The 57671-nt window shown below is 43.6% G+C and carries 57 protein-coding genes and 2 riboswitches (2 of these 59 cut by a window edge); of the genes, 4 read left to right on the top strand and 53 right to left on the bottom strand.

The genetic code is table 11. From position 1 onward, the window contains the following. The 22 genes from hslU to smc all read right to left on the bottom strand — a co-directional run. On the bottom strand, nucleotides 1–239 hold the 5' portion of the coding sequence (gene hslU / locus ACTWPX_RS03795) for an HslU--HslV peptidase ATPase subunit (protein ID WP_128522770.1). 1159 nt of this gene lie to the left of the window's left edge; only the first 239 of its 1398 coding nucleotides appear in the window; it begins with the start codon at nucleotides 237–239; its stop codon lies off the left edge, out of view. A gap of 14 nt (nucleotides 240–253) precedes the next feature. Then, a complete protein-coding gene (gene hslV, locus ACTWPX_RS03790) occupies nucleotides 254–799 on the bottom strand; it encodes an ATP-dependent protease subunit HslV (protein ID WP_443118574.1) in 546 nt (181 codons plus the stop codon). Between the two features lie 5 nt (nucleotides 800–804). After that, nucleotides 805–1713 carry a tyrosine recombinase XerC gene (gene xerC, locus ACTWPX_RS03785; RefSeq protein ID WP_443118573.1) on the bottom strand — a complete coding sequence of 303 codons (909 nt, stop codon included), beginning with the start codon at nucleotides 1711–1713 and terminating at the stop codon, nucleotides 805–807. 281 nt (nucleotides 1714–1994) lie between these two features. After that, nucleotides 1995–4070 carry a type I DNA topoisomerase gene (gene topA, locus ACTWPX_RS03780; protein ID WP_128522773.1) on the bottom strand — a complete coding sequence of 692 codons (2076 nt, stop codon included), beginning with the start codon at nucleotides 4068–4070 and terminating at the stop codon, nucleotides 1995–1997. A gap of 159 nt (nucleotides 4071–4229) precedes the next feature. Further along, nucleotides 4230–5111, bottom strand: a complete 882-nt coding sequence (gene dprA, locus ACTWPX_RS03775) for a DNA-processing protein DprA (RefSeq protein WP_443118572.1) — start codon at nucleotides 5109–5111, stop codon at nucleotides 4230–4232. 69 nt (nucleotides 5112–5180) lie between these two features. After that, the gene (sucD, locus tag ACTWPX_RS03770) at nucleotides 5181–6083 is read right to left on the bottom strand and encodes a succinate--CoA ligase subunit alpha (protein ID WP_128522774.1); all 903 of its coding nucleotides are present in this window, start codon (nucleotides 6081–6083) and stop codon (nucleotides 5181–5183) included. 17 nt (nucleotides 6084–6100) lie between these two features. Further along, nucleotides 6101–7261 carry an ADP-forming succinate--CoA ligase subunit beta gene (sucC, locus tag ACTWPX_RS03765; RefSeq protein WP_443118571.1) on the bottom strand — a complete coding sequence of 387 codons (1161 nt, stop codon included), beginning with the start codon at nucleotides 7259–7261 and terminating at the stop codon, nucleotides 6101–6103. A 189-nt stretch (nucleotides 7262–7450) separates the two neighbouring features. Then, nucleotides 7451–7720, bottom strand: coding sequence for an EscU/YscU/HrcU family type III secretion system export apparatus switch protein (locus ACTWPX_RS03760; protein WP_281975574.1), 270 nt, complete (start codon nucleotides 7718–7720; stop codon nucleotides 7451–7453). Further along, nucleotides 7717–9606 (bottom strand): hypothetical protein, encoded by a 1890-nt coding sequence (locus ACTWPX_RS03755; protein ID WP_443118570.1) that lies wholly within the window; start codon nucleotides 9604–9606, stop codon nucleotides 7717–7719. Before ACTWPX_RS03755 ends, ACTWPX_RS03760 begins: the two co-directional genes overlap by 4 nt. Nucleotides 9607–9626: 20 nt before the next feature. Beyond that, nucleotides 9627–10391, bottom strand: coding sequence for a ribonuclease HII (locus ACTWPX_RS03750; protein WP_443118569.1), 765 nt, complete (start codon nucleotides 10389–10391; stop codon nucleotides 9627–9629). Between the two features lie 487 nt (nucleotides 10392–10878). After that, entirely contained in the window at nucleotides 10879–11721 is an 843-nt protein-coding gene (gene ylqF, locus ACTWPX_RS03745) for a ribosome biogenesis GTPase YlqF (protein ID WP_443118568.1), read from the bottom strand. 10 nt (nucleotides 11722–11731) lie between these two features. Next, nucleotides 11732–12280 (bottom strand): signal peptidase I, encoded by a 549-nt coding sequence (lepB, locus tag ACTWPX_RS03740; RefSeq protein WP_443118567.1) that lies wholly within the window; start codon nucleotides 12278–12280, stop codon nucleotides 11732–11734. A 350-nt stretch (nucleotides 12281–12630) separates the two neighbouring features. Then, nucleotides 12631–12975 (bottom strand): 50S ribosomal protein L19, encoded by a 345-nt coding sequence (gene rplS / locus ACTWPX_RS03735; protein ID WP_128522781.1) that lies wholly within the window; start codon nucleotides 12973–12975, stop codon nucleotides 12631–12633. A gap of 127 nt (nucleotides 12976–13102) precedes the next feature. Next, on the bottom strand, nucleotides 13103–13834 hold the full coding sequence (trmD, locus tag ACTWPX_RS03730) for a tRNA (guanosine(37)-N1)-methyltransferase TrmD (protein WP_443118566.1): 732 nt from the start codon (nucleotides 13832–13834) through the stop codon (nucleotides 13103–13105). Beyond that, nucleotides 13834–14349, bottom strand: a complete 516-nt coding sequence (rimM, locus tag ACTWPX_RS03725) for a ribosome maturation factor RimM (RefSeq protein WP_128522783.1) — start codon at nucleotides 14347–14349, stop codon at nucleotides 13834–13836. The genes trmD and rimM overlap by 1 nt, the downstream gene beginning before the upstream one ends. Nucleotides 14350–14357: 8 nt before the next feature. Then, the gene (locus ACTWPX_RS03720; RefSeq protein WP_443118565.1) at nucleotides 14358–14744 is read right to left on the bottom strand and encodes a YlqD family protein; all 387 of its coding nucleotides are present in this window, start codon (nucleotides 14742–14744) and stop codon (nucleotides 14358–14360) included. Nucleotides 14745–14806: 62 nt separating this feature from the next. After that, nucleotides 14807–15034, bottom strand: a complete 228-nt coding sequence (locus ACTWPX_RS03715) for a KH domain-containing protein (RefSeq protein ID WP_128522785.1) — start codon at nucleotides 15032–15034, stop codon at nucleotides 14807–14809. Between the two features lie 15 nt (nucleotides 15035–15049). Beyond that, on the bottom strand, nucleotides 15050–15322 hold the full coding sequence (gene rpsP / locus ACTWPX_RS03710) for a 30S ribosomal protein S16 (protein WP_128522786.1): 273 nt from the start codon (nucleotides 15320–15322) through the stop codon (nucleotides 15050–15052). A gap of 84 nt (nucleotides 15323–15406) precedes the next feature. After that, nucleotides 15407–16747, bottom strand: a complete 1341-nt coding sequence (gene ffh / locus ACTWPX_RS03705) for a signal recognition particle protein (protein WP_128522787.1) — start codon at nucleotides 16745–16747, stop codon at nucleotides 15407–15409. 13 nt (nucleotides 16748–16760) lie between these two features. Continuing rightward, nucleotides 16761–17090, bottom strand: a complete 330-nt coding sequence (locus tag ACTWPX_RS03700; protein ID WP_443118564.1) for a putative DNA-binding protein — start codon at nucleotides 17088–17090, stop codon at nucleotides 16761–16763. A gap of 75 nt (nucleotides 17091–17165) precedes the next feature. Next, nucleotides 17166–18416: a signal recognition particle-docking protein FtsY gene (gene ftsY / locus ACTWPX_RS03695; protein ID WP_443118563.1), complete on the bottom strand. Its 1251-nt coding sequence runs from the start codon at nucleotides 18414–18416 to the stop codon at nucleotides 17166–17168. Between the two features lie 13 nt (nucleotides 18417–18429). Next, on the bottom strand, nucleotides 18430–21990 hold the full coding sequence (gene smc / locus ACTWPX_RS03690) for a chromosome segregation protein SMC (protein ID WP_443118562.1): 3561 nt from the start codon (nucleotides 21988–21990) through the stop codon (nucleotides 18430–18432). A gap of 177 nt (nucleotides 21991–22167) precedes the next feature. On the opposite strand from smc, the gene ACTWPX_RS03685 reads away from it, so the two are divergent. Then, nucleotides 22168–22389, top strand: coding sequence for a DUF1128 domain-containing protein (locus ACTWPX_RS03685; RefSeq protein WP_128522791.1), 222 nt, complete (start codon nucleotides 22168–22170; stop codon nucleotides 22387–22389). Nucleotides 22390–22616: 227 nt separating this feature from the next. On the opposite strand, the gene rnc is transcribed toward ACTWPX_RS03685, so the two are convergent. The 9 genes from rnc to sdaAB all read right to left on the bottom strand — a co-directional run bounded on the left by rnc (nucleotide 22617) and on the right by sdaAB (nucleotide 30833). Continuing rightward, nucleotides 22617–23309 carry a ribonuclease III gene (rnc, locus tag ACTWPX_RS03680; RefSeq protein ID WP_128522792.1) on the bottom strand — a complete coding sequence of 231 codons (693 nt, stop codon included), beginning with the start codon at nucleotides 23307–23309 and terminating at the stop codon, nucleotides 22617–22619. Nucleotides 23310–23386: 77 nt separating this feature from the next. Next, nucleotides 23387–23620, bottom strand: a complete 234-nt coding sequence (acpP, locus tag ACTWPX_RS03675; protein ID WP_128522793.1) for an acyl carrier protein — start codon at nucleotides 23618–23620, stop codon at nucleotides 23387–23389. 60 nt (nucleotides 23621–23680) lie between these two features. Continuing rightward, nucleotides 23681–24421 (bottom strand): 3-oxoacyl-[acyl-carrier-protein] reductase, encoded by a 741-nt coding sequence (fabG, locus tag ACTWPX_RS03670; RefSeq protein ID WP_443118561.1) that lies wholly within the window; start codon nucleotides 24419–24421, stop codon nucleotides 23681–23683. Next, nucleotides 24421–25362, bottom strand: a complete 942-nt coding sequence (gene fabD, locus ACTWPX_RS03665) for an ACP S-malonyltransferase (RefSeq protein WP_443118560.1) — start codon at nucleotides 25360–25362, stop codon at nucleotides 24421–24423. Before fabD ends, fabG begins: the two co-directional genes overlap by 1 nt. Then, on the bottom strand, nucleotides 25359–26363 hold the full coding sequence (gene plsX / locus ACTWPX_RS03660; protein WP_443118559.1) for a phosphate acyltransferase PlsX: 1005 nt from the start codon (nucleotides 26361–26363) through the stop codon (nucleotides 25359–25361). The genes fabD and plsX overlap by 4 nt, the downstream gene beginning before the upstream one ends. Nucleotides 26364–26381: 18 nt before the next feature. Continuing rightward, nucleotides 26382–26942, bottom strand: coding sequence for a transcription factor FapR (fapR, locus tag ACTWPX_RS03655; protein WP_443118558.1), 561 nt, complete (start codon nucleotides 26940–26942; stop codon nucleotides 26382–26384). A gap of 279 nt (nucleotides 26943–27221) precedes the next feature. Continuing rightward, complete coding sequence (recG, locus tag ACTWPX_RS03650; RefSeq protein WP_443118557.1) at nucleotides 27222–29267, bottom strand: ATP-dependent DNA helicase RecG; 2046 nt, start codon at nucleotides 29265–29267, stop codon at nucleotides 27222–27224. Then, the gene (gene sdaAA, locus ACTWPX_RS03645; RefSeq protein WP_128522799.1) at nucleotides 29264–30148 is read right to left on the bottom strand and encodes an L-serine ammonia-lyase, iron-sulfur-dependent, subunit alpha; all 885 of its coding nucleotides are present in this window, start codon (nucleotides 30146–30148) and stop codon (nucleotides 29264–29266) included. The genes recG and sdaAA overlap by 4 nt, the downstream gene beginning before the upstream one ends. A gap of 22 nt (nucleotides 30149–30170) precedes the next feature. Continuing rightward, a complete protein-coding gene (sdaAB, locus tag ACTWPX_RS03640; protein WP_128522800.1) occupies nucleotides 30171–30833 on the bottom strand; it encodes an L-serine ammonia-lyase, iron-sulfur-dependent subunit beta in 663 nt (220 codons plus the stop codon). Between the two features lie 594 nt (nucleotides 30834–31427). Between sdaAB and ACTWPX_RS03635 the strand changes: the two genes are divergently transcribed. After that, nucleotides 31428–32756: an NCS2 family permease gene (locus ACTWPX_RS03635; RefSeq protein WP_443118556.1), complete on the top strand. Its 1329-nt coding sequence runs from the start codon at nucleotides 31428–31430 to the stop codon at nucleotides 32754–32756. A 170-nt stretch (nucleotides 32757–32926) separates the two neighbouring features. Here the strand turns inward: ACTWPX_RS03635 and ACTWPX_RS03630 are convergent, their stop codons facing one another. The 11 genes from ACTWPX_RS03630 to ACTWPX_RS03580 all read right to left on the bottom strand — a co-directional run bounded on the left by ACTWPX_RS03630 (nucleotide 32927) and on the right by ACTWPX_RS03580 (nucleotide 43817). Beyond that, complete coding sequence (locus ACTWPX_RS03630) at nucleotides 32927–33316, bottom strand: hypothetical protein (protein ID WP_443118555.1); 390 nt, start codon at nucleotides 33314–33316, stop codon at nucleotides 32927–32929. A 95-nt stretch (nucleotides 33317–33411) separates the two neighbouring features. Beyond that, nucleotides 33412–33858, bottom strand: a complete 447-nt coding sequence (locus ACTWPX_RS03625; protein WP_443118554.1) for an Hsp20/alpha crystallin family protein — start codon at nucleotides 33856–33858, stop codon at nucleotides 33412–33414. Between the two features lie 111 nt (nucleotides 33859–33969). Then, nucleotides 33970–35679, bottom strand: coding sequence for an assimilatory sulfite reductase (NADPH) hemoprotein subunit (cysI, locus tag ACTWPX_RS03620; RefSeq protein WP_443118553.1), 1710 nt, complete (start codon nucleotides 35677–35679; stop codon nucleotides 33970–33972). Nucleotides 35680–35734: 55 nt separating this feature from the next. Beyond that, nucleotides 35735–37543, bottom strand: a complete 1809-nt coding sequence (locus tag ACTWPX_RS03615; protein ID WP_443118552.1) for an assimilatory sulfite reductase (NADPH) flavoprotein subunit — start codon at nucleotides 37541–37543, stop codon at nucleotides 35735–35737. 780 nt (nucleotides 37544–38323) lie between these two features. Beyond that, the gene (locus tag ACTWPX_RS03610; protein WP_443118551.1) at nucleotides 38324–39127 is read right to left on the bottom strand and encodes a uroporphyrinogen-III synthase; all 804 of its coding nucleotides are present in this window, start codon (nucleotides 39125–39127) and stop codon (nucleotides 38324–38326) included. Then, nucleotides 39108–39743, bottom strand: coding sequence for an NAD(P)-binding protein (locus ACTWPX_RS03605; protein WP_443118550.1), 636 nt, complete (start codon nucleotides 39741–39743; stop codon nucleotides 39108–39110). The genes ACTWPX_RS03610 and ACTWPX_RS03605 overlap by 20 nt, the downstream gene beginning before the upstream one ends. Next, the gene (locus ACTWPX_RS03600) at nucleotides 39743–40507 is read right to left on the bottom strand and encodes a sirohydrochlorin chelatase (protein WP_443118549.1); all 765 of its coding nucleotides are present in this window, start codon (nucleotides 40505–40507) and stop codon (nucleotides 39743–39745) included. Before ACTWPX_RS03600 ends, ACTWPX_RS03605 begins: the two co-directional genes overlap by 1 nt. Nucleotides 40508–40521: 14 nt before the next feature. Then, the gene (gene cobA / locus ACTWPX_RS03595; RefSeq protein WP_128522808.1) at nucleotides 40522–41298 is read right to left on the bottom strand and encodes a uroporphyrinogen-III C-methyltransferase; all 777 of its coding nucleotides are present in this window, start codon (nucleotides 41296–41298) and stop codon (nucleotides 40522–40524) included. A 4-nt stretch (nucleotides 41299–41302) separates the two neighbouring features. After that, nucleotides 41303–41908 carry an adenylyl-sulfate kinase gene (gene cysC / locus ACTWPX_RS03590; protein WP_443118548.1) on the bottom strand — a complete coding sequence of 202 codons (606 nt, stop codon included), beginning with the start codon at nucleotides 41906–41908 and terminating at the stop codon, nucleotides 41303–41305. 5 nt (nucleotides 41909–41913) lie between these two features. After that, on the bottom strand, nucleotides 41914–43065 hold the full coding sequence (gene sat / locus ACTWPX_RS03585; protein WP_443118547.1) for a sulfate adenylyltransferase: 1152 nt from the start codon (nucleotides 43063–43065) through the stop codon (nucleotides 41914–41916). A 23-nt stretch (nucleotides 43066–43088) separates the two neighbouring features. Continuing rightward, a complete protein-coding gene (locus ACTWPX_RS03580; RefSeq protein WP_443118546.1) occupies nucleotides 43089–43817 on the bottom strand; it encodes a phosphoadenylyl-sulfate reductase in 729 nt (242 codons plus the stop codon). An 87-nt stretch (nucleotides 43818–43904) separates the two neighbouring features. Further along, nucleotides 43905–44023, bottom strand: a riboswitch (SAM riboswitch). Nucleotides 44024–44202: 179 nt separating this feature from the next. Continuing rightward, nucleotides 44203–44302: riboswitch (SAM riboswitch) on the top strand. A 113-nt stretch (nucleotides 44303–44415) separates the two neighbouring features. Here ACTWPX_RS03580 and ACTWPX_RS03575 point away from each other — a divergent pair. Beyond that, a complete protein-coding gene (locus ACTWPX_RS03575; protein ID WP_443118545.1) occupies nucleotides 44416–45306 on the top strand; it encodes a sulfite exporter TauE/SafE family protein in 891 nt (296 codons plus the stop codon). A 92-nt stretch (nucleotides 45307–45398) separates the two neighbouring features. Here ACTWPX_RS03575 and ACTWPX_RS03570 read toward each other — a convergent pair whose 3' ends face one another. Both ACTWPX_RS03570 and ACTWPX_RS03565 read right to left on the bottom strand, forming a co-directional pair. Continuing rightward, entirely contained in the window at nucleotides 45399–47066 is a 1668-nt protein-coding gene (locus ACTWPX_RS03570) for a DAK2 domain-containing protein (RefSeq protein WP_443118544.1), read from the bottom strand. Between the two features lie 31 nt (nucleotides 47067–47097). Beyond that, nucleotides 47098–47460 (bottom strand): Asp23/Gls24 family envelope stress response protein, encoded by a 363-nt coding sequence (locus ACTWPX_RS03565; RefSeq protein ID WP_128522813.1) that lies wholly within the window; start codon nucleotides 47458–47460, stop codon nucleotides 47098–47100. 242 nt (nucleotides 47461–47702) lie between these two features. Here ACTWPX_RS03565 and rpmB point away from each other — a divergent pair, with 242 nt between their 5' ends. Further along, nucleotides 47703–47891 (top strand): 50S ribosomal protein L28, encoded by a 189-nt coding sequence (gene rpmB / locus ACTWPX_RS03560; protein ID WP_035505437.1) that lies wholly within the window; start codon nucleotides 47703–47705, stop codon nucleotides 47889–47891. Between the two features lie 186 nt (nucleotides 47892–48077). Here rpmB and spoVM read toward each other — a convergent pair whose 3' ends face one another. The 9 genes from spoVM to priA form a co-directional block, all read right to left on the bottom strand. Further along, nucleotides 48078–48158 carry a stage V sporulation protein SpoVM gene (spoVM, locus tag ACTWPX_RS03555; protein WP_035531293.1) on the bottom strand — a complete coding sequence of 27 codons (81 nt, stop codon included), beginning with the start codon at nucleotides 48156–48158 and terminating at the stop codon, nucleotides 48078–48080. 42 nt (nucleotides 48159–48200) lie between these two features. Beyond that, nucleotides 48201–48860: a thiamine diphosphokinase gene (locus ACTWPX_RS03550; RefSeq protein ID WP_443118543.1), complete on the bottom strand. Its 660-nt coding sequence runs from the start codon at nucleotides 48858–48860 to the stop codon at nucleotides 48201–48203. A 117-nt stretch (nucleotides 48861–48977) separates the two neighbouring features. Next, the gene (rpe, locus tag ACTWPX_RS03545; protein ID WP_443118542.1) at nucleotides 48978–49628 is read right to left on the bottom strand and encodes a ribulose-phosphate 3-epimerase; all 651 of its coding nucleotides are present in this window, start codon (nucleotides 49626–49628) and stop codon (nucleotides 48978–48980) included. 2 nt (nucleotides 49629–49630) lie between these two features. Further along, complete coding sequence (gene rsgA, locus ACTWPX_RS03540) at nucleotides 49631–50512, bottom strand: ribosome small subunit-dependent GTPase A (protein ID WP_443118541.1); 882 nt, start codon at nucleotides 50510–50512, stop codon at nucleotides 49631–49633. A 12-nt stretch (nucleotides 50513–50524) separates the two neighbouring features. After that, nucleotides 50525–52528: a Stk1 family PASTA domain-containing Ser/Thr kinase gene (pknB, locus tag ACTWPX_RS03535; RefSeq protein ID WP_443118540.1), complete on the bottom strand. Its 2004-nt coding sequence runs from the start codon at nucleotides 52526–52528 to the stop codon at nucleotides 50525–50527. Beyond that, nucleotides 52528–53289, bottom strand: a complete 762-nt coding sequence (locus ACTWPX_RS03530) for a Stp1/IreP family PP2C-type Ser/Thr phosphatase (RefSeq protein WP_443118539.1) — start codon at nucleotides 53287–53289, stop codon at nucleotides 52528–52530. The genes pknB and ACTWPX_RS03530 overlap by 1 nt, the downstream gene beginning before the upstream one ends. Before the next feature lie 81 nt (nucleotides 53290–53370). Next, entirely contained in the window at nucleotides 53371–54717 is a 1347-nt protein-coding gene (rsmB, locus tag ACTWPX_RS03525; RefSeq protein ID WP_443118538.1) for a 16S rRNA (cytosine(967)-C(5))-methyltransferase RsmB, read from the bottom strand. Beyond that, on the bottom strand, nucleotides 54710–55657 hold the full coding sequence (gene fmt, locus ACTWPX_RS03520; protein WP_443118537.1) for a methionyl-tRNA formyltransferase: 948 nt from the start codon (nucleotides 55655–55657) through the stop codon (nucleotides 54710–54712). The genes rsmB and fmt overlap by 8 nt, the downstream gene beginning before the upstream one ends. 17 nt (nucleotides 55658–55674) lie before the next feature. After that, nucleotides 55675–57671, bottom strand: partial view of a primosomal protein N' gene (priA, locus tag ACTWPX_RS03515; RefSeq protein ID WP_443118536.1) — the 3' portion only. 415 nt of this gene lie beyond the right edge of the window; only the last 1997 of its 2412 coding nucleotides appear in the window; its start codon lies off the right edge, out of view — the gene reads right to left on this strand; its stop codon occupies nucleotides 55675–55677.

The following is a 57671-nucleotide window of genomic DNA, read 5'->3' as shown; positions in this document are numbered from 1 at the left end:
ACGAAAGGAGCACCGACCAATTTGGCTAATCTCCGGGCGATTTCTGTCTTTCCAACCCCGGTCGGTCCCATCATCAGAATGTTTTTTGGAACGATTTCATCTTTCAGGTCATCTGTCAGCTGCATCCTTCGGTAACGGTTCCGCAAAGCGATCGCAACAGACCGTTTAGCGTTATTCTGCCCTATAATGTATTGATCGAGCTTTTCAACGATTTGTTTAGGCGTCAAATTCAATGACATTCATTTATGCCCCCTTATTCGAGAACTTCCAATATGATTTGATCGTTTGTGAACACACATATTTCGCCAGCAATCTCTAAGGCAGCTTGTGCAATCTGAGATGCTGACTGCTCTGGGGAATAGCGTTTGAGAGCTCTTCCCGCACTCAATGCGAAATTTCCACCTGAACCGATAGCAAGAATACCATCGTCCGGTTCTATTACTTCCCCAGTACCGGATACAAGAAACATGTTTTCTTTATCCATCACGATCAGCATAGCTTCCAGCTTTCGCAAAACTCGATCACTGCGCCACTCTTTGGCAAGTTCAACAGACGCCCTGGCCAAGTTGCCGTCATAGCTTTCAAGCTTTCCTTCGAACTTTTCAAACAGTGTGAAAGCATCTGCTACTGAACCAGCAAACCCTGCCAGGACCTGATCGTTGTAAATTCTGCGCACTTTTCTTGCTTTATGCTTCATAACGACTTGATTTCCCAATGTCACTTGACCGTCCCCACTCATAGCACACTTTCCCTGGTGATGGACAGCGAAAATCGTCGTAGCATGAAATTGTTGATTCATTACCTTCACCTCTTATTCGCTCTGGGATGGCTGTTCATATATACATTCCTCAACCGGTCTTTAGTTACATGAGTGTAAATTTGTGTTGAAGAAAGGTGTTCATGGCCGAGCAATTCCTGCACGGAACGCAGGTCCGCTCCTTCATTCAATAAATGTGTCGCAAAGGAATGTCTCAGTTTATGTGGATGGATATTGACGGTCAACGACGCATCCTTGACCATTTTTTTCAAAACCAGCCTCACGCCATCTTGGGTCAATGGCCCTCCTTTTGCATTGAGGAATAAACGTTTAGTGTCCTCCTGTTTTTTTGAAGCAAGCTCATTTCTTCCCTCTTCAATATAGGATTTCAGTGCTTTTCCAGCAAACTGCCCGAAAGGTACATACCTTTCTTTCCTTCCCTTTCCTTGAACAAGGGCAGTGTCGAGCGAAAAATCAAGATCTCCCACTTCCATCTTGACACACTCACTGACTCGAATTCCTGTGCCATACATCAACTCGATAAGCGCTTGATTGCGTTGGCCTAAAGGAGTAGTCAAATCACTGATTGTAAAAAGCTGGTCCAGCTCTTCCTCATAAAAAAACTCAGGAATAGGTACATCCTCACGCGGCAGTGATACATTCAAAAATGGGTTATATTTAACCCTTTCTTCCCGTTCTAAGAAACGAAAGAAACTTCTAAGGCTTGATATCTTCCGCGAAACGGACCTTCTGGAAAAGCGGGCTTCATGTTGTCTGGACAAAAACACACGGATGTCAGGGTAATCGCAGTCAAGTAATGTGATGCTTTCAGAATTCATAAACTCGATAAATTCATCAATGTCTCTCCCGTAATGCTGTATTGTCAATGGAGATGCATTTTTTTCAATTTGGAGATACTCCATGAACTCTTTTTTGTACATATGGGCAGATTTCATATTTCACCTCACGAAGGCGTTTAAATTTTATCACAATTAGGAACAGCACCACAATGGCTTTAATAAAAATGTAACAAAATTCTGAATTGTTTCCAACTAAATTCATGTAAGTAAGCAATTTTATTTTCTATCTTCCCAATTCAACTTCCAATGTCTGTCAAGTATATAGCCTTACCAAACCGTAATTATAGCTCCCTATATAAGGAGTGTCAATCAAAAAGAAAAGAAAGAAGAGTCTATAACCATAAGGATAGTCATAGACTCTTCAAAATATAACATGATCAGGATTGTGGTTCTTCTTTGTAATCACAACTCGTACACTGGATTTGGGTGCCTTTTTTGGATTTCTTTTCGACAAGTAAAGACTCACATTTAGGGCAAGGGCGACTGATCGGCTTATCCCATGAGATGAAGTCACATTCGGGATAATTTTCACACCCGAAGAATTTGCGGTTCTTTTTACTTTTACGCTCGACAACTTCTCCGTCTTTACATTTCGGACAAGTAACACCGACTTTTTTCAATATCGGCTTCGTATTGCGGCATTCTGGGAAATTGGAGCACGCAAGGAACTTTCCGTACCGGCCCATTTTATAAACCATTTCGTGTCCGCATTTCTCACAGTCGATTCCTGCAGGTTCATCTTTGATCTCGATTTCTTCCATCTCTTTTTCAGCTTTCTCCAAACGAGGGTGGAAGCCTTGATAGAATTGGTCGATAATGTTTGCCCACTCTTCTGTTCCTTCTTCAATTGCATCAAGGTCATCTTCCATACCTTTTGTAAAGGTGACATCGATGATCTCAGGAAAGTATTCTCTCAGTTGCTCTAAAACAATCTCCCCAAGTTCTGTCGGCACAAAACGTTTGTTGTCCAAAGCAACGTAGCCTCTCCGTTGAATCGTGTCCAACGTTGGAGCATAAGTAGATGGTCGTCCGATTCCTAGCTCTTCCAGTGTCTTAACAAGGCGGGCTTCCGTATAACGCGGAGGTGGTTGGGTGAAGTGTTGATTCGGCTTGATTTCTTCAGCCTTCACTGTCATCCCTTCTTGTAAATGAGGAAGAAGTTTATCTTTTTCTTTCTTGTTGTCATCGTTTCCTTCCACATAAACCTTCATGAATCCTTTAAATTTAACCTCTGAACCAGTTGCCCTGAATTCAACACCTTCATTGTATAGATGGACAGTCATCGTATCCAGCACAGCAGGGGCCATCTGACTTGATATGAAACGGTCCCAAATCAATTTATATAAGCGGTATTGGTCTCTCGATAAAATCTTTTTCATCGCTTTAGGGTCATGGTCAGCGCCTGTCGGACGAATCGCTTCGTGAGCATCTTGTGCACCTTCTTGCTTTTTGGCCGCTTTATTATTGCCCAGGTATTCCTTACCGAAGTTGCTTACAACATATTGTTTCGCATCTTCTTTAGCTGTATTGGAAAGTCTGGTTGAATCTGTACGCATATACGTAATCAAACCAGTCGTGCCTTGCTTTCCACCTAAATCAATTCCTTCATACAACTGTTGCGCGATCATCATCGTTTTCTTCGCACGGAAATTCAGCTTTCTGGCTGCTTCTTGTTGCAAAGAAGAGGTTGTGAATGGAAGGGAAGGATTCCGTTTGCGCTCTCTTTTATTTACTTTTTCAACTGAGAAGTCCTTGCCTTTCATACGCTCCTGAACCTTTTTTACATCGTCTTCTGTTTTCAAGTCTTGCTTCTTTCCGTCGACTCCATAAAAAGATCCTTCAAATTTTTCCTTTTCTTTCAAGAAATCCGCTTCGATAGTCCAGTATTCTTCGGGTTCGAATTTTTTGATTTCATTTTCACGGTCAATGATAATTTTGACAGCTACCGATTGAACCCGGCCTGCACTTAAGCCTTTTTTAACTTTTTTCCAAAGGATCGGGCTTATGTTATAACCGACAAGTCTGTCTAATATCCGCCGCGCTTGTTGGGCATCCACAAGGTGGGAGTCAATAGTGCGTGGATGTTTGAACGAATCCTTGATCGCTTCTTTCGTGATCTCGTTAAAAACAACGCGGCATTCTGATTTGTCATCAATGTCAAGACTATGAGCCAAGTGCCAGGCAATGGCTTCCCCTTCACGATCAGGGTCGGCTGCGAGATATACTTTCTTCGCTTTTTTCGCAGCAGTTTTCAAGTCTTTCAGTACGGGTCCTTTCCCGCGTATGGTAATGTATTTAGGTTCAAATTCATTTTCAACGTCTACACCCATCTGACTTTTAGGTAAATCACGGATGTGACCTAGTGAAGCTTTCACTTTGTATTTTTTTCCTAGGTATCGTTCAATAGTTTTAGCCTTTGCAGGTGACTCAACGATTACAAGATAATCTGCCATATAGGTTCCTCCCATAGAGGTGTTGTCTCTTTTAATATTTTCATAAAATAAATCTTCCCTATTATTAAATACAATGAAACCGTTTGTCAAACATACTTTTATAAAAAAAGTTTAAAAATGGTCCAATACTCCTCATGACTGTAACACCTTTCCAGCGAATTATTCAAATTTTTCTAACCAATCTTCAAGAATGTCACGGTACGTATGAACGAGCTTTGCACCTTCATTGATCATCTTATGACACCCTTCACTTGTAGGGCTGCCTGCAGGTCCTGGAAGTGCATACACATCCCTGCCCTGCTCCAGTGCTTGATCTACGGTTATTAAAGTACCACTCTTCACCCTTGCCTCAATAACAAAAGTGGCAGGCGTCAAACCAGATATGATCCGGTTGCGCTCCGGAAAGTGATACTTTTTCGGAGGACGGTCTGGCGGGTATTCACTGATCACTAAGTGTTCTCGCACAAGACGATCGTACAAAGGAAGGTCATTTGTCGGATAGATGTGCTGAAAACCCGACCCAAGAACAGCAATAGTTCTTCCCTGATGTTCGGATGCAAGTGTATGGGCATACTGATCAATACCTTTGGCCATACCACTTACGATCGTGCATCGACTTTGGATAATGGGGAGCAGTACAGCTTTCATAGCTGTAAAGGCGTAGGGGGAGGGCTTTCTTGTCCCTATAACACTGAGGGAAAGTGGTGCATTTAAAAGGGTATGATCTCCTTTAAAATACAGAACCAGAGGAGGGTCGGGAATGGCCCTCAATAAACTAGGATACCCAAGATCGAACCAGGTTAATAAGGAGATATTTTGCTGATATTTGTCGAGTTTCTTCATTATATTAGGGTCGTTTATGTGCTGAATGATGGAAGTGGATCGGGCAACGGGGATTTGTAGAATGTGGGCCAATTCTTTAGATGAACAGGAAAAGGGGAGGAGCAATTGATCATCGAGACGAAGAAGTCTTTTTAAGAGTGGTCTGGATACGTGGGGAGAATCATGCAAACAAATCAAACGTTCTCTTCTGGTTACCACTTCGCACCTCATTTCATAAGTCAGAGACCGTACCTGGATCGATACGGCCTCTGCTGCATGTTATTAACTTTAATGTGTTTTACATTTTTCAAAAAGGTTTTGGTCTTTTAATACCTGGATGAGGGTTTCGCCCATAACAGAAGGGGTTTCAGCCACTTCGATGCCACATTCATTCATGACACGAATCTTCTCATCAGCTGTACCTTTACCACCAGAAATGATAGCCCCGGCGTGCCCCATACGCTTCCCTGGAGGAGCTGTACGACCACCGATAAAGCCGACAACAGGTTTACTCATATTTGCTTTCACCCATTCAGCGGCTTCTTCTTCAGCTGTACCACCGATTTCACCGATCATGATGACCGCTTCAGTATCAGCATCCTCATTAAAAGCTTTAAGAACATCAATGAAGTCCGTGCCATTGACAGGGTCTCCGCCGATTCCTACTGCTGTAGATTGACCGAGTCCAGACTCAGAAAGCTGGTGGACCGCTTCATATGTCAATGTACCAGAACGAGACACAACACCTACGTGACCTTTTTTATGAATGTATCCTGGCATGATACCGATCTTACATTCATCCGGTGTAATGACACCAGGGCAGTTAGGACCGACAAGGCGAGTTTTCTTACCTTCCATGTAACGTTTCACTTTGATCATATCAAGCACTGGAATGTGTTCTGTAATACAAATAGCAAGATCCATGTCTGCATCTGTAGCTTCCATAATCGCATCTGCTGCGAATGGAGCAGGAACGTAAATGACCGAAGCATTCGCTCCAGTTTTTTCGACTGCTTCAGAGACAGTGTTATAGACAGGGATACCTTCTACTTCTGTCCCGCCTTTGCCTGGTGTGACTCCACCGACGATTTGTGTACCGTATTCAACCATTTGTTTTGTATGGAATAATGCAGTCGAGCCGGTGATACCTTGAACAATGACTTTTGTATTCTTATCAATATATACACTCATCTGATTTCCCCGCCTTTCTACTTGACTAGTTCAACGATTTTTTGTGCGCCTTCTGCCATAGAGTCAGCAGACGTGATATTCAATCCGGATTCTTCAAGGATTTTCTTCCCTGCATCCACATTCGTTCCTTCTAGACGTACGACAAGTGGTAATGTTAGACCGATTTGTTTCGTGGCCTCTACGACACCTTCTGCGATTACATCACACTTCATGATGCCACCGAAGATATTGACGAAAATCCCTTTGACATTGTCATCAGAAAGGATGATTTTAAATGCTTCTGTGACTTTTTCCGTAGTTGCTCCGCCACCTACATCAAGGAAGTTGGCAGGATCACCGCTATAGTGCTTGATTGTATCCATTGTCGCCATTGCTAAGCCAGCTCCGTTGACCATACATCCGATGTTTCCATCAAGAGCGATATAACTCAGGTCATATTTGGAAGCTTCAACTTCTTTCGGATCTTCTTCCTCAAGATCACGCAGTTCAGCAATGTCTTTTTGACGGAATAATGCATTATCGTCAAAGTTCAATTTCGAATCAAGTGCTAATACATCTCCGTCCCCTGTTGTTACAAGTGGGTTGATTTCCGCAACAGAGCAATCTTTTTTCAAGAAAACATCATAAAGGCCCAACATGAATTTAACTGCTTTGCCTAATGCTTCTTTAGGAATATTGATGTTGAAAGCAAGACGACGGGCTTGGAATGGTGTCAAGCCTGTAACTGGATCGATTACTTCTTTGAAGATCTTCTCCGGTGTTTCAGCGGCTACTTCTTCAATCTCTGTACCGCCTTCTTCTGATGCCATCATAGTCACCTTGCTAGTAGCACGGTCCAGGACAAGGCCTACATAGTACTCGCTTTGGATGTCGCATCCCTCTTCGATGAGTAAGCGCTTCACTTCTTTACCTTCTGGTCCTGTCTGATGGGTTACAAGTGTTTTACCTAGTATCTCATCAGCGTATGTACGCACCTCATCAAGATTCTTGGCGATCTTGACTCCACCGGCTTTTCCACGTCCACCTGCATGGATTTGTGCTTTGACTACAGTCACGTCACTACCTAATTTCTTAGCTGCTTCAACAGCTTCATCTACGGTATATGCTACGTGGCCGTTTGGCACTGAAACGCCAAAATCACGCATGATTTGTTTTCCTTGATACTCGTGAATGTTCATGTTTCATCCTCCCATCAATTTTCACTGCATGTTCATTGTATAAAAAAACGCTATCAATTGTCCACACTAAGCTAGATATCTGTCGAAAAATAAAATAGATTAACATGTAAATCATTATGTAAACCGTATATTGATAAGTTTTCATTTACCCTTAAGAATGTTGCTGTAAAAGGATTTTCTTAAGGAAAATCAGCTTTTTTGTCCCTTGTCCGCCTTATAAATGAAGGCGAACACCTCTGCTACTACATGATATAATTCTTCAGGAATTTGCTCGTTGATGTTCAACTCTGATAAAAGTTCTACTAAAGTTGCATCCTCTTGGACGGGAATTTGGTTTTCTTCCGCTTTTGCTAATATGTTTTCAGCTACGTAACCTTTCCCTTTAGCTGTCACTTGGGGAGCAGATTCTTGTTCGGATTGATAACTAAGAGCAATGGCTTCTTTTCTCTCATGCTTCATACCCTAATATCCACCCCTTCTTCCCGTTCTTCGTCTTTGTTAGTCTTACTGGAGGTTTGTCTCTCATGCGTTTGACGGGTGACTAGTGAAGAAAGTTCATAACCAACATCACTCAAACCCTCCCTCACCGAATCTTTATACTGGTGTGCCAGCCATTCCATTTTAGGACTATTGTTAAAAACAGTGATCGCTATCCGGCGATCCATAATATTCAAGTCAATGACAGTTTCTTTCAAATTAGCCAGATCCAAGTAAAATATGATATGACAAAAGTCAGGATCGATGGTCCCTTCTTGTGTATTCCTTCCCTCTAAATTCATGTGGATATCATGAAGAGAACCAAGTATGTCCCCTGGGATTTGAAGCGCCATTTGAAGCGTGTGCTGCTGGTCGACATGAGAAGTCAGTTGGATGCCGTTCAATAAGTGAAGCATTTGTTTGGCTGTTTCCGGACGAGGCGTTGTTCCATCGTTCAACCCTTGAAGCAATAGTGTTTTCAGCGTGCTTTCATGGGCTGGATTCGTTCCTTGCTGCCAAGAAGATGAAAGTCTGCGCTCATCGCTGAATCCGCTGAAATCCATCACTGTTTTCAACTTCAGCAGCATCATGTCTTTCTCTTTGAGTGTGAGGAATTCACTTGAACGTGACATCCAGTCAATGAGGGCTGATCTCTGTTCTGATGGCAGTTGACTTCCCTCTATCTGTCGCCCCATTTGTACGACCTTTTCCAGTTGTCCACTGGAAAATTCCGGCCCTTTACTCACCTGATTAGCCATTTGTTTTACAAAGTCATTCAATATCACTTTTTCTTGTGGGGGTAAAAAAGGGGTTAACTTTTCAAACACACGCCGTCGGGAAAGTTCATTGAATTGGCTTGTCCATTGATTGCGGAGATTTGAAGACTGACCCGATTGGTAATGGAGCATCCGTTCTGTTGTTTGTAACCATTGACTCAATGTCTTCAAATCTTTATCAGTCACAGGTAACTGCTGGTCAAAGAGCTTTTTCAATTGTGTCGACATTGTTTCAAGCGGTTGAGGGAAAGGCGGATTTTGCGCTGACGTCCCCTTAGCGCCTGGATGAGTTTGAATTACAGCATCCACACCTTCTGCTCTTCCTGCCCACTGATTCCATGTCTGCTGAAATTTAGTAAAGCTTATCTCTTCTTTGACGATGCCTGCCCGTTTGAATAATTGAAATGAAGTGTCGTTTCCTGCTGAAACCTCTGTCGTTATTCTCTGCACAGCCAAATCCGCAGAAGATAATGAGGAACCTGCCCCTTTCATTTGCGAAAGCAGCACTCGTATTTTCTCATTGCTTACACTTTTTTGCTCATCATTGAATTGATTTTGAAGCTGATTTAAAACACTGGAAAATTCTGTCGTCTGTTTGGTTGTCAGGGCTTGAAAGATGGATGATCGGATAGGAAAACGTTTTTGGAACATTTGAACTAAAATCTGCCGAGCTAGAGGTTTGTCGCTCGCTCCTTCTAATAAAGCAAGAGCGTTTTTGACTTCCGTTTTCTGAAAAGGAATGTTTTGCTGTAAAATTTCTTTTAAAAAAAGACTATTATGCTTGGTCAACGGTACTCCCAGTTGTTTTAAAAGCTGTTGAATATCATTTCTTCCAGAACTGGCAGGGGTACCTTTAATCGCTTTTAATAGAAGGAGAGGGTCTGTCCTCTCAACTTGAAACAAATAAGCATTCCCCTTAGTCAAAGGGGTTTCCAGCTGTGCATGTACTTTTTGTTTTCCGAGTTGGACGATAGCCCTGTTGTCAGGCATGAGTTCCACTACTTTTCCACTCATCATTTGACCTTGTACGGGAGTTGTCTGCACAGCTTTCGCCTGTATTGCTTGACCGATCCCACTCAACAAATTTCTCACGTTTTCCCTCTCCTTTATCTCTATATCACTTCCTTCACTGGTGCAAAACTCAACCGGTGATATGGGGATGCTCCATACATTTCCAAAGCTTTCAAGTGATCTTTTGTGCCATAGCCTTGATTAGAGCGAAATTGGTACATTGGATAGCGCTCATCCAGATCAGCCATCATGCGATCACGGGTCACTTTAGCAATAACACTAGCTGCAGCAATCGAAACACTCCTCTGGTCCCCCTTTACTAGACTTGTTTGGGTACATGGAGCATGGTTCATCTCCATCGCATCTATCAATAAATGCTCAGGACGCACCGGCAGATTATCCACTGCCCGCTGCATAGCCAGCTTTGTGGCCTGGTAAATGTTCAATCGATCAATCTCTTCATTGCAGACAATGCCTACACTCCAAATCGCGTCTGCTTTAATATGATCAAAATAATTCTCTCTCTGGCTCAAAGACAATTTTTTAGAGTCATTCAATCCTTCTAAATAATAGTTTTCTGGTAAAATGACAGCCCCAGCCACGACCGGGCCAGCCAATGGGCCTCTCCCTGCCTCATCAATACCTGCAACAACTCTTTTCCCTTTACGGTACTGTTCATATTCAAAAGCCATCATATCCTCATACTGCTGCTGCAATTGAGCTTCTTTCCGCTTCTCAGCATCATATCGTTCTATAAGCTTTTGAACCCCTTTGCGTGCATCATTTCGAAAACCTTGGAGTTCTTCCTCCGTCAATAGGGGGTCATTCAGCATTTCTTTCACATGCATCACCGTTAACCGAGCCATTATTCATACACTCCATTTCTTCTTTTATCGGACGAAATTAAGCTTTATGTAATCATTCTAACTAAGTTCATATCTAGTTTTTCTCTTATTGATTTCAGTTCAGTCCCTCGAAACTACTTTTGGTTTACAGGGAGCTTTTGCGATTTGAATACTACCATTATGACTTTCAGGTATGGTTTCTCCCACTCCATAAAGGGCAGGTCCTCCCTCAGGCGATTTCGAGAAACTCCTATCACAAAGGGCGGAGGGAAACGGTGAGACTCCTGTGGTATACGCGGGTTAGATGAGACCCCGGAAGGCGTAGCCTGAGGAGGCTCAGCGCACGCCCACGGAAAGCGAACCGTTTCCCGAAGCCCCTTATTCACACTAAAATTTCGAAATCATTTGTTCCAGACAACTGCTAACTAATTAAAAATAATACTTTTAGTCTAGCTAAAGTCATAGAAAAAGCGCAAGGTGTAGGTACCACGCTGCGCTTCCGTAACATCTATTCAGGACGCTCAAAACTGATGAGCCCTATCTTGCCATCTCTTAAATCTTGCAAAATGATATCAGATACCTTTTCAAAATTGACATGACCGCCACTCTCCAGGCATCCGCGCTTCCTGCCAATGTGCTCAAAAGCTTCCATCATATCATCGAAGTCCTCGAAACCGAACCGTTCTTCAAGAAAAGCCGGGTAATAGGCTTTCAAATAATCCAATACATATGCTGCAACATCTTCTTTCGGCAGGATCTGATCCTTAATGGTTCCAATAGAAGCAAGGCGATAGCCGACTTCCTCTTCTTCGAATTTCGGCCAAAGAATCCCTGGGGTATCTAATAGCTCAAACTCTTTCTTCACTTTAATCCACTGCTGTTTTTTTGTAACTCCCGGCTTATCGCCAGTTGTTGCCATTTTTTTGTTTGCCAGCCTATTGATCAGGGTGGACTTTCCGACATTAGGGATTCCTATTATCATTGCTCTGGAAGCTCTAGGTCTTATACCTTTAGCTCTGAGCTTATCCAACTTTTCTTTACCAAGATCTTTCGCTTTTTGGATGACTTTCTGGACATCCTGCTTTCGGTTAGCTTCAATAGCTACAGAAGTGACCCCTCTGTTTTTGAAATGCTGAATCCACTTTTCTGTTATCTCAGGGTCTGCTAAATCTTTTTTCATAAGAACAACCATTTTGGGTTTTTCTTGTAAAATACCATGAAGCATAGGGTTTTGAGAAGATAATGGAGCCCGTGCGTCTACTAGTTCGATGACAAAATCGACCAGCTTCAGCTTTTCCGCTACTTCTCTTTTCGCTTTGGCCATATGACCAGGGAACCATTGGATGGTCATGCTATTCCTCCTAATTGACTAAGCTGATACGGGACAACGGCCAATACGATAGCACCGCTTGTCCGACAACTTGATCATCTCTAATCATTCCGAGCATTCGGCTGTCTGTTGAATTATTTCTATTATCCCCGAGGACAAGCAGATGTCCTTCCGGGACGACTTCATGACCACCTGGGAGCTCTTCGATTTTAAAGTCATCTGTCAACAATTGGTCCTCCGCGATTTGTTTCTTACGCTCGTTCAAAAACGGCTCTTCCATTGCTTCACCATTGACAAATAATTGGTCATCTTCATATGTGATCCGGTCGCCAGGAAGGCCGATTACCCGTTTTATGTAGTCTTTACGTTCCGTAGCATGAAATACCACGACATCGAATCGTTCAGGAGACCCTAGAGAATAGTTAAGCTTACTTACAATCAAATGATCCCCGCTGTGCAGCGTCGTGAGCATCGAGGGCCCTTCGACGACCACCGGTGCGAGAAGAAAGACACGTACGACTATTGCTAGTACAGCTGCAATGACAAAGGCTTTGATCCAATCCAACCACTGTTGTTTCATATTCCATCCCCACTTCCTAGCCATGTGAAATATTCGAGCGGCAAAGTCGAGACGATCCATCATCTGAAAATCCGAGCTTCTTTTTTTCACTCTGATTCAAGGAACGTGGAACTTGCTGCTACCTCTATATATACAAGTCTCAGGGCAAGTATCCGGCCCACCCCATACCCAGAGCAAGAACTGAGGAATTTCCTCTCTCTGTACCTTCGGTCAATTAGCTCAGGAGGTATGGAGACCGGAGTGATGTAGCGTAAGCACATTCATCACAGCACCTTGTCATAAAACTAAAAATATATCCATCTTGAGTAGAAAAAAGGAGCTTGGCATATGCAAGCTCCTTTTTACTGAAATTAGATAATTTCTTTGATACGTGCTGCTTTACCGCGTAGGTTACGCAAGTAGTAAAGCTTAGCTTGACGTACTTTACCACGACGGGAACGCTCAATTTTTGCGATACGTGGTGAATGGACTGGGAATGTACGCTCAACACCTACGCCGTAAGTAATCTTACGAACTGTAAATGTTTCGCTGATTCCGCCATTTTGACGTTTAATGACAACACCTTCGTAGACCTGGATACGCTCGCGAGTACCCTCGACAACCTTCACGTGTACTTTGACAGTATCACCAGGACGGAAGTTAGGATGATCTGTACGAAGCTGTTCTTTTGTAATGTCATGAATCAATTGCTGCATGATTTTCACTCCTTTTTAACTAATGCTCATGTCTTCTAAGAGGCAGCGGAACATCGTTTTCCACTTAAACCGAACGTTTAAGCACAAATCTCAATATATCACATTGGTGGGTAAACATCAATAGATACTAGCTATTTTTCAATTCTTCAAGCCAAGATTCTTCTTTTGCTGACAACTTCCTGTCAACTAACAGATCCGGCCGTCGTTCAAATGTACGCTTCAGTGATTGATAGTGTCTCCACTCGTCGATTTTGGCGTGGTTCCCAGATAAAAGTACATCGGGTACTTTACTGCCTCTGAAGTCTGCCGGCCTGGTATAATGAGGATGCTCTAATAGGCCGTTTGAAAAAGAATCCATAGGAGCAGATTGTTCATTACCCAGCACCCCTGGAAGTAAACGGACCACCGAGTCGATCACGACCATCGCCCCGAGCTCCCCTCCTGTCAGGACATAGTCACCAATTGAGATTTCATCTGTAACTAGTTCCTGGCGAATACGCTCATCATAGCCTTCGTAATGTCCGCAAATGAATACAAGATGATCTTCACTTGAGAGTTCCTCCGCTTTTTGTTGGGTATACGGCTCCCCTTGAGGACAGAGGAGGACAACGCGTGGAGGATTGGCTGCTTTTTCTTTCACCTCATGAATGCTATCGAAAATGGGTTGAGGGGATAGAACAAGACCTGCGCCTCCTCCATATGGATAGTCATCGACTTTGTTATGCTTATTCGCCGTATAATCCCGAAAATTCACATATTGGTAAGAAAAAGCCTTCTGTTCCTGGGCTCGCTTCATAATGGAATGATTCAAAACTCCCTCAAACATTTCAGGAAACAGCGTCAAAATATCAATATGCATTAATCTAGCAGCCCCTCTATTGGATCGATGATAATGACTTGTCGAGCCGGATCTACTTCTTTGACAACAGGTTCAATATAAGGGATGAGGACATCTGAATCTTGTTTCCTTTCGACAACCCATACATCATTCGCACCGGGAGTCAGTATTTCTTTCACTTCCCCCAGCTCTTCCCCTGATTCCAGGTAAACCTTACATCCAATGATTTCCCGAAAGTAAAATTCATGATCCTCAAGCTCATCCTGTGCATCTTCTGCTACCATTAGGCTTCCATTTTTATAGCCTTCCACATCATTGATGGAGTAATGATCTTCAAAGCTCACCAAATCAAAACCTTTATGCATCCGATGACTGCGGACGACCAATGGCTTCGGATCATCTTGATCATTCACCCAATACAAAAGCTGCCCAGGTGCGAAACGTTCATCGAAGTCTGTAATGCGATGAATTTTCACTTCTCCTTTAATTCCATGCGTATTAATGATTTTTCCTACATTGTACATCTGTTTTTCCATGTATTCGATTACCTCGCTCTTATGACTTTTCCATCTTTAATGAGAATCTGTTGTTCCTGGGTGACTTCAGCCCAGTGATCGCCTTCTTCTACGGTAACCAATGCTTCAACTTCATCTGTTTCTAATTCACTACCATCTGGAAGGGTGTCCAGCTGTTGGCGTTGATATTCCAACCAGCGAAGTTGGTCTTTTCTACGATTGATTTCCTTTGAAAAACGGCGTTCCACATCTTGTTTAGCTATTCCGGGCTTGCGTTCCAGCTTCTTTTGTTCAAATGAGAGTTGTCTGCACTCTCGATCAAGCTGTTGTGTCCTCTGATCAAATTTATCTTTCAGTTGGGCACGACTCGATGCTGTCAATATTTCTTTCACAGGGATCGTTCTGATCATCTGCATCAACCGACCGCCTCTCGTCCTTTTTAAATAGTAAAAAAGGGAAAGGTTCTCCCTCTCCCTTCTTACATGATATCTAAATAGATTCTTTTATCAGAATCAGAGCCTGCCGCGTAAACGACAGTTCGAATCGCTTTCGCAATCCGCCCGTTTTTCCCGATCACTTTTCCGACGTCATCCGGGTGGACAGAAAGATGGTAAACCATTTTGTGATTCTCTTCTTTCACATCCACTTTGATGTCGTCTGGATGATCGACAAGCGGAGTGACGATCGTTTCGATTAAGGCTTGCATGATATCACCACTACTTTATTTTTGGTTTTTCTTTTCGTGGAACTGCTTCATGATGCCTTCGTTAGAGAATAGGTTACGGACCGTGTCGCTCGGCTTCGCACCGTTGGACATCCAGTCGATCGCTTTGTCAGCGTCAAGTTTAACCTCTACAGGGTTAGTGACTGGGTTATATGTTCCGATTTGCTCGATGATACGTCCATCACGAGGAGAACGAGAATCTGCAACTACTACACGGTAAAATGGGTTACGTTTAGATCCCATACGTTTTAGGCGAATTTTTACTGCCATTTTTAACAACCTCCAAATTTCTTTAATGTTTCACACAGATTTAGATTCTAGCAGAACTTCAATAGTGTGTAAAGGGTTTTTCCATTACATGAAAGGAAATTTCATTCCTTTGCCTTTTTTCCCTTTTGTATTGCTCATTTGTTTCATCATTTTCTTCATTTCTTCAAACTGTTTTAATAAACGGTTCACTTCCGAAACTGAGGTCCCGGAGCCTTTGGCTATCCGTTTTTTACGGCTTGCATTCATGACAGATGGGTCCTGGCGCTCGTTTTTGGTCATAGATTGGATGATTGCTTCCACATGGACGATTTGTTTATCATCAAACGATGCATTCTGCAATCCTTTCATCTTGCTGGCACCAGGAATCATGTTGATTATTTCATCGAGCGGCCCCATACTCTTCACTTGTTCCATTTGTTCCAGGAAATCCTCGAACGTGAATGAAGCATTTCGCATTTTCGATTCAAGCTCTTTAGCCTGCTTATCATCGACTTGCGTCTGAGCTTTCTCGATGAGTGTCAACATATCTCCCATGCCGAGAATTCTTGAAGCCATCCGTTCAGGGTGAAATGTTTCCAACTGGTCTAACTTCTCGCCCGTACCGGCGAATTTTATCGGTTTACCAGTAACGGCTTTGATAGAAAGTGCCGCACCACCACGGGTGTCACCATCCAATTTAGTCAGAAGAACGCCACTGATATCCAATTGTTCGTCAAAGCTCTCTGCAACATTAACTGCATCTTGACCTGTCATCGAATCAACGACAAGGAAAATTTCATCAGGGTTTACAGCTTCTTTGATCTGCTGCAGTTCACCCATCAAATCTCCATCGACATGCAGGCGGCCGGCGGTATCGATCAACACATAGTCATGGTGTTCTTCTTTCGCTTTGTCAATTGCATTTTTTGCGATATCGACAGGGTCAGCCTCGGTGCCCTCTGCGTGTACAGGCATAGTCAATTGTTTCCCGAGCGTCTCCAATTGCTGGATAGCTGCGGGACGGTAGACATCTGCTGCCACTAATAACGGCTTGCGGTTATAACTCTTACGCAATAAATTGGCAAGCTTACCGGTAGTGGTGGTTTTACCTGCACCCTGGAGGCCGACCATCATGATGACCGTCGGCGGGCGTTTGGCGACAGCAATTTTACTTTCATCTCCACCCATCAATTCCGTCAGTTCTTCTTTCACGACTTTGATTACCTGTTGACCTGGGGTCAGGCTCTCCATAACCTCCTGGCCGATGGCGCGTTCACGTACACGCTTGACGAAATCTTTCACGACTTTAAAGTTGACATCGGCCTCGAGGAGGGCGAGACGTACTTCACGGGTCATCTCTTTTACGTCTTGTTCGGTTACCTTCCCTTTGCCTTTGATTTTCTTGATGGTTTCCTGCAAACGGTCGGATAAACCTTCAAATGCCATCGATGGAACCCTCCTATTCTAATTCTAGTAGTTGATCTAGCCATGCGCGGAATTGCTCTGGAAGTTCCGTGTTTTCAATTTCTGCTTCCATTTCTTTGAACACCTGCTGGCGCTTTTGGAACTTTTCATATAATTGAAGCTTTTTTTCATATTCTTCAAGCATTGTCTCTGTTCGGCGAATATTATCATAAACCGCTTGACGCGAGACATCAAAGGTTTCTGATATTTCACCTAAAGAGTAATCTTCCAGATAATATAACTCCATGTAATTGCTTTGTTTAGGAGTCAACAACGATTGATAGAAATCAAAAAGATAATTAATCCGTGTTGTTTTTTCAAGCACGCTTGAAGCACTCCTTGTTAAGTGAAATACCTTTACACATAAATATTAACGGAGCATGTCCTTGAATGTCAAGGCTTATGATGTTTTTTCTTCGTCTTCATAATCTTCAATCATATCTGCAAACAATCCATAAACGAAAGCGTGGGCATCAAACGTCTCGAGATCAGTGACCTTCTCTCCAAGACCTACAAGCTTCACCGGGATATCCAGTTCATTTCGGATCGCTAATACGATTCCACCCTTGGCTGTTCCATCCAACTTAGACAGAACGATTCCGGAGACGTCTGTTGCTTCAGAAAACGTTTTGGCTTGACTCATGGCATTTTGTCCAGTCGTTGCATCCAATACAAGAAGAACTTCATGGGGCGCCCCTGGTGCTTCTCTTTCAATGACTCTCTTCACTTTAGACAGCTCGTTCATTAAATTCACTTTGTTCTGCAGGCGGCCAGCCGTGTCACAGATGAGCACATCGGCCTGACGAGACTTAGCAGACTGGATACCGTCATAAATGACAGCTGCGGGGTCACTGCCTTCGCTGTGCTTCGTTACATTGACACCTACACGCTTACCCCATTCCTCAAGCTGTTCAATAGCCCCCGCACGGAATGTATCTCCTGCTGCTAATGTTACGTTCTTTCCTTCTGATTTAAGACGATGGGCCAGTTTACCGATGGTCGTCGTTTTCCCTACTCCGTTGACACCGACAAACAAGTAGATCGTCAATCCATCAGGGTTTTCCACAAGGCCTTCAATATCCCCTGCATCATCATCTCCATAGTAAATTTCTACAAGTTTCTCTGAGATGACTTCTTTTACTTTCTGAGGATCCTGGATGTTTCTCCGCTTCACTTCCATCTCTAATTCTTCAATCATTTCCATAACCGTCGTTACACCAACATCAGCTGAAATCAAAACTTCCTCAAGTTCTTCGAAAAAGTCCTCATCTACTGTACGATATCTTGCTACAAGATCATTAATTTTACTGGAAAAGGAGTTGCGGGTTTTGGAGAGTCCCTTTTTAAACTTTGAAGCAATCGTTTCTTCTTCCTCTTCCTCTTCAGTTGCCTCTACCCTAGAGCTCTCTTCAAATACTTGTACCTGTTCTTCTTCGTCCTCTGCAGGTGCTTCTTCCACCGGGGAACCCTTTGATTCAGCTTCATCAGACTCTCCGTCATCTATGACTTCTGTTTCGCCGTCAAGGGGGTGGTCTCCATCAGCCTCTGCTTCCACTTCCTTTTCTTCTTCTTCCGCATTCTCGTCCCTTTTCTCTTCCTCTTCTTCTGGGCCTTTCACGAATTTCTCTTTCAATTTCTTAAAAAAACTCATCAACTCATCCTTTCTACGCTTCCAATAACTCCGGTGTCTCTTCAAGCCTTACAGAAACAAGCTTGGATACACCTGACTCCTGCATTGTCACCCCATAAAGAACATCAGATTCTTCCATCGTCCCTTTACGGTGAGTGATAACAATGAATTGTGTGTCAGCACTGAATTCTTTCAAAAACTTGGCAAAACGATCGACATTTGCTTCATCCAACGCTGCCTCCACCTCATCAAGGACACAGAATGGAACAGGCCGTACTCTTAATATAGAGAAAAGCAGTGCAATTGCAGTCAATGCCCGTTCTCCGCCGGAAAGCAAACTTAAATTCTGCAATTTCTTGCCGGGAGGCTGTGCCACAATATCCACTCCGGTTTCTAACATGTCATCAGGGTCCGTCAATTGTAAATCTGCGCGACCGCCGCCGAACAGAGTACGGAAAACTTCACCGAATTCCCCGCGTATCTTTGTGAAGGTGTCCTCGAATTTCCGCTTCATCTCACCATCCATTTCATTGATGACGTTATGGAGCGTCTGTTTAGCTTCTGAAAGGTCATCCTGCTGACCTTTCAGGAAATCATACCTTTCCAGGATCCGGTCGTATTCATCGATGGCGCCCAAATTGACAGTGCCTAATTCTTCAATGGACCTTTTAATGAGTTTCACTCTTGTAGAGGCCGCTTCAACGTCCTCTACTCGAGAATAATCCCGTTTTGCTTTTTCAAAAGTGATGACATATTCCTCTTGCAAATAGGTCAACATGTTTTCAAGCTCCACATCAAGACGGTTTGCTTTCACTTCTTTCTGCTGGATATCTTGAACATAGTTTTGATGACTGCGCTTCAGCTCTTTCAACCACTGCTCAGCCTCCTGTATTTCCTGCCCATTCTCATCCCGTGTTTTACGCCGTTCCAGAATCAGCGAGGAAGTGCTCTCTTTCTTTTGCTTTATTCGCTCTATTTGGTCAGTTACTTCTTCTTCAGTTTGGTTTGAGTCAACTACTTCCATCAGCTGCTGATAGGAGGCTCGGTTCCCGCGCAGTTCTTGTTCAATCATCGCTTTCTCTTCCTTGTACCGGTTTGTCTTTTCTTGTTGATTAGAAACCGCGGATTCTTGTTCAGCTAACTGAATTTGTAATTCCTGGCGACGTTTTTGCAAATTGGCTTCGTCGACTTTCTGCCGCTCTTTCGTAACCGATAAATCATCAATTTCACTCTGGATATCTGACAATTGTGCGTCAAGATTTGATAGAGTGGTTTCTAAATTTTTCACTTGCTGGTCAGCATGATGGTGATCTTGATCATATTGAGCTTGATCTTGATCGAACAGCTTCAATTGATCATTCAAGTGGTTCAACTTCACTTGCAGCTCGCGCTTATCGGACTGTTTTTCATATTCTGCTTTCTTCAGTTGAGAAAGACGCTCATTCATTTGAGAGCTCTCTTTCTCTTGAGTGGTCAGCCTCTCTTTCAGCTGCTGGACCTTCTGCTCGACATCTTTTGCTTTTGTATCAAACTCACTGATTTTACTTACAAGCTCCTGCAGTTCTTTTTCTCTTGTAAATAAAGACTGGTTCGACTGTTTCTTCGCTCCCCCGGACATCGACCCTCCAGGGTTGACCACATCCCCTTCAAGGGTGACAATCCGATATTTACGCTTCAAGAAGGTGGCAAGCGAGTTGGCATGTTCCAGGTCCTCCGCTATCACGATATGACCGAGCAGATGTTGAATAGCTTTGGAATGCTGATCCTCGTACCCGACTAAATCTCCAGCTACTCCTACAAAACCAGCTTGCTGGGCAAGGGAGGATGCCCCATAGACGGATCGAGGCTGAATGGTTGTCAATGGCAGCAAGGTAGCACGTCCTTTGTTGTTACTCTTCAACCAATGGATCGCTTGCCTGCCTGTGCGCTCATCTTCTACAACAATATGCTGTGCTTGTGCGCCAAGCGCTGTTTCAATCGCTGTAATCAAATGCGCTGGAATATCAATAAGCTCTAAAACAGCTCCTCTTATGCCGTTCAACTGCCCTTTCTGTCTCGCTTTCAGAACTTCACGAACACCTTGGAAATAACCAGAGAAATCTTCTTTCATTTCTTCCAGCATTTCTTTTTTAGAACGAAGCTTCTCTAAATACTGATAACCTTTGTACAGTTTCTCCTGCCATTCTTGATAAGTCTGTTTATTTTTCCCGATCTGTTCATTCAATTCCTGCAATTCTTTTTCGAGGTTCTCACGTTTTTGCGTTATTTCTTCTGTCTCACCTGAAATTTCATTTAGTTGTGAATCTAACTGCTGCCTTTCTTCTCTCAAGTCTTTGAATTTATCGACTTGCACCCCTTTTTTCGAATGAATTTGCGTAACTTGTTTTTCTAACAGCTGTTTTTCATTACGCTTTGCCGCTTGTTCATTCAAAAGCTCGATATATTCACTCTTCAAATCCTCAATCTGTTCTTCAATAAGGTGAATATCTTTATTCAAAGCTTGCTCCGTTTGATTCAACTCATTTTTGGTCGCTTGCTTTTTCTTTTTCGTTTCTTGCAGCTTTGCTGATTCTTCTTCTGAGACAGATTTCAAGCTTACCAGTTTCCCCGATAATTCTTCATAAGCCTCTTCCAACTTTGATTTGTTTTCTTCAAAATGCTTATGACGTTCTTTCATCAGCTGTTTTTTCCCCTCAAGGTTTTCCAGTTCCCTAGTCAATTCAAGTAAAGTTTCCTGTAAATCTTCAATCGATTCATCCAGAGCTTTCATATCCCTGCGTTGCTTTTCGACAGAGGACTCTTTTGTATCGATTTTCGTTTTCAATTCACTTTCTTCTTCCTTCACTTGGTCTAAATCTTTCAGGAGGTGCTGCCAATCCCCGTGCAGGCGTTCGATTTGAGTGATCAATAATGAAATTTCAATGTTTTTCAATTCGTCTTTTTTCTCTAAGTAATCTTTAGCAACTGCTGCCTGCTCTTTCAATGGCTCCAACTGACCATCGATTTCATGTATGATATCTTCAACGCGATTCAAGTTTTCCTGAGTTTCTGACAATTTATATTCCGCTTTTTTCTTACGCTGTTTATATTTCAATACACCGGCTGCTTCTTCGAAAATTGAACGGCGCTCTTCAGCTTTCGAACTTAATATTTCTTCAACTTTCCCCTGGCTGATGATTGAAAAAGCTTCACGTCCGAGTCCAGAGTCCATAAATAAATCAATGATATCTTTCAATCGGCAAGTTTGATTGTTGATATAAAACTCACTTTCGCCTGATCGATAAACACGCCTTGTCACACTTACCTCCTGGTAGTCCAGGGGCAGGGCTTGATCGGTATTGTCCAAAGTCAAGGTTACTTCTGCCATATTCAATGATGCTCGTGTCTCACTGCCTGCAAAAATGATATCTTCCATTTTTGCACCGCGCAACGAACGGGCAGACTGTTCACCAAGCACCCAACGAATCGCATCCGTAATATTACTTTTTCCGCTGCCGTTCGGGCCGACTACAGATGTAACGCCAGAAACGAAATCAACCGTCACCCGTTCAGCAAAAGATTTAAATCCAACAGTATCTAATTGTTTGAGGAACATAATCATCCTCCTGTATATTCGCAATCTTTCTTTCATTCAACTAATATATTTTATCATAAACTTACGCTCTACGGTAGGAAGGTTCGAACCTCTTTTCCTTCCTTTTAGGGTTTCAAAAATCGAAAAACTCCTTTATCATATGTACTAGCCCGAACACCAGCTTAAGGAGGATACAAATTGAGTTTAGAAGAAGCGAACCAAGAAAATCTAGAGATCATCATCAATGACATGGCCGAGAAGCTGCAGGTCGTCAACCGCTCTCTCATGGACCCGGAAGATTACGATTTGAATAAATATGAAGAAATCAAATCGTTACATGATATCATCGAAATGAAAGGGCAACTGAGCGTATCTGAAATACAAGCTTTCGTCCAGGAGCTTGGCCATTACCGTAAGTGAATTCAATAAGTGCAGGCCGTACGCGGCTCCTCGCCATACTGAATGAGCCCATTGGAGTGACGTACTCTGTCACAGAAAAGGACTTACTTAAAGCTTTATTGACCATGCATGTACTGGTCGGTTTTTTGATTACCTGAGACACATAAGCAACTTTGTCCCTTGCTTAAAAAAGAAAAGACCGTACCCGGGTATGTATTTAAACCCCGGGACGGTCTTTTTTATTTTCCTCATGATAAAGCTCCGTGATTTTGTAAAGCTTGCTGGGCAGCTCTTTGCTCTGCCTCTTTTTTCGTGCGGCCTACACCGATGCCACCAATATCATCCTGAATACGGACATGGGCGATAAATTCACGGCTGTGCGCCGGCCCTCTTTCTTCCACGATCTCATATTCGATTCTGCTGTTTTTGTCCCTTTGAATAAATTCCTGAAGTTGGCTTTTAAAATCCATCGCATGAGAAAAAGCACCTTTTTTAACTTTCGGATATACATAGGTTTTCAAGAATTGTATGACCGTATCATAACCTTGATCCAAATAAAGAGCACCAATGAAAGCCTCGAAGACGTCAGCTAATAATGCTGGTCTGTTACGGCCTCCTGTCAGCTCTTCTCCTTTACCAAGCAAAATGAGATCTTGAAATCTCAATTCGTTGGCAAATTCGACCAAGGAAACTTCACATACGATGGAAGCCCGGAACTTTGTCAGTTCGCCTTCCGCCATATTCGGGAATTCCCTATATAAGTATTGAGATACACCAAGTTCGAGGACGGCATCTCCTAAAAATTCAAGACGCTCATTATCTTCTCGATCGGTTTTCCGATGCTCATTCACATAAGATGAATGTGTGAAAGCTTGTTCCAGTAACGAGACATCTTTGAATTGAATATTTACTTTGTTCTGGAAACTGGAAAAATCATCCATAAATCACCTTGTCCTTTGCTAAGAATTTCTGTAATACAGGAAAGGCTGCCCGTACGGAACGAGCAGCTATCTTCCTTTTACGATACGCTGCTTATGTAATTCACAGCGTCGCCTACTGTATTGATTTTTTCAGCTTCTTCATCAGAAATTTCCATATCAAACTCATCTTCAAGCTCCATTACAAGCTCTACTACGTCAAGAGAGTCTGCTTCTAGATCTTCTTTGAAGGAAGCTTCCATAGTAACTTTAGACTCATCAACGTCAAGACGATCGACGATGATCTGTTTTACACGATCAAATGTTTCTGCCATTGGAACCTCACCTCCCTTCAGTCATTATAGTAAATTTCGCAGAGAAAAACCATAACATTTTTACATTACCAGTCCGCCGTCGATATGCAGCGTTTGGCCTGTCATGTAGGCAGCGTCCTCAGAAGCCAGGAATCTGACTACACGTGCGACATCCTGCCCTTCCCCTAAACGGTTCAAGGGGATGAGTGAAAGCATTTGTTCACGCTGCTCATCTGTCAGGGAATCCGTCATATCTGTCGCAATGTAACCAGGTGCAACGGCATTGACCTGGATGTTTCTTGCAGCAAGCTCTTTAGCGTTCGATTTAGTCATACCGATCACCCCTGCTTTAGCTGCTACATAGTTCGCCTGACCAGGGTTACCGGATACACCTACAATCGACGCGACGTTGATGATACGACCATACTTTTGCTTCATCATTTGTCTGGTGACGCCTTTCGTACAAAGGAAGACACCTTTAAGGTTCGTATCGATAACAGAGTCGAACTCTTCTTCTTTCATTCTCATCAACAAATTGTCTTTTGTAATCCCTGCATTGTTGACGAGGATATCCAACCGACCGAACTCATCGATGGTCGTTTTCACCATGCGTTTTACATCTTCATCACTGGAGACATTGGCCTGTATTTTGATGGCTACGCCGCCCTGGTCTTCAATTTCCTGGACAACTGCTTCTGCTTTATCTTCGCTGCCAGCATAATTGACAGCGACTTTCGCACCTTTAGAAGCAAGTTCCAGAGCGATCGCTCTTCCAATTCCACGCGAAGCCCCCGTGACGAGAGCTACCTGATCTTGTAACATCAAGATTCCTCCTTATACCAATCAATGAAAGATTGCAATGAATCTGGATCCTGGACACTGAATGTTTTCATTCTGCGTTTCACTTTTCTTACCAGTCCACTCAATACTTTCCCTTGTCCGACCTCGACAATTGCATCCACATTTTCTTCAGCGAATGCTTCGAGGATCTGCTGAAACCTTACCGGTGAATAAAGCTGTTCGATAAGCAATGTTTCTATTTTTTCCGCTTCTGTTACAGGGGACGCTGTAACATTGGCATACACAGGTATGTCCGCATCCTGGATGGTTGTTTTTGATAAATAATCAGCGAAATCATCACTTGCCGACTTCATCAGCCGGGAATGGAACGGTCCACTCACATTGAGGGGAAGGACTCGTTTCGCTCCCTTTTCAGAGAGTTGCTGAGATGCTTGTTCCACTCCCTCTTTTGTGCCGGAAATGACGATTTGGCCAGGGCAATTGATATTGGCTAAATCAACGGCTGTTTCTCCATCGAAATTGCGGAGGACTTCTTCAATTTCTTCTTGGGATAGACCGAGAACGGCAGCCATAGTCCCTTTACCTGTAGGGTATGCCTCTTCCATGAGTTTCCCTCTTACATGTACCAATTGCAGAGCATCCATCGGGCTTAAAGACCCGGAAGCTACAAGAGCACTATACTCGCCCAAACTATGACCCGCAGTCATACCAGGTGCGACACCTTCCTCCTGAAGCACTTCTTGAATAGCAATACTGTTCAAAAGTAAAGCAGGCTGAGCATTTTCTGTTTTCGTCAGTTCTTCCGAAGGTCCTTCAAACATAAGGGTTGTCAGTGAGTAACCCAAAGTTTCATCCGCTTGGTCGAATAATTTTTTTACAGATGGGTAGCTTTCATACATTGCCTGCCCCATGCCCACTTCCTGAGAACCTTGTCCAGGAAAAACATATGCGATGTTTTTCATGATTCATCCTCCTTTTGTTCCATCTCCTCCAATGTGGTCGAGATGGTCGTTGTTACATCCTGCTCGACCATTTGGCATGCTTGTCGAATGGCATTCAGCACAGCTCTTTCATTCGAAGACCCGTGCGCCTTGATTACAGGAGCAGATAATCCGAATAAACCCGCCCCTCCATACTCTGAGTAATCTAATTGATCTTTCAATTTCTTTAGATCGTTTTTAGCCAGGCCAGCAGCAATCTTTGTCTTAAAGTTGGTCATAAAGGTTTGTTTGATCATAGAAAACATCGTCATCGCTGTTCCTTCGATCGTTTTCAATGTCACATTTCCTGTAAACCCGTCAGTCACTACAACATCTGCCACACCGCTCATTAAGTCACGCGCCTCTATGTTGCCTACAAAATTAATCGGTGCTTCCTGCATCAATCGGAAAGCTTTTTTCGTTAAGTCATTGCCTTTTCCTTCTTCTGTCCCGACATTAAGCAGACCAACACGCGGCTCGTCGATATTTCTTACATTTTCAGCATAAATCGACCCGATGACTGCATATTGAAGCAAATGATCGGGTTTCGCATCGACATTCGCACCTACATCCAGCATCAGGAACCCTTTCCCATCTTCAGTCGGCAAGGTCGGGCTCAACGCCGGTCGCTCAACACCTTTCATGCGCCCCACTAAGAAAAGCCCAGCACTCATTAATGCTCCTGTGTTCCCTGCAGAAATACATCCATCCGCTCGCCCTTCTTTTACTTCGTTGGCCATCAGTACCATGGAGGCATTCTTTTTCCTTCTTACAGCACGCACAGGTTCATCATCAGCTGTAATAACTTCTGTCGTATGTATGATGGATAGGTTGGATTGTTCTTTCAAAAAAGGTTTAATACGGGACTCATCACCTATCAAAGTAATCTCCAATCCTTCTATTGAATCAGCAGCTTCTACTGCACCTTTAACTATCGCTTCCGGGGCATGATCGCCGCCCATGGCGTCAATGGCTAGCTTCATTTTCAGATCCATCTCCTTCTATTGGTTGGAACGGTACATTTCAAATGTTCCTCCAAATACTTCTTCATTTTCTACAAAGCTGTGGACACTTACAATCGTCCGGCCCTTTTCACCTTCCCCTTTGACTGACGCTTTGGCCACAACCCGTTCACCTAACTTCACCGGTCTTGAAAAATGAATGGTCGAGCGAGCCGTCAGGGCAATGTCATCATTTATCAATGCGACTGCTAAAGAATTGGCTTGCGCGAAAAGGTGATGTCCTCTTGCAATATGATTCCTTGAGAAAACGTGCTCTGGACGAATATCTAAAATCGATAATGCTCGATCATCTAGTTCAAGGTCTACGACTTCCCCGATGACTTCTTCGATCGGCAGTGCTTTGACAGTCTCATTCCACTCGTGTGTCGCGACAGACTTGATCCTCTCTCTTAGTTCCGGAATCCCCAGTTCCATTCTGTCGAGGCGGATGGTCTGAATGCTGACTCCAAATGACTTTGCCAATTCTTCATCTGTGATGAAGGGAGTTTGATCGATTTTATTTTTCAATTCTTCCTGGCGCATTTTTTTAGTCTTTTTCACACTGATTCCACCGTTCATTTAATCATAAGCGATCACTTTATGACTAGGTACTAATAGTAATATATAATACCAGTAAGATTTACGCAAGGATTGACCTTTCGTATAAGGAAAATCTTTAAATCAGGCGGAAACAAAAAGACTGCCAGCAAGCAAATTCAGGCCGACAGTCTTTTTTTATGATGAAAATTATAAAATTCGTGCCAATGCTTCATGAGCCATATCCAGCCAGATGTGCTTAAGCTTGTCGCGGCTGACCAGGTTCGCTTGCGTTTTTGATCTTTAATCCAGGACATCTCCAAGAATGTGCTGATCGCTATAGACGAGCTCCTTCAGAGATTGGTAACGTTCGTCCTGTTCAAGGACATCATCCATTATCATTTCTGCAGCATCTTTTCTTGCCGTTTCGAGAGCCCTGTAATCATGAACCATATCCCCGACCCTGAACTCAGGCAGTCCACTTTGTTTCTTACCGAAGAAATCCCCCGGGCCGCGTAGTTTCAAATCTTGTTCGGACAGCTCGAATCCATCGTTCGTTTCTGTCATGATTCTCATCCGCTCTTTCCCGACTTCTCCTTTAGGATCACCCATAAGGATGCAATAGCTTTGATCGACCCCACGGCCGACCCGGCCCCGGAGTTGATGGAGTTGTGATAAACCGAACCTTTCTGCATCATAGATGACCATGACCGTAGCATTCGGTACGTTCACTCCCACTTCGACCACCGTTGTCGATACGAGGATTTTCAAGGTATTGTTCGCGAATTGCTGCATAACACCTTCTTTTTCATCATTGTGCAAACGCCCGTGCATCAAACCGACAGAAACATCAGGTTCGTACACAGCACTCAACTGATTGTATAATTCAATGGCGTTCTGAATATCAAGCTGATCGGACTCTTCTATCAAGGGGCAGATGACATATGCCTGATGCCCTCTGTCGATTTCCTTTTGAATGAAATTGAGGACCCTGTTGGTCATTTCACCTTTGACCCAGTAAGTATCCACCGGCTTCCGACCTGCAGGCATCTCATCGATGACACTTACATCCATATCACCGAAAGCAGTGATTGCCAGAGTCCGTGGGATCGGGGTCGCTGTCATAAACAGCACATCCGGGTAAAGCCCTTTATCCCTTAAAGCCCTGCGCTGTTGCACACCGAATCTATGCTGTTCATCTACTATGACAAAACCAAGCTGTTTGAAAGCTACTTCCTCTTGGATAAGAGCATGCGTTCCGATCAGTATATCAATTTCCTTCTGATCCACAGCCTCAAGAATCTCTTTTCTTCTCTTCCCTTTTACCGATCCAGTAAGCAATGCGACCGTCGCTCTTCCCTCGAACATCTCTTGTAATGAATGGTAGTGCTGTTCTGCCAATATTTCTGTCGGCACCATCAAAGCCCCTTGGTGCCCCGCAGTAATTGATGCGTATAAAGCGATCGCAGCAACCGCTGTTTTACCCGAGCCAACATCCCCTTGTAAAAGACGGTTCATCCGATGAGGACTTTTCATATCATTCAAAATTTCAGCTAACGAACGCTTCTGGGCAGAGGTGAGCTCAAAAGGCAGCGACTGGACAAAAGAAGTCAAACGATCGTTGTCATATGTCTGAACCTGCCCTGTAGTTGATTCCCGATGATGTTTCCTCAACAGCTGCATCTTCAACTGAAAAACCAGGAACTCTTCATAAATAAACCGTCTCTTCGCATGCTTCAACATGATACGGCTTTCAGGGTAGTGCATTTGATTAAGAGCTTGCACACGCTCCGGCAGTTTGTAGGCGAGAGTCAAATCTTCCGGCAAAATTTCAGGGAGAGAACTCCCGTTCTGATCCAGCGCTGTTTTGATCACTTTTCTCAATGTGTTCAAGTTGACACCTTCTTTGAGAGTATAAACAGGCTGAATGGGTTCCTGGCTCTTTGATTCACCTTTTTTGAATTGACTGACAGTGATCTGCAACCGCTGTTGATCCCACTTCCCCGTAACGGTCACCGTATCTCCCTGTTGGAGTTGTTTTTTTGCAAAGGCACGATTGAACATTACGGCTTTGACTGCAAACTGCTCCACTTGAAGAGTGAAGGTAAGCCGTGATTTCTTTCTTCCATAGAAGCTTAAAGCTGGTTCTGAGACGATTTCACCTTCAATCGTCGCTTTTTCATTATTTGTCAATTCTGTCAAGGGCTTCACTTCGTAGGAATCGTATCGATGAGGAAAATAAAACAACAAATCCTCAACAGTAAACAACCCCAATTCATTCAAGTGGGTTTCTAATTTCTCCCCGACTCCTTTGACTTCACTAATCGGATGTTGTAACACATTCTTCACTCTTTCTTCAACGAGATTCCATACACTTTCGCTTCTAATTCTCTTCCAGTAGGTGTAGCTGCCAGTCCTCCCTGGGCCGTTTCCCGGAAGGCGGACGGCATGCGTTGGCCGACTTTGTACATCGCATCTATGACTTCATCGCAAGGAATACGGCTCGTGACTCCAGCCAGTGCCATATCAGCAGCGACAATCGCATTCGATGCTCCCATAGCATTCCGTTTCACACATGGAACTTCTACAAGGCCAGCCACAGGGTCGCAAATCAAACCAAGCATATTTTTTAATGTTATGGCCATCGCTTCTGCTGATTGAGACGGCGTTCCACCAGCCATTTCGACGATAGCAGCTGATGCCATTCCTGCTGCGGATCCAACTTCTGCCTGGCAGCCTCCTGCCGCACCCGAGATCGAAGCATTGTTAGCTACGACAAAACCAAATGCGCCTGATGTAAATAAATAATCGACCATTTGTTCCCGTGTCGGGTTCAACTGGTTTTTCACTGCGAAAAGTGTTCCAGGCACACAACCGGCACTCCCTGCCGTAGGTGTCGCACAAATGGTGCCCATCGCTGCGTTCACCTCATTGGTCGCCACAGCTTTACTGACAGCATCCATTAAAAGATTACCAGATAACGGCTTATGGTTTTTCATATAATCCTGGATTAAAACTGCATCGCCGCCAGTCAATCCACTATGAGATTTGACCCCTTTCAATCCATCCTCTACCGCTTTTTCCATTACATCAAGGTTTCTTTCCATATTTTGAAACACTTCTTCTCTCGTCAGTTGTTTGACCTCCATCTCTTGACGGATCATCACTTCTGAGATTTGAATATTTTCACTTTCTGCAAGCTCTACGAGTTCTGCTACATTTCGAAACATGTGCTCGCCCCTTTCTGTATCGTCAGTCTGAAATTTTTGCTACCTGGGTGATATGATCGGCACGTTCTAATTCATCCAAAACTGAATCATCAATGTTTTGATCGACCTCAATAACCATCAACGCCTGCTCTCCTTGAGCTTTTCTGGACACTTCCATCCGGCCGATATTAATTTCGTTTTTTGCTAAGATCGTAGTCGCTGAAGCAATCGCCCCATAACGGTCGTTATGAATCAGTAAAATGGCTGGATGGCTGCCTGACAAACGGAGTTCAAATCCATTCAACTCGGTGATTTCCGCTTTCCCGCCACCGATGGAAATACCGACAAGTTCCAGCTCGCCATCATCATCGCCGATTTTAACTTTAGCTGTGTTCGGATGATCCGTATGTGCATCTTCTTCATGGAAACGGATTTTCATACCGTTTTTCCTGGCCGTAACAAGGGAGTCGCTGATTCTCTGATCATAGGTTTCATAATCCAGTAACCCACCGATGATAGCCACGTCTGTTCCATGACCTTTATATGTTTTCGCAAAAGAACCATACAAGTGAATATGTGCATACTTGGGTTCTCTACCGAAAAGATGACGGGCAGCCCTGCCTATCCGGGCTGCTCCGGCTGTATGTGAACTTGAAGGTCCGATCATGACCGGACCGATGATATCGAATACTGAACGATATTTCATTTCTTCCACCATCCCTTTGCAAACTATCTCTATCAAACAAAAGAAAACGCTTTCCATCGTTGAATAATCCTATCTTATCTTATCATAAAATTGCTGGGCTTAATATTTATATGAAAAAAATGAAGCTTTCTAAACGTTCTTACCCTCCTCCATAAAAGCTCCCTTATCTTAAACACTCAGCATCGAGATATCTTAAAGGTTTCCATTATTAAAGATAGAGCTTGAAGGTCCGGGAAATCACTCGTCCAGCTACATCGCCCAGACACTCGCGTCATAAGCAGGGAGAACTGTACAGGAACGCGCTTTTGCGAATAAAACCCATCATTCCACCACTAAAGTATGATTAAACCACACACCAAAGGGCAGTTTCTCCTTCAAGTGCTTTCGAGAAACGCATATCGCAAGGGTCGTAGGGGGAGAAAGAGGCTCCCGCGGGAGAAGAAGCTAGTAATTTCCTACAAACATCTCGAAATTAAGCATCCTTTAAACTTCCATTTTATATTGAATACCTGTTACATAACATAAAGTCCTTTGTAGAAAGGAAGATGAATTTTAACTTTACCTTGCCAGAATGACAGATAAAGAGTAAAATGAATGTTTGTGGGTTACTCGGTAACCGGGCGGGAGAGGGATAATTTCATAGAGGAGATTGAAATGCTCAATCAGCAAAATAAACAGGTGAGCTGGAAGAAAGAAGGATTGGCCGGATTGATCGGTTATTTCACGACGGTATATATCGTCGCCGTCAACAGCCAAATCCTTGAAAGTGCCGGATTGCCGCTTGAGAGCGGTATGGTGGCTACTATTCTTGCCAGTGCACTAGGCTGTTTGATCATGGCCATATACGCAAATGCGCCTATGGTTCTCATTCCCGGAATGGGTGTCAATGCTCTGTTTGCTTTTTCAATCGTTGAAGGGAGTGGCATGGGTTTCCAAGAAGGACTTGCTGTAGTGCTCGTCGCTTCATTGCTTTTCTTAGCCACTGCCTTTACTAGACTTGGAGATTGGTTGAAACATGCGATACCGTCATCTTTGAAACATGCCATCACGGTGGGTCTCGGATTGTTCCTAACTTTAATCGGTCTAGAAAAAGGCGGTCTTGTCGTAAGAGGAGAACATTCTTTGATTACACTTGGCAACCCTTCGTCAGCTATCGTCATTACTAGTATCCTGACGTTATTCATCGGTATTTTTTTATTTACCAGGAATGTGCCAGGAAACTTTTTAGTAACGATGATTGCAGGGACGGTTATTGCTCATTTCACCGGCCTTCTAGGTGAACGTGGCGAAATGATTGAACTTAAAGAGCAAACATGGGTATTCATGCCCGACTTCAGCAGTATTGGACAATTCGGCTTTTGGATGGCTGTTTTTCCACTTGCGATCGTGCTTATTTTTGAAAACATGGGCTTGATCCACGGACAGTTGAACATGCTTGATCAAGAAGAAAAGTTCAAACGTTCTTATCAAGCGTCCGCTTTTTCTGCATTGACTACAGGATTCCTCGGCACTTCTCCGACGGTTTCTTCAGCAGAAAGTGCAGCGGTCATCGCATCAGGCGGAAAGTCAGGAAGAGCCGCTTTGACTATGAGTGGTCTGTTTTTAGGTACGTTACTGTTCATCCCCTGGATTTCTATGGTCCCATCTACGGCAATCGCCCCGATTTTGATCATCGTCGGAGCTTTGATGGTCCAGAACATCAAGGAAATCCCATTGGACCAACTGTCTGAAGCAATGCCGGCGTTTTTGATCATCGTGATGATTCCATTCACGTATTCCATCGCGGACGGAATGGCTTTCGGCTTCATCGCCTATCCGATTGTCAAATTCGCTATCGGGAAACAAAGAGAACTATCAACGCCTGTCGTTCTTATCGCCATGGTCTTTCTCATTGAATTTATCATGCGCTCGCTTGGACATTAGAAATTTGGCGAGAGGCTGGGAGACCTGAGGCGCCCTAGAAGCACATTGCCGTGAAGTGTTTTTTCTTCACCGTAACTGGTCAGCTTATGACGCGAAGGTCTGCCCCCTCGATTAAACACGAAAAACCCGGCATCCTCAATTAAAGGAAGCCGGGTTTTTCGTGTTTTTCATCATCGCCAACGTAAAGACAAGATTAATTTACAACAATTCAATTGATTGACAGAAGAAGTCATATGCAACCTAAAACCATCTGGAGTGTATTCCGCTTTAAATGAGGCACCTACGCCTGTACTCTGAATCAAGGAATCAACTTTGGATTGATCTGATTCTTGTGCAGCACCCATCATTTCATTCGCAAATTCTTCTGAGCTGTGAATCCGTTCCACTACTGTACGGGCTTCATCCATCAATTGATCCATCTCTGATGCTGATTGTATGAACATACCAGCGTCTACATCTGGATAAATCCGCTCAGACCGGTAAGTGCTTTGCGGAAGATAACCGTGATATCCAGGGTGAAGCAGGACCGGATAATAGCAAGGGACCCAAATGACATGCAATGCCAACCCTCCCTGTTCAGAGTTCCTCTAATATTCTATGTAAGAAGCAGCAAAAGAGAAGGCGTAAATGAACGCCTCCCCCTTCGTTGGTTGTATCAGTTATCTACATCAATTACTTTGATGGAAAAGTTATTTTTCGCAAACATGACCTTCAGCACATCATTTTTGAAGGAAGCACTACTGGAAGTTTCAGAGACTGCGAAAGGCAATGTGATGATTCGTTCCTTTTGACTCCACGCTTGCTTTGAATTATAAAAGGAGGAATCTTCACTTGTGACCTCCTTAGAAGCATGGTTCTCGACACGAATTCTTACCTGATCCCCGAAACGGTCGATTCTGATTTGATCTTTCTGAACTCCCGGCAAATAGGCTTCGATAGTGACATCAGATCCAGTTTCAATCACCTCTACGGGGATGCTTGAGTGTTGAAAAAATTGATTGACTTGCTTGATGGACTCATCAAAGAAGGAATCTACCGCCTTTACCATTTCGTGGAGCCGTTGATCGAACAAATCGGGAAGTTGCTTACGTTTATCATCCATTATTATGCACCTCTTTGCATTTGGTCTCCCTTAATACCATATTCCTGTGGGCGATGGTAGTGACAGTCCAACCTAAAAAAGGTACATAACCTGATAACACGTGCAATAGCTTTAACTGTGGAAATCTTGCCCGTTATGAACAGCTTCAATGTAGCCCGCTCGAATCACAAAGTCTCCGAATTTCTCTTGCCCTTCCCGATCTTGAGCATAGTGGAACAACATCGGCTTCAATTCTTTTAAGATTTCTTCTTCTCCAATATTTTCACGATATAATTTATTCAGTCGTTCCCCAGCAAAGCCTGCTCCCAAGTACATATTATATTTACCCGGAGCTTTTCCGATAAAGCCGATCTCACCTAATGCAGGCCGTGAGCAGCCATTCGGACACCCTGACATCCGGATAATGATCTCATCCTCTACTAGCCCTGCTTCATCAAGAATTTCCTCCAATTTGTCGATTAATGATGGAAGGTACCTTTCTGATTCTGCCATCGCTAATGCGCAGGTCGGCAATGCCACACAAGCCATAGAGTTCCTTCTTATTGCTGAATTGTGTTCACCATCCATGAGTTCATAATCGTCTATGATGCCTTCGATTTCTGCTTTCTTCTCCTCTGGTATCATAGAAAGAGTTACATTTTGATTCGGAGTCAAACGGAATTCCCCTGTATTCGTTTCCGCTATTTTACGTAACCCCTCTTTCAAGCGATAATTCTCTGAGTCCTTGATCCGGCCATTTTGAATGAAAAAGGTATGATGCCAATGACCATCTTCTCCTTTCACCCATCCATAACGATCCCCATTACTCTCAAAGTGGTAGTCTTTCGCGTCTTCCAGGCTCCAGCCAAGTCGGTCGTTCAACTCTTCGCGAATCCACTCCACCCCAAGACGGTCAATCGTGTATTTGAAACGCGCATTTTTGCGGTTAGAGCGATTTCCATAATCGCGTTGGATGGTCAGGATTTTTTCTGCGACATCCACTGTCCGCTCTACTGGACAAAAACCGATGACTCGTGCGAGTTGAGGGTATGTGGCAGTATCTCCATGGGTCATCCCCATGCCGCCTCCAACAGCCACATTAAACCCTAGTAATTCCCCACCTTTTACAATCGCAATGAATCCTAAATCTTGTGAAAAGACGTCCACATCGTTCGATGGGGGAACGGCTATGCCGATTTTGAATTTTCTCGGTAAATATACAGGACCATAGATCGGTTCGTCTTCTTTTCCATCTACAAGCTTTTCTTCATCCAGCCAAATTTCGTGGTAGGCATTTGTTCTTGGTAATAAATGGTCACTAACTTTTTTCGCCCAATCATAAACTTCTGCGTGAAGTGCGGACTGATTCGGATTTGAGTTGCACATGACATTCCGGTTCACATCACCACAAGCAGCAATCGTGTCCATCAAGGCAGCATCCATCGCCTGAATGCTTTTTTTCATATTCCATTTCAAGATTCCGTGCATCTGGAAGGTTTGTCTTGTTGTTAATTTCAAGGTCTCATTCCCATACTGATCAGCCAATTCATCCATGGTCAACCACTGTTTCGGAGTAGCAACCCCACCAGGCAGACGGACACGAATCATAAACTGATACGCTGGTTCCAGTTTTTTTTGTTTTCTCTCCTGTCGCAGATCCCTGTCGTCCTGCATATAGCTGCCGTGGAACTTTAAGAGCTTTGTATCTTCCTCTGGGATACTAGCCGTAATCGGATCTTGAAAGCTCTCTACTAAATTTCCCCTCAAGTAGCGACTATCTTCTTTGATACGCTCCATTTCATCTGGAGGTCCTTGAGGATGGATCGTTTTATTATCAGACATCGATTAGTCTCCTTCCTTCTTGGTGCTTGGCAAAACCTTTCATGTGTATCTTCTATTAATAAACATCTCTTTGGTAACGTTTCTGCTGCCTTAGTTCTGCCAAATAGGCTTCCGCTTCTTCCATTGAAAGGCCACCTTCATTTTTAAATATTTCAAGCAGCGTATCCTGGACGTCTTTCGCCATATACTTCTCATCTCCACACACATAAATATATGCTCCGTCTTCGATCCATTCGTAAAGCTCTTTCCTTCTTTCATACATTTTGTGCTGGACATATACTTTTTCTGAAGAATCTCTGGAAAATGCGACATCCATCCTTGAAAGAACATCTTCCTTCAGCCACTTTTGCCATTCTACTTGATATAGAAAATCCGAAACGAAATGTTGTTCACCGAAGAACAACCATGACTTACCGTGAATCTCTTGTTCTTCCCTATCTTCAAGAAACGATCGGTAAGGTGCTATACCAGTACCGGCGCCGATCATAATGATAGGGGCTTCTTTATTTTCCGGAAGCTTGAAGTTCTGGTTCTTTTGTACAAATACAGCTAACTGATCACCCTGGTCAGTCCGCTCGGCACATTGGCCAGAACATACACCGGTCCGCTTCCTGCCATGAGCGTCATATCGTAATGCTCCGATTGTGAGATGGACCTCATCAGGATTCGCATTCAAACTACTGGCAATTGAATAAAGGCGAAAAGGTATTTTCCGCAATACACTTATGAATTGTTTCTCATCTGCTTCCCACGGGCCATAATCTCTGACTACATCAAGCAGATCCCTTCCATGCACATACTCATTCAGTCTTTCTCTTGATTCCAGAAGTTCAGTCAACTTTTGATTTGAAGTAAGGGTGGAAAGCTTTTCTAATAAGGGCTTGGATAGGACTGTAATTTCAAAATGAGAAGTAAGTGCTTCTCTTAACGCCCGGACTTCCCCTTGTTTTGTCACTGGCACTGAAAGCTCTGGATCCCATCCCATCTCATCGATCAACTCATCAACCAATGTTTCTTCATTTTGCGGATAAATCCCTAAACTATCTCCTGGTTCATAAGTGAGTTGTGAACCTTCCAAATCAATTTCCAAGTGGCGGGTCTCCTTATTTGAACCCCTGCCGTTAAGATTGATATTTTCTAATACTTCCGCTTGAAATGGATGTGATTTAGAATAAATGGGTTTATCGGATATAGGTAAAGGAGGGGCGATCGGATCCCCGCTGTTTTCTTTAGCTGTACTGCTGCCAAGCTGTTCCCATACTCCTTCCCACCATTCTTCAGCCGGTTCTTCAAAGTCCAAGTCACAGTCTACTCTCCCATAAATGCGCTCTGCTCCCAATTCTTCCAGTCTCGCATCAATTTCCTTCCCGGTCTGACAGAAGAACTCATAGGAGCTATCACCCAGGGCAAGCACAGAGTAACGCACCCCATCTAACTCAGGAGCTCGCTTGCTGTGTATAAAATCATAGAAAGATAAGGCGTTATCAGGAGGGTCTCCATCTCCGTGAGTACTCGTCAAAATTAATAGGTCTTCCACTTTTTTCAATGCTTTCGTTTTAAAGTCGTCCATGGATGAAAGTTGGACGGTAAACCCTTTCCCCTTAAGTTTCTCGGTATATTCCTCAGCTAAGGATTGGCAATTTCCCGTGTGAGAACCGTATAGGATAGTGATATGGCGTGTCGAAATCTGGTCAGCCACCCCGGCGTCTGTTGTTTCCTCCTGGGCAGGTAGTACAGCGGCCTGCCCGGCAGACAGGTAGCCACTTAACCAGATTTTTTGTTGTTCGTTCAAGGTGACCAGCAACTTATTCAAAAGGTCAGCCTGTTCTTTACTGAACGGACTATTCATTACCTGGAATTGCAATCATTCCACCTCCGTAATCATTTTCACTTTATCTTTATTTTTTAGCCTTTGCTAAAGGTTGTTGCTGAATTTTTACATGAGAGTTATTCAGTTATGTTCCAGGAGTTTTGATGATACAATTTCGAGACATTTTGTGAGAGGATCGGGGTGGCGGGGAATGCTTCGCTTTCCCCGCCGCCCCTTGCTATATGTTTTTCTCGAAATTCGTTCAGAAAAATACTGTCATATTTGAGTGAGAATCAAACATCTTACGCTTAATTACAGGGCGTCCTCCGTGAATGCTCCCCTTTAGATGTAGTTTCGAGAATCTTCCTAATCGTACGGTTGGCTTGGAAACAGTGCAGCTTCCCCACCAACCCATCTGATGTATGTGAGAAACGAACTCCTTACTCAGGTGGGTTGTCTTCACTACCCCTGTGTTATAGTCATAAAACGCTCTATATCAAGCTCCCATGATCAGAATGCCTTCCTTGTAATTGTCAATCCTCTACTTCCCTTAAGCTCATAGATGCTTATTCCAGAAGTTGTTTCGAGGACCTAATATGGTAAAGGGGCGGAGGGAGACGGTGAGACTCCTATGGGATGTGCGGGACAGCTGAGACCCCACAGGACGAAGTCCGAGGAGGCTCAGCGCCCGCCCCATGGAACGCGAGCCTTTTCCCGCAGCCCCTAAACTCCTAATAAAGTCTCGTAACTGAGTCTTACACAATCAGGAGCTTATTCTGAAATTTAATAGAGCATTATTTTAAATAGATCAAGAGTTAGCTTGGACGGTTTTTTTTAAGCCTGGGGATTAAAATATCGATCAAGCGTAACGACCATCGCCCCCATTTTCTGCCGTTTAGGTTGAAGCACATTATTGATACCCTGGCTTTCCAGCTCATTCGCTGTCACTTTCCCAACAGCCACAGCGAGAACATCAGTATTGAATGCTTCCACTAATCCCCCATGTTCTGCTGCATTTGAGAAAAGGTTGAGCACTTGAGTCTTACTTGTAAAAATCACTGCATCCATTTTTAAAGAGGTTATTTCTTCTTTAAGCTCCTGCAACACATCCGGAAGTGGAGCCTCGAATACATAGGGCCGTGATAAGTAGACGGAATAACCCTGCTTCTCGAGAAACTGCTTAAGATATGCATCATCCTGGTTGTAGGCTTGGAGGAATACCCTCCCTTTCACATCTTTATCGACCATTATTAAACGCTCAAATAAGTTATTCATTGTTCCGTCATCTGCAATTACAGAGGGTCTTAAACCATTTTCCTTTAACCAGTCCAAAGTTTTAGAACCTCTTATAGCAAGTGGTTCTTCACTTAATTTATTTATTAATGAATCATGGAAGCCGTGTGTTTCAGCATTATCGGCTAACGTTCTTGCTCCGATTCCTGTCGTTAAAATGACCCAGTCGAAGGTTTCGTTCAAGTAATCTTCCACATTTTGCTTACAAGTGGCTTCATTCAACCTCTTGGTGCCCTGGATAGGATAAACAGCGGGAATTCCACCCATGTTGACCACGAGATTCGAAATAGAATCAGCACTTCGATCTGCTGCAATTCCGACCTTTTTACCTTCTAATCCTGTCAAATTCCTTCTCCTCTCCAGCCTTTTTTATCTCCTCTAACATTTGTCGTTGGATGGCAGGGTCCTGGTAGCTGTCCTCTAATATTTTTTCAAGGATGTCTTGCTTTACTTCTCTTGAGAAACCAGACCGTTTCAATATTTGCCTGCATTCATATAAGAAGTCTATATAATGTTCATAGTCAGGCGGAAAATGCACCTCTAAATTTCTTTTCAGGTGCGAAGCAAGCATAGGACTTGCCCCACCTGTAGATACGGCAATCGTTAATTTCCCTCTTGTGAAATGAGCGGGAAAATGAAGGTTTCCGCCTTCCCCGCCATCTGCTCTATTAAGAAGAGGCACGTTTTCAGCCGCCGCAGTGATTCTTTGATTTTCTGTCAGGTCATTTGTAGCGATGACTGCAATAAAGGCTCCTTGAATATCGTCAGGTTCGAATTTTTTGTTTTTCCATTGAATTTCATTACGTTGGTATAAAGCTTGCAAACCCTCTATGATGTCAGGACTGATGATCGTCACCTTTGCTCCATGATCAATGAGCGTTTCCGCTCGCTTACAGGCTACTTTTCCACCGCCAATGATAACTGCAGAACGTTTGGCTAAATTTATCATCAGAGGTGGCATTATTGACTGACCCCCGAATCACTCTGCTCTCTTATATGCCCGAGCGCTTCATGGACTCGATCAGCAGCTGCCCGTACCATGTTCGGGTGAGTGTCTAGATAGGAAGCTTGATAGATTTCATACCCACCTGCTGCAAATTCATTTATTTTCTGCTGGATCGACTCTATTAATACCCCTGTAAACCATAAGTAAGGAACGACGATGGTTTTTTCATTGTGATTTACAGATTCTTTGAGACCTTCCTCAAAACTTGGCGACAGAGCTGCTAAATAACAGACCTCGACGCTAGGTGCTCCTGTTTTTTTCTTAAGGATACGAGCAACCCTTTCAATTGACGTTTTCGTGTCGGGGTGCCGGCTCCCCCTTCCTACAAGAAGAATATTTGTCTCGGTATCAATCACTGCACTTGTTTGTTGGATACGATCCACTAGCACATCTACAATTCTCTCTTGGACACCGAGCGGCTCGCCGTAAGAGAATTCAATATGAGGAAACCGGGCTTTCGCTCTCTCTATTTTTTCAGGAATGTCCTTAAAATAGTGACCAGCGCTTAATAATAATACCGGTAAAACAGCTACCTTTGTCGCTCCTTTTCGCACTAACCGTTCAATTCCTTCATGAAAATCCGGGTGAGCAAGTTCTAAGAAACAAATGTGATGGAGAGATACTCCTATCTGTTGATGGACGGTATGAAGAAAGTGGAGTGCTTCATCTGTCGCTTCTTTTCTCCTGCTTCCATGGCTGACATATAACACAGCTTTCATCAGGCTACCCCTTTCTACCCTACAACGGACTCGATGGCTGCCGTTTCTTCTACAGCATAAGGCTCAAACCACTGCAGTTTTTCTCTGAGTTTGACTACATCTCCCACAACAATCATTGATGGATTCTCGATGTGACGAGCTTTTTCCACGATCGTCGTCAGAGTCCCTGTAACCGTTTTTTGCTGCTCTGTCGTTCCCCATTGCACAAGGGCGATGGGTGTATCTGCTTCCCGCCCATATTTCAGGAGGCGATCACAGATGTCGGGTAATTTCTTCACCCCCATATAAATACACAAGGTATCCATACTTTTAACGACGTGTTCCCAATATTCTTCTTCATCTTCTCCAAGCTTGCTGACGCCTGAAATGAAAGCGACTGAAGAGCTGTACTCCCTGTGAGTCACAGGAATTCCTGCATAGGCGGGGGCGGCGACACCGGACGAAATTCCAGGGACGATTTCAAACGGAATGTTTTTGCGTGCCAATTCTTCCGCCTCTTCTCCTCCCCGTCCGAAGACAAAGGGATCACCGCCTTTTAAGCGTGTAACTGTTTTGCCTTGAAGAGCGTATTTGCATAATAGATGATTGATAGTCTTTTGGGATAATGCGTGATGATCCGGCCGTTTACCGCAAAAAACCATTTCGGTATTTTCCCCTGCTTCATTCAGTAGCTCTTCGTTTATCAAACGGTCATACAAAATGACATCTGCCTGTTGGATTGTTTTTAATCCTTTTAAAGTGATTAAATCGTAATCTCCAGGTCCTGCACCAACGATATAAACTTTAGACATCCTGTCACGCTCCTTTTTTAATCCACCCTTTTTCTTCAAGCAAGACCAGCAGTTGATCGGCACAGCTTTTCACATCATAATCGAAGGAGTGTAACACCTGTTCAGGGTCGATCGGTGCTTCATAGGGGGAATCGATCCCCGTGAATCCTTTGATATGACCCTGTCTTGCTTTCTCATATAACCCTTTAGGATCTCTTGCTTCACATTCATCGATCGGACAATCAACATACACTTCTAAAAAGTCTTCTTCAGGGAGAGAAGCACGGATACGGTCCCGATCTTTTTGATAGGGGGAAATGAACGCCGTCAGAACAATTGCGCCGCTATCTGCGAACAGTTTAGCTACCTCCCCGATCCGGCGTATGTTTTCTTCCCGATCTTCTGCTGAGAACCCCAGGTCCGAATTTAGTCCGTGGCGGATGTTATCACCATCGAGCAGGTACGTATGAATCCCTCTCTCATGGAGGAGATGATTCAGCTGGTTCGCAATACTGGACTTACCAGATCCTGAGAGTCCGGTGAACCAGATCACTCCGCTGTGATGGCCATTTTTATTTCTGTAATTTTTTTGGCTGACAGACGCCTGATGCCAGGTTATATTCCTTTCCATTTGAGTCACCCTTTCACTCCTGCGGTCTTTTCTTGTAATCCATCGATCAGAATTTCGACTACTTCAGGACGACTGAATGTTTTTGGCGGTTTTTCTCCATTTCGTAATAGTTCTCTCACTTTTGTGCCAGAAAGAATGACGTGATTTTCTTTTTCATGTGGACAAGTTTTATGCGATGCCATCGCTTCACAGGCTTTGCAGTAAAAACTGTGTTCAAAAAATAATGGCGTTATTTCCAATTCATCCTCTTCAAAATGGCTGAAGATTTTCTGTGCATCATAAGTCCCGTAATAGTCGCCTACACCTGCATGATCCCTTCCGACAATGAAATGGGAACAGCCAAAGTTTTTCCGTACAATAGCGTGGAAAATAGCTTCTCTCGGACCAGCGTAGCGCATAGCTGCAGTGAAAACGGCTAATGTAACACGATCTTTCGGGTAATAGTTATCAATTAAGACTTGATAGCTCTTCATTCGAACATCACTTGGGATATCATCACTCTTTGTTTCCCCGACCAGTGGGTTCAGAAATAAGCCGTCTACAGTTTCAAGAGCCGCCTTTTGGATATATTCATGGGCTCTATGTACTGGATTTCTCGTTTGAAAGCCCACGACTTTTTCCCAACCCAACTGTTGGAACAACTCTCTCGATTCCGCAGGGTCCAGGTAGAATCGATCATCATGTTCTTTTGTTGAGCTTTGAAATACTTCAATATCTCCAGCTACGTAATGATCTGGTCGGCCAAACAACTTCTTCACCCCGGGATGACCCAGATCAGTAGTTAAGTACACATTTTCGGCTTCCTTCTCTTTATCCGGTTGATATATGTCAGATACTTCAATGGCTCCATAAACCTTTCCATCTTTCACTAATTTCACTCGATTTCCTTGCTGCAACTCAGCGGCTGTCGCTTCATCCACCGGAAGGGTGATCGGAATACTCCACGGTGTCCCATCTGCAAGTCTGAGATTCTCGACTACAGAATCGTAGTCTGCTTGATTTAAAAATCCTTCAAGAGGGCTGTAGGCACCATTCGCGATCAGCTCGACATCACTTAATGCCATCGCATCCAATTCAATACTCCCTGTAAAATCCTCCTGCTGATTATTACTCCATTTATTAATTAATTTTCCTCCATGAGGTGTAATGATAGACATTTTATAATTCCTCCTTTTGTTATTCAGCTATTGTTATTTCCAGCTGTATGAAGTCCGCATTCTGTTTTATTGAATCCTTTCCACCTGCCCGACCGGCTCTCGTCTGTACTTGGCGAGGTGCAAGGGATGCAGCCGACACTCGGATAGTTTTGATCATGCAATTCATTGTAATCCAAGCGATTTAGTCGGATATATTGCCAAACGTCTTCCCATGTCCAATGAATTAGGGGGCATACCTTGATTAACTTAAAACGCTCATCCTTATTTACGAAATCAGTTTTACTCCGACTAGGTGACTGTTCACGTCTGAGGCCAGAAAACCAGGCCGCCGCACCTGAGAGTGCATCTTCAAGAGGTTTGATTTTACGAATATAACAGCATTGATCCGGCTGGCGTTTCCACAAGGCTGACCCATGCTCCTCCGCTTGTTCCTCTACTGTCAGTTCAGGTTTTTTCATGTGAATTCGTAATTCAGGGTATCTATTTTTCACTTTTTCAATCAATTCATAGGTTTCCTGGAAATGAAGGCCAGTATCTAGAAAGACTACTTCAGCATCTGGTTTCACCTTTGAAATAAGATCAATGAGAACGATTCCTTCTGCTCCAAAGCTGCAAGCATATACAACATCTGACCCGTATTGTCCATAAGCCCAATGAATGACATCAAGTGCACCCTTCGTTTCGTCATCTGGTTGATGGTTTGTGAATGGATCCCCCGGAAAATGATCATAAGTGACAATATCGTTTTCCATAAGCTCCTCCTTTCATTGCTTCAAACAAAAATACCTTTCTTCGTGGATAAGAAGAAAGGTATTTACTCGGTAAAGTAAGAACCATTCTTCTTATCTTTCCAAGCGGTTCAACCACTTGCTGGAATTGGCACAGTGTCTGATCAACTAACATCAGACCCGTTGCCGAGGCTTCGAAGGGCCAGTCCCTCCACCTCTCATGATAAGAAAACAGGATAGGTTGATTAAGTTTTCTGAAAAACTAATTGATACAAATCTTAGGCTCCTTTTATAGATATGTCAATACCATTTTAAAAAATTACAATTTTTCTGTTAATTTCGGAATTAGTTCTTGACATAACATTCAGTGTCCATTAGTTTTAGATATATTATCATTTTAAAAATTGAATCCTTATGAAGAGTCGGGGGAGGAACCTGGTCTGACGATCCCGCAGCAACCACACTGAAAGGTGCTCATTCCAGCAGACAACTCGTCTGAGAAATAAGGAGAGGCTTTATTTGGACCTCTTCTCATTGGAGAGGTTTTATTTATGTCTTTTTCAGACCTCTTCAACCATAAAACCAAGTAAACTTATATGTTTAATCAAAGGAGAGGTTGTTTTTGAATAAATTATTAATTTTCGCATTGGTAGGATTTTTCACCCAGTTAATTGACGGTGCCCTTGGTATGGGATTCGGCCTGACATCTTCCTCAATCTTACTCACTTATGGCCTGGCACCTGCAGTTGCTTCTGCTTCTATTCATATGGCCCAGGTTGCCACAACAGCTGCTTCCGGATTCTCTCATTTCAAGTTTGGCAATGTCGATAGGAGACTTGTCCTAAAACTGGCCCTGCCCGGCGCGGTCAGTGCATTTTTCGGTGCAGCTTTATTAAGTCGCATCCCTGGTGAAACCATTCGCCCATACATATCCGTTTTTCTTCTGGGTTTAGGAATTTACATCGTAGTCCGTTTTCTTTCACTTAATCGGAATAAAACGCTCAATAAAAGCGACAAGCCGCTGAACAAGCGATTTATCTACCCATTAGGTTTTGTCGGTGGGTTTCTCGATTCGATTGGTGGCGGAGGATGGGGGCCGGTTAATACGCCTGTCCTTCTTTCACGTGAAAAGATCGAGCCGCGTAAAGTGATTGGGACTGTGGACACAAGTGAATTCATCGTGACTATTTCAGCAACACTTGGATTTTTGACTTTTTTAGGATGGGAACAATTCAGTTGGCTGTTGGTGTTCGCGTTCATCATCGGCGGTGTGATAGCTGCACCTCTTGCAGCATGGCTTGTCCGTATTATGCCTCCGCTCGTCCTCGGAGTACTTGCCGGAGGGTTCATCGTATTGACTAATGTAAGAACCATTATGATCACCATACCTCTCAATAGCACAGGAACCGTCCTGATTTATTCTCTATTGATAGCTGGTTATATTGTGGCAATCGTTCATTCTGTAAAAAAGTACGTCAAACTGAAACGTACGAACCTCCGCAGTCAAACTTGACTGCCTATCCCTTTTAACAGAAAAAAGGCTCAGAGCTAATACTCTGAGCCTTCGCGTATGGCAGATCCGTTCACAGGTGAGGGTACTTTTTTCTATTCAATGGAGAAAATATAAGAATAGATCGGTTGACCACCCACGTGAATCTCCACCTCTAAATCTTCATATGTTTCTTCAAGGTATTCTTCAAGCTCTGTGACTTCATGTTCTTCGACGTCTTCCCCTGTCAGAATCGTCAGTATTTCATCTTCGTTCTCATCAATCATTTGACTTAACAGCGTTTTAGCTGTTGTCAGGGCATTTTGATCAGTTGAGGAAATTTTGCCATCCGCAATCCCCATGAAATGATCTTTCTCAATGTTCAGGCCATCGATTTGCGTATCTCTTACCGCATACGTAATTTGACCGGTTTTCACGACGGACATAAGGCTGATCATTTCATCTTTATTCGCCATCAGGTCTGCTTCAGGATTAAATCCTAATAAAGCACTCATGCCTTGAGGAATGGTTTTAGTCGGGATGACCACAACTTCATCTTCTGCGATTTCCGCCGCTTGCTCAGCAGCCATCACGATATTTTTGTTATTCGGCAAAACTAACACACGTTTAGCATGAGCTTCTTTGATGGCTTCAGATAAATCCTGTGTACTTGGGTTCATCGTCTGACCACCCTGGATGACCACAGTGGCTCCGAGACTTTCAAATAATTTTTTGATGCCTTCCCCCATGCTTACTGTAACAATTCCGTACTCCGCTTTTTGATTTGACTTCGGCTTTTCTTTTTTCTTCTTACCGACAATCGAAGTATGCTGTTCACGCATATTTTCAATTTTCATGTTGATCAGACTTCCGTACTTTTGGCCTAGTGTCATGGCTTCACCAGGGTATTCTGCATGGACATGAACTTTGATCAAATCTTCATCAGAAACAACGAGCAGGGAATCACCGATTTCGCTCAACTGATTACGAAATTCATCTTCATCGTAAGGAGTCTCTGCTAATTTATCCTCTTCGAATTTGACCATGAACTCTGTACAGTAACCGAATTCAATGTCTTCTGTATTCATAAAGTCTTGGGCAAGCTTATGGTGTTCGGCACTTACCATATCATCCATGGAAACCGTATCATCGATATCAGGAAGTTCTTCCCCTTTCAAGTTGGCAAGAAAACCTTCATAAATGGTCACTAATCCTTGACCACCACTGTCTACGACTCCGACTTCTTTCAAAACAGGTAATAGATCAGGCGTCCGCTTCAACGATTCTTTTGCAGCAGCAACAACACCTTCTACGAAAGGGATGAAGTCGCTTTCCTGCTCAGCGAGATCGACAGAAGCTTCTGCAGCATCTTTTGCAACCGTCAAAATTGTACCTTCCACAGGTTTCATAACAGCTTTATAAGCAGTGGTAACGCCTCCTTGAAGCGCATCTGAGAAATCTTTCGTCGTTAAAGTTTCTTTCTCTTCGACCACTTTGGAAAATCCACGGAAAATCTGGGAAAGTATGACGCCGGAGTTCCCGCGCGCACCCATTAATAACCCTTTGGATAGTGATTTAGAAACGATGCCTGCATGATTCCGATCGACCATTCTTACTTCCTCCGCCCCAGAAGTCATGGACAAGTTCATATTCGTCCCTGTATCCCCGTCCGGCACTGGAAAAACGTTCAATGCATCAATCATCTGTGATTTCTGTTTTAAATGATGTGCCCCTTGCAAAATCATTTCGGCTAAGGTTTTGCCGTCTAACTTTTGTAACGTCACGCTTACTTCCTCCTTTGACTACAACTGCTGCCTATTCGCTTGTCACCCGGACTCCTTGTATGAAAATATTCACAGAGTCGATAGACAATCCGATTGTTTTGTTTAATGTGTATTTCACTTGTGATTGGACGTTATGGGCCACTTCAGAAATCTTTGTACCATAACTCACGATAATGTACATATCTATATGGAGGCGATCTTCGTCCTGTCTGACCACGACCCCTTTTGAAAAGTTCTCTTTGCGTAACATTTCAGATAGGCCGTCACGGATTTGATTTTTTGATGCCATACCGACGATTCCGTAGCATTCAACTGCTGCACCACCAGCAATCGTTGAGATGACTTCATTACTTATTGTTATATGACCATATTTATTATTTAAATCAACGGACATATAGATCCTCCTTTATTTTCCTCTATTTCTTCACTTATTATAACATAAGTTGAACGCATGAATTGCTATTCATTTCTCAGAAAATAAGCTGTATATCCCTATTATACTTTGTAACAATCTATAGTATCTGTCAAGAAGAAATTCTTGATATAATTCGATTCTGCTTATTGCAAACACCTATTCTATATGATAAAGTTACTAAGTATCTGATGATTTATGTATGTAACAGGAGGGATTTTCATATGGCAAGAAGAAGTGTTCTATCTGGTAAAGGTACACGCTCAGGTAACCACCGTTCACACGCGATGAACGCTAATAAACGTAAATTCAAAGCTAATGTTCAAAAAGTTCGCATCCTTGTGGATGGCAAGCCTCAAAAGGTTTACGTTACAGCTCGTGAACTTAAGTCCGGTAAAGTACAGCGCGTATAATCACTGGTCTTGGGCTTCATGAACTTTTAAAAAAGCACCCTTAAATGGGTGCTTTTTTTTATGGTATTTACCGGGCTTCCTCAATTGGTCAGCCCAATGCTTTTGGATACTTGTCTCGCTCACAAGATGTGGGATGCCCAGCATTACTAAGGCTGAACATCCTTTCAAGAAACGTTTGCTTTTGTACTAATCTTTTTTAAAAGTACTTATGACTGCGCGCACTATACCCCCGACGAACCGTGGGAGTTTGATGGTATAAAACTTCAAAGAGCCCCCTCCTCCTATGTGAACTAATGCGAAATCCCCTCTTTACCCTCTATTAGTCAAGTCTTTACTTCTTACTACTAAGAGTATGCCTGATATGAAAGAAAAAGTACCCGTATCTGCAATCAATCGATTAGAGATGCACAAGGTGGACCCATAGGGCAGATAGGCTTTTTCCAATGGATAATAAAAGCCTCCTAGTGTAAGATCTTTCACTTCGAGCGTAATTGGTAAAAAAGAAACATAGGGATAATGCTCATCCGCTTCCATTGTATGCTCGCCTGCCCCGACTAATTCCACCTGATTCTGTTGATCGATAATCGTTCCTTTCACTTCTTTCTTCAGAAGCGGATAGAGGAGTTGCAGGTTAGCTTGTGAGTGATCGATTCTTCCGCCAGTCACTCCGAATAATAGAATATGCTCAGGTGACCTTTTGAGTGCCTCACTAATAGCTAATTCCAAATCCGTTTCATCTTTTTCATCCGGAAAGACTTTCACTTGTTTAGAAGTTTCTTGAATTCTCCGGAAAGATTCATCTGATACGGAATCAAAATCACCGATGGCCAAGTCTGGCGAAAGTCCATTTTCTACTAGGACCTCAGCACCTTGATCAGCCCCAATCCATAAACAGTCTTGAAAGGGAAACTTTCTCAAATCAGGGATATATGATTTAGGTCCACCGCCGACCACCACAATCCTTTTCATTTTTTATCATCCTTTCCTCATTCCGCAAGTCGGACAAGCTTTATCCGGGTTTATAGAAAAAGCTCAAAGGATCTGCTGAAGCAATCCTTTGAGCTTCCTATCTATCTTCACCATGATTCATAATGCGTTTCGTATATCCGCGATCGCCTTTTTGCGGTCGGTTTGGTTAAAGATCGCACTTCCCGCAACCAGGACGTCAGCTCCAGCTTCTGTGCATTGACGAGCAGTATCAGCTTTCACTCCACCATCGATTTCGATTTCGAATGAAAGACCTTCTTCTTTTCGCCACTCAGCTATTTGATTGATTTTAGGTACAACCGAAGAAATGAACGATTGACCGCCGAATCCTGGATTAACCGTCATTAATAAAACAAGATCGACTTCATCCAGTACAGGACGGATCATTTCAGCAGGTGTAGCCGGGTTGATAACGACGCCAGCTTTGATGCCATAGCTCTTGATCAACTGCAATGTCCTGTGCAAATGCGGACACGCTTCCTGATGGACAGTGATGATATCTGCCCCTGCTTTGGCAAAGGATTCAATGAATTGATCTGGATTTTCTATCATTAGATGAACATCCAAAGGAAGGTCTGTGACCGGACGAATGGCATCCACGATCAAAGGGCCGATCGTAATATTCGGAACAAAGTGTCCATCCATCACGTCAACATGGATATAATCGGCTCCTCCTCGTTCAACATCCTTGATTTCTTCTCCTAGATTTGAAAAGTTGGAAGCTAGAATGGAAGGTGCTATTTTAGTCATGATTAATACCTCGGCTTTCTGTTCTGTATTTCATCCAAAAATTGCAAGTAATGCTGGTAGCGGTTTTCAGCAATTTCGTTTGCTTCAACCGCAGCTTTCACCCCACATTTGGGTTCTTTATGATGCAGGCACCCTCTGAATTTGCATTCGTTTTGGACAGCGACAAACTCAGGGAAACATTCTGGCAGCTGTTCAAGTTCAAGCTCACCAAATTCCAGGGAGCTGAAGCCTGGGGTATCGGCTACCAGCCCATTGGAAATTTCATAAAGTTCAACATGGCGCGTGGTATGTTTCCCACGTCCCAGACTTACGGAAATCTCATCTGTGTCAATTGAGAGTCGCGGGTCGATCGAATTCAGCAAGGAAGATTTCCCCACCCCTGATTGACCAGCAATCACTGTCGTCCGACCTGCTAAATGAGATTGAATCTGATCCATAGAATCTGTGTCATCCACCGCTGATAGTACGACAGGGTAACCGATTTTCTCATACAATTGTTTATAAGACTCCATCAAATGGGTTTGATGGTCATCCAGCTGATCCATTTTCGATATTACGATAAAGGGCTCGATCCGCTTCTCTTCCACCAGCACAAGAAAGCGGTCCAGTAACAAAGCATTAAACTCCGGATGAATGGCAGAGGTGACAATCATCGCTTGGTCCACGTTGGCGATTGGAGGACGGACGAACTCGTTTTTGCGATTTTCTATAGATAAGATATAGCCTTCATCGTGGTTTTCTGCTTTGAATTCAACGATATCTCCTACTAAAGGAGAGACTTTTTTCTTGCGGAAATTACCCCGGCCTCTGCATTGATAGATTTCACCATCATGGAGCACATAGTAAAATCCGCTTAACGCTTTGATTATTTTTCCACTTGCCATAATTTCACCTTCTTAATACGAGTAAGTGCCTTCATCAAAGACTTCCTCACCTCTCATCACTCTGTAGGTGGCCTCTTCACCTTCAGCTATGCTCAAGGTGAATTCGAATGTTTTTGTTTCTGTAATCGTTTCCTCTATGATCAATTCTTCTGATTCATTATCAGAATCATTGACATAGATGAGCACTTTTTGTTCGGTTTCTTCCGATTCTTCGTCAACTGGTATTTCAACAGAGACCTGCTCTTCCCTAGGTTGTGCTGGAGGTGGTGGCGGCTCTTCCTTCGGCCCCCGGGAAACGACAAGATCTACCGTCGACCCCACATTCACTTCCTCTGATGCACCAGGAGAATGCTCCATCACAAGACCTTCCCGGTATTGATCAGAATATTTTTCTGTCACTTCAGATTTCAATCCATTATTCTCTAAATACTCTTGCGTCTGTTCTAAGGTCCATCCATCAAACGATTGCAGACTGACTTTCGGTGGCCCAAGGCTTACACTGAACCGCACTTCTGTTTCATCAGGTATCACCTGTGCGTTCGCTTGAGGTGTAAAATGTTCAATGATGACCCCTTTTTCGAATTCATCACTTGTGGTTTCATATTTCTTCACACTCTTAAATCCACGGCTCTCCAATTCTTTCTTCACTTCTTCAAAACTTTTGCCGCTGTAATCTTCGAATGTAGCCCGTTCTTTCCCTCTACTGGAGTAAACGGTAACTTCCGATCCTTCTTTGACGACCATACCTTCTTCAGGGTCCGTTCGGATAACTAAGCCCTCGTCCACTTCATCGGAGTACTCTGTCTCTCTTGTGACATTCAAGTTCAAATCACTAAGCTCGCTATAGGCTTCCTCATATTCCTTCCCTTTTACGTCAATCATTTCGACGTTTGCCGGTTGAATGATGCCGGGGATCGTAAACAATGCGATAAGACCGCCGATAATCAGCAAGGTCAATATTGTAAGGACCCATGGCCATACTTTCTTTTTCTTCTTCTTTTTTTCAACAGGAGGTACGGATTTTACGTTTTGTTTAGTTTCCTGTTCCTGATAGGTGGGTTTGTGTTCATTCGTATGGATAATGGTATTTTCTTCCGGCTGTTCTCCATATGATTCTTTAGTGATCACTGGAATAGCCTTTGTTTTTTCATCTTCATCATCGGTAGGAAGAGTGAATTCTGGTTCATCCAATCTATAAGGTTCAAGGGATGTCTCGATGTCATATTCCATATCCAACACGGAATCATAACGGTGAAAAGGATCCTTAGCTGTTGATTTCAGCACAACATTTTCAACACTTTGTGGTAATTCAGCGTTCCACCGTTTCAAAGATGGGGTTTCATGCTGTAAATGTTTAAGGGCAATAGCGACAGGTGATTCTCCTGAAAAAGGCAGACGCCCTGTCAAAAGTTCAAAAAAGACGATTCCGAGAGAATAAACATCGGATTTCTTTGTAGCCATTCCCCCACGCGCCTGTTCAGGCGAAAGGTAATGGACGGAACCAAGTACCGAATTCGTTTGAGTCAATGCCGTAGCACTAAGGGCCATCGCGATGCCAAAATCTGTTACTTTCACATGACCATAGTGATCGATCAGAATATTTTGAGGCTTTATGTCCCTGTGCACGATTCCGTTATCATGGGCATGGGCAATGGCTGATGTGACCTGGCGCATAATATCTACAGCTTCAGCCACGTCTATCGGACTCTGCTGCTGGATGTATTGCTTCAATGTCATACCGTCCACATATTCCATAACCATGAAATAAATATCATCTTCTTCACCGACATCATAAATATTGACAATATTCGGATGGGAAAGACTAGTAGCCGACTGTGCCTCTCTATGAAAGCGTGCAATGAATTCCTCATCGTTGCCATGCTCCAAACGGAGAACTTTTATAGCAACTTCCCGATCAAGAATTGTATCATGAGCTAAATAGACGTTCGCCATCCCGCCGCCACCGATCATATCCTGTACGCGATAACGGTCATTAAGGAGACGGTCATTGAGCATTATTCCGCACCTTCTTTCTCATCAGAAGGAGAATCATAATGGACGACAGTAAGTGTAATGTTGTCTTCCCCGCCCCGCTCATTCGCTAAATCGACAAGGGTTTGGCAGTAATCAGTCCAATCGCCATCAAAATTTTTCAACTCACTCAATTCATCTTCATTCACTTTGTTCGTCAATCCATCAGTACATAGAAGCAAACGGTCATTGACCTCAAATTCCAGGGTTTTCACATCGGCCGTCAAATCAAATTCTGTACCAAGTGCCTTAAGTAAAACATTTTTTCGCGGATGATTTTCTGCTTGTTCTTCGCTGATTTGACCAGACCTGACTAATTCGTTGACAAGGGAATGATCCTCGGTTATAGATTTAAAACCATAGGCATTGGCAACATAACAGCGACTGTCTCCGATATGACCGATGGTAGCGAATTGCTCTGTACATATGGCTACCACTATTGTCGTTCCCATCCCCGCACATTCTACATGCTCATCAGCATACGATTTGATTTCATTATTCGCGGTACGAATAGCCTCTCTGAGCCAATTCTCCGCTTCATCTGGTGTGGATAGCCTTTCAATTTCCTGCCATTTCTTATGTAAATGAGAGGTTGCCATCTGGCTTGCGACATCTCCCGCTTGGTGTCCACCCATTCCATCAGCTACAACACCCAGCGTTTGTCCTTCATCATTTTTGAAGACACCACCCGCATCTTCGTTATGGTTTCTCACTTGGCCCTGGTTTGTAAGATAATAACCTAACATGGACTCACCCGCCTCTTTTTTCTCTTGTACGCTGTCCCCCTGATAGAAATGCATCAGGAGGGCGTACGAACTTTATCAATTTTACTGCTTGACCAATCTGGTAAGAAAGAAACCGTCTGTATCCCACTCTTGCGGAAATAACTGCAGACCAAATTCAGAGAGACCCAGTGCCCCTTCCAGGGAGGAAGGTAATTCGTTGAAAAATGTCTGATCTACACTGAACCCGGGATGATTGGACAAAAAGTTTTTGACAGCTTCTTCATTTTCATGACGGTCGACTGTACATGTACTATATACCATTTTCCCGCCAGAATTCAGAAGTGGCGCTATGGCTTCGAACAACTCGTCTTGAATCTTTCGAAGAGCAAAGATATCTTCTTCTTTTTTATGGTATTTGATATCAGGCTTTCCTCTCAAGACACCTAAACCTGAACAAGGAGCATCAAGGAGTATGCGGTCGAAAGATTCTGCTTCGTGCATATCTTTCAGATTTCTTGAATCAGCTTGACCAGCGGTGATGGAAGTCAACTGTAGTTGTTCTGCTTTGTTATTGACCAGTTTAGCCTTTTTCTCATGCAGATCATACGCAATGACCTGACCCTTATCCGCGATTTTTTCAGCTATATGAGTTGTTTTTCCACCTGGAGCGCTGCATGCATCCAGCACGGTCATTCCTTCAGATAGATCCATCATCTCTGCAACCAGCATGGAGCTTTGATCTTGTATAGTCAAATACCCTTCCAGGAAAAGCGGATGCTTTAACACAGCACCCTCTGTGATTACTAATCCCTGGGGTGATAGTACACTTTTTTCCACTTTGAATCCGTCCTCTTCCAGACGGTTGATGGCTTCTTGAAAGTCTATCCTCAACGTTTGGACACGGACAGACATGGGCAGGTGGTGATTGTTAGCGCCACACATATCCTTCGTCGTTTCCAGACCGTATTGATCGACCCACCGGTTTACCAGCCACCGGGGATGACTGGTCTCGATAGCGACCCGTTCCATCGGGTCTTCGATTTTCTCAATATCTTGAGTCCCTTTTCTTTGCACATTACGTAAAACACCGTTCATAAAGGAAGAAATTCCTTTATGACCACGTTTTTTTGATATTTCTACTGCTTCGTGGATGATGGCATGATCTGGTACTCTTTCGAGAAAAATCATTTGATAGACAGACATATATAACAGCCAACGCACCCATGGCTTGATCTTCTTTTGTTTCGCAATATAAGGCTGGATGTAATAATCGATGAGGTCCCTGCGCTGCAGCGTTCCATAAACGATCTCTGTCAACAACCCCCCGTCCTGACGGGAAAGGTTCTGCTTTGTAATTTCCCTGTCGAGCAGGACATGACTGAAACCGCCTTGATCTCCAATACGGGTCAATAACTCGAGAGCTGTTTCTCTTATAGCATATTTAGTCATTTTTCTCCCCCAGACGGTCGCCAACTTGCAAGGACTGGCCTGCGCCATTGATGAAAGCCTGTCCATCCATTTTCTTCTTACCGGAGGGTTGTAAAGACACGATTTTCAAGACTTTCCTATCGCCAGTGGTTACAAGAAAACCGTCCTCTTCCATCCTGACTACAGTGCCAGGTTCATCCTCATATTCCCCACCAGCTTTTTCTGCCCACCAGATTTTCAATGGCTTCCCACTCCAAAAGGTGTAAGCGACGGGCCATGGGTGAAGGCCACGGACATGATTATATACAGTTTGTTGATCCCTGGACCAATCGATCAACTCTTGTTCTCTTTTGATATTGGATGCGAACGTCACTTTCGACTCGTCCTGCTCTTCAGGCGTCATACGGCCAGCTAACAAGTCAGGCAGTACTTCGGCAAGCAGATCAGCACCAGCTGCCGAGAGTTTATCATGAAGTGTTCCGACATGGTCATCATCTTCGATAGGAACAGTCACTTTGGCCAGCATATCCCCGGCATCAAGATGTTTCACCATATACATAATCGTTACACCTGTTTCTTTTTTCCCTTCAAAGATGCTGTAATGAATCGGTGCACCCCCGCGGAATTCAGGAAGTAGTGATGCGTGCACGTTGATACAGCCATGTTCCGGTTCCTGCAGCAATGCCTCCGGCAGGATCTGCCCGAATGCGGCGGTCACAATCAAGTCCGGCTCATATTTTAAGACTTCTTCATATTCGTCTTTGATTTTTTCTGGCTGGAACACAGGAATGCCGTGATTTTCTGCAGCCACTTTCACAGGCGGAGGAGTCATCACTTTCTTTCTTCCTTTAGGGCGGTCCGGTTGTGTAATGACAAGGACAACCTCGTACCCCTGTTCTATGATGCGATCGAGGACAGGTACGGCAAAATCCGGTGTCCCCATAAATGCAATTCGTGTCATGGCTTGGTGCTCCCTTCTTACATCAACTGATACGGTTGGAAGTCAACCGTAATTTGTAATCCATTTTCTTGCTTCATTTCGTCTTCATAATAATGTAATATCCGCTCAACGAATTTTCGCTGCTCTGGTTCTTTCTTGTATTTTACCATGCATTGGTAGCGATATCTATTGTTGATACGGGTCAAAGCAGAAGGTGTCGGTCCAAGAACATAAGCCTGGTCTGACAATTTCTGTTCCATGAACATCGTGATCTTCTGTGTCACTTCCTGCACTTTCAATTGATTCGGATGGGAGACGGTGAACAATGTCAAAAAGAAATAAGGAGGGTAACGAAACGCCTTTCTCAACTTCATTTCTTCATTGAAAAATTGTTCATAATCATACTGGCTGGCAAGTTCGATACTGTAATGTTCCGGCGTGTACGTCTGTACAACGACTTCCCCTGGTTTTTCATGCCTTCCAGCTCTCCCGCTGACTTGTGTAAGCAATTGAAACGTTTTTTCCGAAGCACGAAAATCAGGCAAGTTAAGTAAGGCATCAGCTGCCAGCACTCCCACAAGAGTCACATTACCGAAATCAAGACCTTTGGCGATCATTTGCGTACCGAGGAGGATATCTGCCTTCCCTTCACCGAATTGGTTAAGCAAACGTTCATGAGCTCCTTTTCTTCGAGTCGTATCAACATCCATACGGATCGTCCTTGCTTCCGGGATAAGTTCTTGCAACGCTTCCTCCACCTTTTGTGTGCCCGTACCAAAGTAACGGATTGTTTTGCTTTCGCATTCGGGGCATTCTGTCGGCATTGGTTCTTCATGGGAACAATAGTGACATTTCAAACGATTTTGACGCTTATGGTAGGTCAAAGCAATATCGCAATGTGGACATTCACTGACATGGCCGCAATCCCTGCACATAACGAACGTTGAATAACCACGGCGGTTCAAAAATAAGACGACTTGCTCCCCGCGGGCGATGCGTGCTTCAATTTTTTCTTTTAGAGTCCGCGAGAACATGGACCGGTTCCCCTCGTGCAGTTCATCACGCATATCGATCAGCTCGACTTCCGGCATGACCGCTTCATTCATCCGTTTACCCATTGTAAGTAAATGGTAGTTGCCTTTCACTGCCCGGGCGTAACTTTCTAATGATGGCGTCGCGCTTCCCAGGACGACGGGACACTTGTGTGTCCTGGCACGTTCGACAGCGACATCCCTTGCGTGGTACCGGGTCCGGTCTTCCTGTTTATAGCTCGTCTCATGCTCTTCGTCAATAATGATAAGACCGATATTGGTAAAAGGAGCGAAAATCGCGGATCGGGCACCTACGACGACCTGCACTTCTTTACGCTGGATTTTTCGCCATTCATCATATTTTTCACCTGCAGACAACGCGCTGTGCAATACAGCCACTTTCGACCCGAATCTACCTTTGAAACGTTCAACCATCTGGGGAGTCAAAGCAATCTCCGGAACCAGCATAATCGCTTCTTCCCCTTTATCGATCACCTGTTGAATCGATTGGAGATAAATTTCAGTCTTTCCACTCCCTGTTACTCCATGTAATAAAAACACTTCATGCTGGTTTTCTTCTATCGTACTTAAAATCGGAGTGATGGCGGTTTCTTGTTCGGAGGTTAATGGAAAAGGCTGTGTCCGTTCGAATTCCCTGTCACCATATGGATCGCGGAAAACTTCCTGCTTATACTCGCGGAGAATCCCCCTTTCGTTTAGAGGTTTCAAAGAAGCCGGTGTCGTTGCAAGTTTTTCCAGTAGTTGCTTTTTGGATATGGGTTCCGGGTGTTCGATCAAATATTCAAGTATCGCCCGCTGTTTCTTAGCCTGTGAGGAGATGTCGACGAGTTTCTCTTCCAGTTCAACTGACTGCAGTTGAGGCTCGATCATAGTAGTGACCTTTTTGGTTTCACGACTCTTAACTTCGTAATGGACATCTACTTCACCTTCATCCATGTGTTTCCTTAACACATGATAACTGACACCTGATTGTTCAAAGTCCT

Origin of the sequence: Halobacillus sp. H74 (assembly GCF_052246715.1) — a bacterium.
Classification (GTDB): domain Bacteria; phylum Bacillota; class Bacilli; order Bacillales; family Halobacillaceae; genus Halobacillus; species Halobacillus litoralis_A.
Note: the sequence above shows the minus strand (reverse complement) of the source record. Positions and strands in the feature narration are given on the sequence as shown.

Excerpts from the sequence above, each read along its gene's own strand:
- hslV (WP_443118574.1), bottom strand. The coding sequence starts at position 799 with ATGAATCAACAATTTCATGCTACGACGATTTTCGCTGTCCATCACCAG.
- xerC (WP_443118573.1), bottom strand. The coding sequence starts at position 1,713 with ATGAAATCTGCCCATATGTACAAAAAAGAGTTCATGGAGTATCTCCAA.
- topA (WP_128522773.1), bottom strand. The coding sequence starts at position 4,070 with ATGGCAGATTATCTTGTAATCGTTGAGTCACCTGCAAAGGCTAAAACT.
- sucD (WP_128522774.1), bottom strand. The coding sequence starts at position 6,083 with ATGAGTGTATATATTGATAAGAATACAAAAGTCATTGTTCAAGGTATC.
- sucC (WP_443118571.1), bottom strand. The coding sequence starts at position 7,261 with ATGAACATTCACGAGTATCAAGGAAAACAAATCATGCGTGATTTTGGC.
- ACTWPX_RS03760 (WP_281975574.1), bottom strand. The coding sequence starts at position 7,720 with ATGAAGCATGAGAGAAAAGAAGCCATTGCTCTTAGTTATCAATCCGAA.
- ACTWPX_RS03750 (WP_443118569.1), bottom strand. The coding sequence starts at position 10,391 with ATGGCTCGGTTAACGGTGATGCATGTGAAAGAAATGCTGAATGACCCC.
- ylqF (WP_443118568.1), bottom strand. The coding sequence starts at position 11,721 with ATGACCATCCAATGGTTCCCTGGTCATATGGCCAAAGCGAAAAGAGAA.
- lepB (WP_443118567.1), bottom strand. The coding sequence starts at position 12,280 with ATGAAACAACAGTGGTTGGATTGGATCAAAGCCTTTGTCATTGCAGCT.
- rplS (WP_128522781.1), bottom strand. The coding sequence starts at position 12,975 with ATGCAGCAATTGATTCATGACATTACAAAAGAACAGCTTCGTACAGAT.
- trmD (WP_443118566.1), bottom strand. The coding sequence starts at position 13,834 with ATGCATATTGATATTTTGACGCTGTTTCCTGAAATGTTTGAGGGAGTT.
- rimM (WP_128522783.1), bottom strand. The coding sequence starts at position 14,349 with ATGGAAAAACAGATGTACAATGTAGGAAAAATCATTAATACGCATGGA.
- ACTWPX_RS03720 (WP_443118565.1), bottom strand. The coding sequence starts at position 14,744 with ATGCAGATGATCAGAACGATCCCTGTGAAAGAAATATTGACAGCATCG.
- ACTWPX_RS03715 (WP_128522785.1), bottom strand. The coding sequence starts at position 15,034 with ATGCAAGCCTTAATCGAAACGATCGTCACTCCGCTTGTCGATCATCCA.
- rpsP (WP_128522786.1), bottom strand. The coding sequence starts at position 15,322 with ATGGCAGTAAAAATTCGCCTAAAACGTATGGGATCTAAACGTAACCCA.
- ffh (WP_128522787.1), bottom strand. The coding sequence starts at position 16,747 with ATGGCATTTGAAGGTTTATCCGACCGTTTGCAGGAAACCATCAAGAAA.
- ftsY (WP_443118563.1), bottom strand. The coding sequence starts at position 18,416 with ATGAGTTTTTTTAAGAAATTGAAAGAGAAATTCGTGAAAGGCCCAGAA.
- smc (WP_443118562.1), bottom strand. The coding sequence starts at position 21,990 with ATGTTCCTCAAACAATTAGATACTGTTGGATTTAAATCTTTTGCTGAA.
- rnc (WP_128522792.1), bottom strand. The coding sequence starts at position 23,309 with ATGGATGATTTTTCCAGTTTCCAGAACAAAGTAAATATTCAATTCAAA.
- acpP (WP_128522793.1), bottom strand. The coding sequence starts at position 23,620 with ATGGCAGAAACATTTGATCGTGTAAAACAGATCATCGTCGATCGTCTT.
- fabG (WP_443118561.1), bottom strand. The coding sequence starts at position 24,421 with ATGTTACAAGATCAGGTAGCTCTCGTCACGGGGGCTTCGCGTGGAATT.
- fabD (WP_443118560.1), bottom strand. The coding sequence starts at position 25,362 with ATGAAAAACATCGCATATGTTTTTCCTGGACAAGGTTCTCAGGAAGTG.
- plsX (WP_443118559.1), bottom strand. The coding sequence starts at position 26,363 with ATGAAGCTAGCCATTGACGCCATGGGCGGCGATCATGCCCCGGAAGCG.
- sdaAA (WP_128522799.1), bottom strand. The coding sequence starts at position 30,148 with ATGTTTCGAAATGTAGCAGAACTCGTAGAGCTTGCAGAAAGTGAAAAT.
- sdaAB (WP_128522800.1), bottom strand. The coding sequence starts at position 30,833 with ATGAAATATCGTTCAGTATTCGATATCATCGGTCCGGTCATGATCGGA.
- ACTWPX_RS03635 (WP_443118556.1), top strand. The coding sequence starts at position 31,428 with ATGTTTGTGGGTTACTCGGTAACCGGGCGGGAGAGGGATAATTTCATA.
- ACTWPX_RS03625 (WP_443118554.1), bottom strand. The coding sequence starts at position 33,858 with ATGGATGATAAACGTAAGCAACTTCCCGATTTGTTCGATCAACGGCTC.
- cysI (WP_443118553.1), bottom strand. The coding sequence starts at position 35,679 with ATGTCTGATAATAAAACGATCCATCCTCAAGGACCTCCAGATGAAATG.
- ACTWPX_RS03605 (WP_443118550.1), bottom strand. The coding sequence starts at position 39,743 with ATGCCACCTCTGATGATAAATTTAGCCAAACGTTCTGCAGTTATCATT.
- ACTWPX_RS03600 (WP_443118549.1), bottom strand. The coding sequence starts at position 40,507 with ATGAAAGCTGTGTTATATGTCAGCCATGGAAGCAGGAGAAAAGAAGCG.
- cobA (WP_128522808.1), bottom strand. The coding sequence starts at position 41,298 with ATGTCTAAAGTTTATATCGTTGGTGCAGGACCTGGAGATTACGATTTA.
- cysC (WP_443118548.1), bottom strand. The coding sequence starts at position 41,908 with ATGGAAAGGAATATAACCTGGCATCAGGCGTCTGTCAGCCAAAAAAAT.
- sat (WP_443118547.1), bottom strand. The coding sequence starts at position 43,065 with ATGTCTATCATTACACCTCATGGAGGAAAATTAATTAATAAATGGAGT.
- ACTWPX_RS03580 (WP_443118546.1), bottom strand. The coding sequence starts at position 43,817 with ATGGAAAACGATATTGTCACTTATGATCATTTTCCGGGGGATCCATTC.
- ACTWPX_RS03565 (WP_128522813.1), bottom strand. The coding sequence starts at position 47,460 with ATGTCCGTTGATTTAAATAATAAATATGGTCATATAACAATAAGTAAT.
- rpmB (WP_035505437.1), top strand. The coding sequence starts at position 47,703 with ATGGCAAGAAGAAGTGTTCTATCTGGTAAAGGTACACGCTCAGGTAAC.
- ACTWPX_RS03550 (WP_443118543.1), bottom strand. The coding sequence starts at position 48,860 with ATGAAAAGGATTGTGGTGGTCGGCGGTGGACCTAAATCATATATCCCT.
- rpe (WP_443118542.1), bottom strand. The coding sequence starts at position 49,628 with ATGACTAAAATAGCACCTTCCATTCTAGCTTCCAACTTTTCAAATCTA.
- rsgA (WP_443118541.1), bottom strand. The coding sequence starts at position 50,512 with ATGGCAAGTGGAAAAATAATCAAAGCGTTAAGCGGATTTTACTATGTG.
- pknB (WP_443118540.1), bottom strand. The coding sequence starts at position 52,528 with ATGCTCAATGACCGTCTCCTTAATGACCGTTATCGCGTACAGGATATG.
- ACTWPX_RS03530 (WP_443118539.1), bottom strand. The coding sequence starts at position 53,289 with ATGTTAGGTTATTATCTTACAAACCAGGGCCAAGTGAGAAACCATAAC.
- rsmB (WP_443118538.1), bottom strand. The coding sequence starts at position 54,717 with ATGACTAAATATGCTATAAGAGAAACAGCTCTCGAGTTATTGACCCGT.
- fmt (WP_443118537.1), bottom strand. The coding sequence starts at position 55,657 with ATGACACGAATTGCATTTATGGGGACACCGGATTTTGCCGTACCTGTC.